Origin of the sequence: Microbacterium sp. C5A9, assembly GCF_022627955.1 — a bacterium.
GTDB lineage: Bacteria > Actinomycetota > Actinomycetes > Actinomycetales > Microbacteriaceae > Microbacterium.
The window spans coordinates 1-56,478 of the sequence record NZ_JABXGD010000004.1; the positions used below are offsets into that span (position 1 = coordinate 1).

The 56,478-nt window shown below is 70.2% G+C and carries 52 protein-coding genes (1 of these 52 only partly in view); 19 read left to right on the top strand and 33 right to left on the bottom strand.

What is annotated here, in order from left to right:
• Window positions 1–415: 415 nt before the first annotated feature.
• The 3 genes from HWD99_RS08645 to HWD99_RS08655 are packed head-to-tail and all read right to left on the bottom strand — an operon-like array spanning window position 416 to window position 3,807.
• Window positions 416–1,741 carry an MFS transporter gene (locus tag HWD99_RS08645; protein WP_241795833.1) on the bottom strand — a complete coding sequence of 442 codons (1,326 nt, stop codon included), beginning with the start codon at window positions 1,739–1,741 and terminating at the stop codon, window positions 416–418.
• The gene (locus HWD99_RS08650) at window positions 1,738–2,640 is read right to left on the bottom strand and encodes a polysaccharide deacetylase family protein (RefSeq protein WP_241795834.1); all 903 of its coding nucleotides are present in this window, start codon (window positions 2,638–2,640) and stop codon (window positions 1,738–1,740) included. Before HWD99_RS08650 ends, HWD99_RS08645 begins: the two co-directional genes overlap by 4 nt.
• 15 nt (window positions 2,641–2,655) lie before the next feature.
• Window positions 2,656–3,807, bottom strand: a complete 1,152-nt coding sequence (locus HWD99_RS08655) for an ROK family transcriptional regulator (RefSeq protein WP_241795835.1) — start codon at window positions 3,805–3,807, stop codon at window positions 2,656–2,658.
• A gap of 173 nt (window positions 3,808–3,980) precedes the next feature.
• On the opposite strand from HWD99_RS08655, the gene HWD99_RS08660 reads away from it, so the two are divergent.
• The 4 genes from HWD99_RS08660 to HWD99_RS08675 all read left to right on the top strand — a co-directional run bounded on the left by HWD99_RS08660 (window position 3,981) and on the right by HWD99_RS08675 (window position 6,932).
• Window positions 3,981–4,448, top strand: coding sequence for an Lrp/AsnC family transcriptional regulator (locus HWD99_RS08660; RefSeq protein ID WP_241795836.1), 468 nt, complete (start codon window positions 3,981–3,983; stop codon window positions 4,446–4,448).
• Window positions 4,449–4,477: 29 nt separating this feature from the next.
• Window positions 4,478–5,884 carry an FAD-binding oxidoreductase gene (locus HWD99_RS08665; RefSeq protein ID WP_241795837.1) on the top strand — a complete coding sequence of 469 codons (1,407 nt, stop codon included), beginning with the start codon at window positions 4,478–4,480 and terminating at the stop codon, window positions 5,882–5,884.
• Window positions 5,881–6,228, top strand: coding sequence for a cupin domain-containing protein (locus HWD99_RS08670; protein WP_241795838.1), 348 nt, complete (start codon window positions 5,881–5,883; stop codon window positions 6,226–6,228). Before HWD99_RS08665 ends, HWD99_RS08670 begins: the two co-directional genes overlap by 4 nt.
• A 194-nt stretch (window positions 6,229–6,422) precedes the next feature.
• Window positions 6,423–6,932 carry a hypothetical protein gene (locus tag HWD99_RS08675; protein ID WP_241795839.1) on the top strand — a complete coding sequence of 170 codons (510 nt, stop codon included), beginning with the start codon at window positions 6,423–6,425 and terminating at the stop codon, window positions 6,930–6,932.
• A 115-nt stretch (window positions 6,933–7,047) separates the two neighbouring features.
• Here HWD99_RS08675 and HWD99_RS08680 read toward each other — a convergent pair whose 3' ends face one another.
• The 8 genes from HWD99_RS08680 to HWD99_RS08715 form a co-directional block, all read right to left on the bottom strand.
• Complete coding sequence (locus HWD99_RS08680) at window positions 7,048–8,304, bottom strand: alpha/beta fold hydrolase (RefSeq protein ID WP_241795840.1); 1,257 nt, start codon at window positions 8,302–8,304, stop codon at window positions 7,048–7,050.
• A 103-nt stretch (window positions 8,305–8,407) separates the two neighbouring features.
• Window positions 8,408–8,800 carry a hypothetical protein gene (locus HWD99_RS08685; protein WP_241795841.1) on the bottom strand — a complete coding sequence of 131 codons (393 nt, stop codon included), beginning with the start codon at window positions 8,798–8,800 and terminating at the stop codon, window positions 8,408–8,410.
• 352 nt (window positions 8,801–9,152) lie between these two features.
• On the bottom strand, window positions 9,153–10,619 hold the full coding sequence (locus HWD99_RS08690; RefSeq protein ID WP_241795842.1) for a carboxylesterase/lipase family protein: 1,467 nt from the start codon (window positions 10,617–10,619) through the stop codon (window positions 9,153–9,155).
• Window positions 10,620–10,647: 28 nt separating this feature from the next.
• Window positions 10,648–11,634 carry a site-specific DNA-methyltransferase gene (locus HWD99_RS08695; protein ID WP_241795843.1) on the bottom strand — a complete coding sequence of 329 codons (987 nt, stop codon included), beginning with the start codon at window positions 11,632–11,634 and terminating at the stop codon, window positions 10,648–10,650.
• Window positions 11,613–12,662 carry a lipoate--protein ligase family protein gene (locus HWD99_RS08700; RefSeq protein ID WP_241795844.1) on the bottom strand — a complete coding sequence of 350 codons (1,050 nt, stop codon included), beginning with the start codon at window positions 12,660–12,662 and terminating at the stop codon, window positions 11,613–11,615. The genes HWD99_RS08695 and HWD99_RS08700 overlap by 22 nt, the downstream gene beginning before the upstream one ends.
• 93 nt (window positions 12,663–12,755) lie before the next feature.
• On the bottom strand, window positions 12,756–13,496 hold the full coding sequence (locus tag HWD99_RS18665; protein WP_241795845.1) for a DUF1684 domain-containing protein: 741 nt from the start codon (window positions 13,494–13,496) through the stop codon (window positions 12,756–12,758).
• Between the two features lie 146 nt (window positions 13,497–13,642).
• Complete coding sequence (locus HWD99_RS08710; protein WP_241795846.1) at window positions 13,643–14,497, bottom strand: alpha/beta fold hydrolase; 855 nt, start codon at window positions 14,495–14,497, stop codon at window positions 13,643–13,645.
• A 55-nt stretch (window positions 14,498–14,552) separates the two neighbouring features.
• On the bottom strand, window positions 14,553–15,305 hold the full coding sequence (locus tag HWD99_RS08715; protein ID WP_241795847.1) for a copper homeostasis protein CutC: 753 nt from the start codon (window positions 15,303–15,305) through the stop codon (window positions 14,553–14,555).
• Window positions 15,306–15,386: 81 nt separating this feature from the next.
• On the opposite strand from HWD99_RS08715, the gene HWD99_RS08720 reads away from it, so the two are divergent.
• The 3 genes from HWD99_RS08720 (at window position 15,387) to HWD99_RS08730 (ending at window position 17,641) form a co-directional block, all read left to right on the top strand.
• On the top strand, window positions 15,387–15,827 hold the full coding sequence (locus HWD99_RS08720; protein ID WP_241795848.1) for a MarR family winged helix-turn-helix transcriptional regulator: 441 nt from the start codon (window positions 15,387–15,389) through the stop codon (window positions 15,825–15,827).
• Between the two features lie 5 nt (window positions 15,828–15,832).
• Complete coding sequence (locus tag HWD99_RS08725; protein ID WP_241796148.1) at window positions 15,833–17,185, top strand: MFS transporter; 1,353 nt, start codon at window positions 15,833–15,835, stop codon at window positions 17,183–17,185.
• Between the two features lie 75 nt (window positions 17,186–17,260).
• Window positions 17,261–17,641, top strand: coding sequence for a hypothetical protein (locus HWD99_RS08730; protein WP_241795849.1), 381 nt, complete (start codon window positions 17,261–17,263; stop codon window positions 17,639–17,641).
• Window positions 17,642–17,787: 146 nt separating this feature from the next.
• Here the strand turns inward: HWD99_RS08730 and rocD are convergent, their stop codons facing one another.
• The 8 genes from rocD to HWD99_RS08770 form a co-directional block, all read right to left on the bottom strand.
• The gene (gene rocD, locus HWD99_RS08735; protein ID WP_241795850.1) at window positions 17,788–18,999 is read right to left on the bottom strand and encodes an ornithine--oxo-acid transaminase; all 1,212 of its coding nucleotides are present in this window, start codon (window positions 18,997–18,999) and stop codon (window positions 17,788–17,790) included.
• Entirely contained in the window at window positions 18,996–19,883 is an 888-nt protein-coding gene (gene ddaH, locus HWD99_RS08740) for a dimethylargininase (protein ID WP_241795851.1), read from the bottom strand. The genes rocD and ddaH overlap by 4 nt, the downstream gene beginning before the upstream one ends.
• 175 nt (window positions 19,884–20,058) lie before the next feature.
• On the bottom strand, window positions 20,059–21,105 hold the full coding sequence (locus HWD99_RS08745; protein WP_241795852.1) for an NAD(P)-dependent alcohol dehydrogenase: 1,047 nt from the start codon (window positions 21,103–21,105) through the stop codon (window positions 20,059–20,061).
• Between the two features lies 1 nt (window position 21,106).
• Window positions 21,107–21,337: a helix-turn-helix transcriptional regulator gene (locus HWD99_RS08750; RefSeq protein WP_241795853.1), complete on the bottom strand. Its 231-nt coding sequence runs from the start codon at window positions 21,335–21,337 to the stop codon at window positions 21,107–21,109.
• On the bottom strand, window positions 21,337–21,771 hold the full coding sequence (locus HWD99_RS08755) for a hypothetical protein (protein ID WP_241795854.1): 435 nt from the start codon (window positions 21,769–21,771) through the stop codon (window positions 21,337–21,339). Before HWD99_RS08755 ends, HWD99_RS08750 begins: the two co-directional genes overlap by 1 nt.
• 338 nt (window positions 21,772–22,109) lie before the next feature.
• Complete coding sequence (locus tag HWD99_RS08760; RefSeq protein ID WP_241795855.1) at window positions 22,110–25,829, bottom strand: bifunctional proline dehydrogenase/L-glutamate gamma-semialdehyde dehydrogenase; 3,720 nt, start codon at window positions 25,827–25,829, stop codon at window positions 22,110–22,112.
• Window positions 25,830–25,904: 75 nt separating this feature from the next.
• Complete coding sequence (locus tag HWD99_RS08765; protein ID WP_241795856.1) at window positions 25,905–26,819, bottom strand: sugar nucleotide-binding protein; 915 nt, start codon at window positions 26,817–26,819, stop codon at window positions 25,905–25,907.
• Window positions 26,747–27,307, bottom strand: coding sequence for an acyl-CoA thioesterase (locus HWD99_RS08770; protein ID WP_241795857.1), 561 nt, complete (start codon window positions 27,305–27,307; stop codon window positions 26,747–26,749). Before HWD99_RS08770 ends, HWD99_RS08765 begins: the two co-directional genes overlap by 73 nt.
• A gap of 130 nt (window positions 27,308–27,437) precedes the next feature.
• Here HWD99_RS08770 and HWD99_RS08775 point away from each other — a divergent pair, with 130 nt between their 5' ends.
• The gene (locus HWD99_RS08775) at window positions 27,438–27,944 is read left to right on the top strand and encodes a GNAT family N-acetyltransferase (RefSeq protein WP_194762559.1); all 507 of its coding nucleotides are present in this window, start codon (window positions 27,438–27,440) and stop codon (window positions 27,942–27,944) included.
• A 148-nt stretch (window positions 27,945–28,092) separates the two neighbouring features.
• Here the strand turns inward: HWD99_RS08775 and HWD99_RS08780 are convergent, their stop codons facing one another.
• Genes HWD99_RS08780 through HWD99_RS08790 form a run of 3 tightly spaced genes read right to left on the bottom strand, consistent with a single transcriptional unit; the run spans window position 28,093 to window position 31,548 of the window.
• On the bottom strand, window positions 28,093–29,796 hold the full coding sequence (locus HWD99_RS08780; protein WP_241795858.1) for a cytochrome b/b6 domain-containing protein: 1,704 nt from the start codon (window positions 29,794–29,796) through the stop codon (window positions 28,093–28,095).
• A gap of 2 nt (window positions 29,797–29,798) precedes the next feature.
• Window positions 29,799–30,770: an electron transfer flavoprotein subunit alpha/FixB family protein gene (locus HWD99_RS08785; protein ID WP_241795859.1), complete on the bottom strand. Its 972-nt coding sequence runs from the start codon at window positions 30,768–30,770 to the stop codon at window positions 29,799–29,801.
• Window position 30,771: 1 nt separating this feature from the next.
• Window positions 30,772–31,548: an electron transfer flavoprotein subunit beta/FixA family protein gene (locus tag HWD99_RS08790; RefSeq protein WP_241795860.1), complete on the bottom strand. Its 777-nt coding sequence runs from the start codon at window positions 31,546–31,548 to the stop codon at window positions 30,772–30,774.
• Window positions 31,549–31,658: 110 nt separating this feature from the next.
• On the opposite strand from HWD99_RS08790, the gene HWD99_RS08795 reads away from it, so the two are divergent.
• The gene (locus HWD99_RS08795) at window positions 31,659–32,195 is read left to right on the top strand and encodes a MarR family winged helix-turn-helix transcriptional regulator (protein ID WP_241795861.1); all 537 of its coding nucleotides are present in this window, start codon (window positions 31,659–31,661) and stop codon (window positions 32,193–32,195) included.
• A gap of 66 nt (window positions 32,196–32,261) precedes the next feature.
• The gene (locus tag HWD99_RS08800; RefSeq protein ID WP_241795862.1) at window positions 32,262–32,705 is read left to right on the top strand and encodes a YdeI/OmpD-associated family protein; all 444 of its coding nucleotides are present in this window, start codon (window positions 32,262–32,264) and stop codon (window positions 32,703–32,705) included.
• Window positions 32,706–32,718: 13 nt separating this feature from the next.
• Here HWD99_RS08800 and HWD99_RS08805 read toward each other — a convergent pair whose 3' ends face one another.
• The 4 genes from HWD99_RS08805 to HWD99_RS08820 form a co-directional block, all read right to left on the bottom strand.
• On the bottom strand, window positions 32,719–33,495 hold the full coding sequence (locus HWD99_RS08805) for an enoyl-CoA hydratase-related protein (protein ID WP_241795863.1): 777 nt from the start codon (window positions 33,493–33,495) through the stop codon (window positions 32,719–32,721).
• Window positions 33,496–33,580: 85 nt separating this feature from the next.
• A complete protein-coding gene (mmsB, locus tag HWD99_RS08810) occupies window positions 33,581–34,489 on the bottom strand; it encodes a 3-hydroxyisobutyrate dehydrogenase (RefSeq protein WP_241795864.1) in 909 nt (302 codons plus the stop codon).
• Window positions 34,486–35,667 carry an acyl-CoA dehydrogenase family protein gene (locus HWD99_RS08815; RefSeq protein ID WP_241795865.1) on the bottom strand — a complete coding sequence of 394 codons (1,182 nt, stop codon included), beginning with the start codon at window positions 35,665–35,667 and terminating at the stop codon, window positions 34,486–34,488. The genes mmsB and HWD99_RS08815 overlap by 4 nt, the downstream gene beginning before the upstream one ends.
• A gap of 30 nt (window positions 35,668–35,697) precedes the next feature.
• Window positions 35,698–37,200, bottom strand: coding sequence for a CoA-acylating methylmalonate-semialdehyde dehydrogenase (locus tag HWD99_RS08820; protein WP_241795866.1), 1,503 nt, complete (start codon window positions 37,198–37,200; stop codon window positions 35,698–35,700).
• A 188-nt stretch (window positions 37,201–37,388) separates the two neighbouring features.
• On the opposite strand from HWD99_RS08820, the gene HWD99_RS08825 reads away from it, so the two are divergent.
• The 3 genes from HWD99_RS08825 (at window position 37,389) to HWD99_RS08835 (ending at window position 41,721) form a co-directional block, all read left to right on the top strand.
• Window positions 37,389–39,473 carry a beta-galactosidase gene (locus HWD99_RS08825; RefSeq protein WP_241795867.1) on the top strand — a complete coding sequence of 695 codons (2,085 nt, stop codon included), beginning with the start codon at window positions 37,389–37,391 and terminating at the stop codon, window positions 39,471–39,473.
• Window positions 39,473–40,438, top strand: coding sequence for an aldo/keto reductase (locus HWD99_RS08830; protein ID WP_241795868.1), 966 nt, complete (start codon window positions 39,473–39,475; stop codon window positions 40,436–40,438). Before HWD99_RS08825 ends, HWD99_RS08830 begins: the two co-directional genes overlap by 1 nt.
• Window positions 40,439–40,638: 200 nt before the next feature.
• Complete coding sequence (locus tag HWD99_RS08835) at window positions 40,639–41,721, top strand: hypothetical protein (protein WP_241795869.1); 1,083 nt, start codon at window positions 40,639–40,641, stop codon at window positions 41,719–41,721.
• 86 nt (window positions 41,722–41,807) lie between these two features.
• On the opposite strand, the gene HWD99_RS08840 is transcribed toward HWD99_RS08835, so the two are convergent.
• Window positions 41,808–42,992, bottom strand: a complete 1,185-nt coding sequence (locus HWD99_RS08840; protein WP_241795870.1) for a thiolase family protein — start codon at window positions 42,990–42,992, stop codon at window positions 41,808–41,810.
• Between the two features lie 138 nt (window positions 42,993–43,130).
• Here HWD99_RS08840 and HWD99_RS08845 point away from each other — a divergent pair, with 138 nt between their 5' ends.
• A complete protein-coding gene (locus tag HWD99_RS08845; protein WP_241795871.1) occupies window positions 43,131–43,718 on the top strand; it encodes an antibiotic biosynthesis monooxygenase in 588 nt (195 codons plus the stop codon).
• A gap of 10 nt (window positions 43,719–43,728) precedes the next feature.
• On the opposite strand, the gene HWD99_RS08850 is transcribed toward HWD99_RS08845, so the two are convergent.
• The 5 genes from HWD99_RS08850 to HWD99_RS08870 form a co-directional block, all read right to left on the bottom strand.
• A complete protein-coding gene (locus tag HWD99_RS08850) occupies window positions 43,729–44,685 on the bottom strand; it encodes an aldose 1-epimerase family protein (protein WP_241795872.1) in 957 nt (318 codons plus the stop codon).
• Window positions 44,685–46,208 (bottom strand): L-arabinose isomerase, encoded by a 1,524-nt coding sequence (araA, locus tag HWD99_RS08855; RefSeq protein ID WP_241795873.1) that lies wholly within the window; start codon window positions 46,206–46,208, stop codon window positions 44,685–44,687. Before araA ends, HWD99_RS08850 begins: the two co-directional genes overlap by 1 nt.
• 38 nt (window positions 46,209–46,246) lie before the next feature.
• Window positions 46,247–47,866 (bottom strand): xylulokinase, encoded by a 1,620-nt coding sequence (locus tag HWD99_RS08860; protein ID WP_374205458.1) that lies wholly within the window; start codon window positions 47,864–47,866, stop codon window positions 46,247–46,249.
• Window positions 47,863–48,582, bottom strand: coding sequence for an L-ribulose-5-phosphate 4-epimerase (locus HWD99_RS08865; RefSeq protein ID WP_241795874.1), 720 nt, complete (start codon window positions 48,580–48,582; stop codon window positions 47,863–47,865). The genes HWD99_RS08860 and HWD99_RS08865 overlap by 4 nt, the downstream gene beginning before the upstream one ends.
• A 123-nt stretch (window positions 48,583–48,705) precedes the next feature.
• Window positions 48,706–49,719, bottom strand: coding sequence for a LacI family DNA-binding transcriptional regulator (locus HWD99_RS08870; protein ID WP_241795875.1), 1,014 nt, complete (start codon window positions 49,717–49,719; stop codon window positions 48,706–48,708).
• 57 nt (window positions 49,720–49,776) lie between these two features.
• Here HWD99_RS08870 and HWD99_RS08875 point away from each other — a divergent pair, with 57 nt between their 5' ends.
• Window positions 49,777–50,622: an NAD(P)-dependent oxidoreductase gene (locus HWD99_RS08875; protein ID WP_241795876.1), complete on the top strand. Its 846-nt coding sequence runs from the start codon at window positions 49,777–49,779 to the stop codon at window positions 50,620–50,622.
• Window positions 50,623–50,654: 32 nt separating this feature from the next.
• Here the strand turns inward: HWD99_RS08875 and HWD99_RS08880 are convergent, their stop codons facing one another.
• On the bottom strand, window positions 50,655–51,677 hold the full coding sequence (locus HWD99_RS08880) for a LacI family DNA-binding transcriptional regulator (protein ID WP_241795877.1): 1,023 nt from the start codon (window positions 51,675–51,677) through the stop codon (window positions 50,655–50,657).
• 179 nt (window positions 51,678–51,856) lie between these two features.
• Between HWD99_RS08880 and HWD99_RS08885 the strand changes: the two genes are divergently transcribed.
• The 4 genes from HWD99_RS08885 to HWD99_RS08900 form a co-directional block, all read left to right on the top strand.
• Complete coding sequence (locus tag HWD99_RS08885) at window positions 51,857–53,155, top strand: sugar ABC transporter substrate-binding protein (RefSeq protein ID WP_241795878.1); 1,299 nt, start codon at window positions 51,857–51,859, stop codon at window positions 53,153–53,155.
• Between the two features lie 81 nt (window positions 53,156–53,236).
• Window positions 53,237–54,142: a carbohydrate ABC transporter permease gene (locus tag HWD99_RS08890; RefSeq protein ID WP_241795879.1), complete on the top strand. Its 906-nt coding sequence runs from the start codon at window positions 53,237–53,239 to the stop codon at window positions 54,140–54,142.
• A 17-nt stretch (window positions 54,143–54,159) separates the two neighbouring features.
• Window positions 54,160–55,050 (top strand): carbohydrate ABC transporter permease, encoded by an 891-nt coding sequence (locus HWD99_RS08895; protein WP_241795880.1) that lies wholly within the window; start codon window positions 54,160–54,162, stop codon window positions 55,048–55,050.
• On the top strand, window positions 55,047–56,478 hold the 5' portion of the coding sequence (locus tag HWD99_RS08900) for a glycoside hydrolase family 127 protein (RefSeq protein ID WP_374205459.1). The gene runs 437 nt beyond the window's last position; the window shows 1,432 of its 1,869 coding nt (coding positions 1–1,432); the start codon lies at window positions 55,047–55,049; its stop codon lies beyond the right edge, outside the window. Before HWD99_RS08895 ends, HWD99_RS08900 begins: the two co-directional genes overlap by 4 nt.

Consider the following 56,478-nt stretch of genomic DNA (forward strand, 5'->3'; position numbering starts at 1 on the left):
TGTTGAGTTCTCAAGGATCGGATGCTCCCACGACCCAGTCATCACAACCAGGCCCGAAGGGCAACTTCTCTATCTTATCTTCACCGTTCCGGCTGTCAAATCGACACGCCGTGAGGCTCAGAACCAGATCTGCGGCTTCGGGCTTAGCGCTCCGAGGCAACTTCACTAGCTTATCCGTTTCGGAGTCGCTGTCAAATCGACCGTTTCTCCGAGGTGGAAGCTCCAAGTCAGACAGAAGTGTGTCTGCGACCCGCTCCGAGGAGCTGATCAGTTGGAGGTGGTTCTCCGCTTGAGGGGGGTAAGGCTCTCGGCCTCTCCGCTTCCCTGTGGGGCGAACAAGTAATAAGTTACGCGGATCCCAGGGATCCGGCAAATCACTGCGATCGGCCGGGCGTGTCGCGTGCCCCGTCGAGCATCACACGTCCTGCGTGCGGATGGGATACGCGAAGAAGCAGAGCCATGCGAGCGCGCTGAACACGAGCGGAACCACGGCGACCATCACGCGGATCCCGACATCCACCGCGTCGGGCTGCGCCTCCCCCAGCGAGGCGTCGAACCCCGAGACTGTCAGCACCGCAGCGACGACCAGAGCCTGGAGCACCACCGACCCGCGCACCACGAAACCGTTGACCCCGAAGTAGGCACCCTCCCGACGGTGCCCCGTCCGCACGGCATCCTCATCGATGATCTGCGCGAGCACCACCTCGAGCAGCTGCAGGAGTCCGCCCACTCCCACGCCGACACCCACACCGACCAGTGCCGCGGCGAGCACGCTCGCCGGCAGCAGGTAGGCGAGCACGGCGAGCCCGAACACCGCCACGCTCCACAGCAGCGCCGTGCGCGGTGTCGTGCGACGGACCACTGCGCTCCAGAGCACGATCGACGGGATCGCCGTGACGAAGATCGCGCCGAGCAGCACACTGCCCTGCCCCTCTGCGGCGTGCAGCGAGTAGCGGACGTAGAACGGGAGCCCCGCGAGGATCACCGCGATCGCCGTCTGCGTGAAGAGCGACCCCAGCACGTAGGGCACGAATGCACGGTTGCGGAAGGTGTACGCCAACTGTGCACCCCACCTCATGGCCTCGGACGTCGCCTCGGGCACCCGGCGCTCGAGCATGCCGCCGAAGAACGACCACGCGAGCAGGCCCAGGCAGACGACGGAGAGCACGATCGCCATGCCGGGCCAGCCGATCCACCCGTAGAGAGCGGGGGCGCCGGCCGTTCCCAGCACCATGCCGAGGATCGCGAACACCTGCCGAGGGACATTGCCCCGTGCACGCTCCCCCGTGGTGCGGAAGATCTCGGGGAACAGCGCGGAGATGTTGAGCACCACGACGACGAAGGCGATGTCGTACACGGCGACGGCGACGAGGAACCAGACGATCAGCCCCCCGGTGGGCAGGGCAGGCGGCATCCAGATCAGCGCGAACGCGACCACGAGCGGCACGATGCCGAGACCGATCCACGGGATGCGACGACCCCAGGGCGTGCGGATGCGATCGGAGAGCGTGCCCACCACCGGGTTCAGCACGGCGCTCAGCACTCCGTGGGCGACCAGGGCACCGGCGACCCACGCCGGAGCGACCCCCAGGTGTGTGACGTAGAAGTACACGACGAAGGCCGAGAACGTCTGCGCCATGAGCTGCGTGGGAAAGCCCGAGGCCCCGAAGGCGATCGTCTGGGCGCGGGTGGGTGCGCCGTCCAGACGACGCTCGCGCAGGCGCGTGGTCAGGGAGGTCATGCGACAGGGCTCCTCTGCAGATCACGCAGCGCGCGCCACCCGATGCGTACGAGTCCCTCGTCGGCGATGGCCTTCCGCACGAGCGGGTCGGCGAGGAGGCGCAGCTCGTGTCCGCGTTTCACCGCGGCGAAGTCCACGACCGCCCGCAGCTCGTCGTCGTCGACCATGGGGTGCAGGTAGATCTCGGTCACTCCCGCCGGCACGGCGCGCAGCAGGGCGAGGAATCCGTCCCGCACCTGCTCGTAGCTCTCGCCCGGCACCTCCTCGAACGGATGCGTCCACAGGCGGTCGACGATCTCGACGCCGAGCGCATCCGCCGCGGCGCCGACCTGCTCGAGACGGCGGGCCAGCGCGGCATCCGCCCCTTCCATGACCCGTGGCAGGCGGAACGGGAGTCCGTGACGCGCGGCGAGGGCGAGCACCGGCGCGAGGAAGTCGCGACCGGTGAGCAGCCCGTAGACCGAGCCCATGTGATTGTCGAGGTGCGTGACGTCGACACCCGCGTCGAGTGCCGCCTGCAGCTGGGCGGCGATCTCGGCGACGACGTCGTCGACCGATGCGCGCTGCTCGACGGCGAGCGCACCGGCCGGGAAGTACCCGGCATCGTCGACGAGCGTGCTCGCGATACCCGTGAGCGGCCTCCAGCGGTAGTCGGTCCACTCGCTCGTGAGCACCAGATGCACACCGATGTCGAGGTCGGTGCGCGACGCGGCGAAAGACAGGGCCTCGGGCGCCCAGGCGCACGGCACCATCAGCGTGGTCGAGTCGATGTCGCCCGCACGGAGCAGGCCGGAGATCGCGGTGTTCGCCGCGTGGCACATGCCGAAGTCGTCGGCGTTGATGATCACCGCCCTGGTGCCGGGGGCGAATCCGAGTCGATCCACGAGATCCGAGGTCATGTGCCGCCCTGCCGACTAGGCCTTGCGAGCGGCGGGCTGCCGCTCGACCGAGGGGACCAGCTGGGCGAAGACCGTGGCACGCAGAGCCGCCCCCGCCTCGTCGGCGGCGCCGACGAGAGGAGCTTCGGGACCGAAGGAGGAGACGAGGAACCGCAGCGGCAGACGCGCCGAGAGGCCGTCGGCCTCTCGACCCACCGCCTCGACGAGCACCGGATGCGCGGCCGTGCCCGCCAGGATGAACGCCTCGGGATCCACAACGAGTGCGATCGTGCCGGCCACGAGGGTGAGGCGCCGCGCCATCTCGGCGACCATCGCCTGCGCGGCCTCATCGCCGTCGGCCGCCGCATCGAGGTGTCGCACGATCGGATCCTGCGGATCACGGCCGTGCACGAGTGCGAGGTCGCGGACGACATCGTCGCTGAGCACCGGGGCACCGATCGGCACCGGCGTCTGCGGGAGGTACATGACCTCGCCGGCGACGCCGGAGAATCCGCGATGCAGCGAGCCGTCGAGCACGATCCCCGCACCGAGGCCCTCGTGCAGCAGCAGCAGCGCGAAGCTGGCCAGCGCGGCGCCGGACCCGGCAGTGAGCTCGGCGAGCGCCGCGAGATTCACATCGTTCTCGACGCGCACGGAGCATCCGAGACGGGTCTCGAGTGCGCAGCGGAACGCGCCGCCGTCGGGGCCCTGATCATCGCGGATGCCGCCGTCGGCCGTCACGATCCCCGGGACTGCGACCACCACGAGGTGGAGGGGGCCTCGCACGGAGCGAAGACACCTCTCGACGGCCTCGGCGATGACCTCGACGCGGTCGACATGAACGGGCAGCGGGGCGTGGTCTTCGGCACGGACGGCACCGGTCGGGTCGACCAGCACCACGTGGGCTCCCTGACCGTCGACGTGCACCGCCGCGGCGAATCCGAGCTGCGGGTGCAGGGCGACGCGGCCTGCCGCGGGTCCGCGGGTCTCGCGATCGACGCCGGCCGGGGCGACGGCGGTCGCCGCTTCGAGCATCCGCAGCACCTGTGTGACGGCCGTGCGCGACAGCCCCGTCTCGGCCATCAGCTCCGCCCGTGTGAGGGGCCCGCGGCGAGCGAGGGTCTCGAGGATCGCCCGCCCGTTCAGCGTGCGCAGCAACGTCTGCGGACCTGCGAGCGGTCGTGCCATGGTGATCCCCCGGATTCGGTGCCCGCCCAGCATGACACATCGCGTCTCACCGATCCAGCATTCCACGCACCGCTCATTTTCGTCCCGAGTGACCATGTCGAGAACATCGGTCATCACGCGATCAGACAACGGAATCGGTTGCGTGAGCGCCATCTTGCTGTCAATATCGCCATATGAGCACCCCGCGCAAGCAGCCACCTCTGGACGACATCTCGAAGCGCATCATCGAGTTGCTGCAGGAGGACGGGCGGCGGCCCTATGCCGAGATCGGTCGCGAGGTCGGGCTCAGCGAGGCCGCCGCGCGCCAGCGGGTGCAGCGCATGACCGAGGCGGGCGTCATCCAGATCGTCGCCGTCACCGACCCGATGCAGCTGGGATTCCACCGCATGTCGATGATCGGCATCCGCGTCACCGGCGATCCGCGCCTCGTCGCTGAGGAGCTGACGAAGATCACCGAGCTCGCCTACGTCGTCGCGACGCTCGGCACGTTCGACATCCTCGTCGAGGCGGTCTGCGAGAGCGATGCGGACCTGCTCGATCTCATCGCCACGCGCATCCGCACGATCCCGGGCGTGACCCACACCGAGAGCCTGCTCTACGCCGGGCTCTACAAAGACCTCTACAACTGGGGCACGCGCTGACGCGCGAGCCCGGAGAGCAGGAGAACAGCATGGGAACCACGGTCTTCGAACGGCGCCGCCCTGCGGATGCCGTGATCGACGCCTCGCTGCGCGACACCGCGCTGAGCGTGTTCTGGCTCGACGATGTCGAGCGCGACTCGCACCCGGCTCTGACCGGAGCCGTCACGGCCGATCTCGCCATCGTCGGCGGCGGGTACGCCGGACTGTGGACGGCCGTGCGCGCGAAGGAGCGCGACCCCGAACGCCGCGTCGTGCTGCTCGAGGCGTCGCGCATCGCCTGGGCCGCGTCCGGACGCAACGGCGGCTTCTGCGAGGCCAGCCTCACGCACGGGCACGAGAACGGGCTGACCCGTTGGCCACAGGAGATCGACCGCCTCGAAGAGCTCGGGCTCGAGAACCTCGACGGCATCGAGCGCACGGTGAAGCGATACGACATGGATGTCGACTTCGAGCGCACCGGGCAGCTCGCCGTCGCCGTCGAGCCGCACCAGGTCGAGTGGCTGCGCGAGGAGGAGGGCTTCCTCGACCGCGATGCCGTGCAGGCCGAGGTGCACTCCGACACCTTCCTCGCCGGAGCCTGGGAGCGGGAGGGGACGGCCCTCGTGCACCCCGCGAAGCTCGGACTCGAACTGGCGCGCGTCGCCGTCGACCTGGGCGTGGAGATCTATGAGCACGCGCTCGTGCGCGAGGTGATCGGCGACGGCTCGGGCCCGATCACGCTCGTGACCCGCGAAGGCGGCCGGGTGACCGCGGATGCCGTGGCGCTCGCCACCAACGTCTTCCCCTCTCTGCTCAAGCGCAACCGCCTGATGACCGTGCCCGTGTACGACTACGTGCTCATGACCGAGCCGCTGACCGACGAGCAGCTCGCGGCGATCGGCTGGTCGCACAGGCAGGGCCTCGCCGACAGCGCCAACCAGTTCCACTACTACCGGCTGACGGCGGACAACCGCATCCTGTTCGGCGGATACGACGCGGTCTACCACTTCGGCGGCAAGGTGCGCCCCGAGTACGAGGACCGCGCCGAGAGCCACCGCAAGCTCGCCTCGCATTTCTTCACCACCTTCCCGCAGCTCGAGGGCCTGCGCTTCACCCACCGGTGGGCCGGAGCGATCGACTCGTCGAGCCGCTTCTGCGCGTTCTTCGGCACGGCTCGCAGAGGACGGGTGGCGTATGCGACGGGCTTCACCGGACTCGGAGTCGGCGCAGCCCGGTTCGCCGCCGACGTGATGCTCGACAAGCTGTCGGGCGAGCCGACCGAGCGCACCGAACTCGCGATGGTGCGTGAGAAGCCGATCCCGTTCCCGCCCGAGCCGGTCGCCTCGATCGGCGTCAACCTCGTGCGCGCGGCGATGAACCGGGCCGATCACAACGAGGGCAAGCGCAACCTGTTCCTCAAGACGCTGGATGCCGTCGGCATGGGGTTCGACTCGTGAGCGGACTCGCGCCCGGCGAGGCGGTGGATGCGGCTGCGCTGCCGCTCGCGCACGAAGCGCTGCCCGCGGTCGAGGTGATCATCGGCGCGCCGACGGCCGCCGTGCACGAGCTGACCACGGTCGGCGGTGTCGAGGTCGGCATCTGGGAGATGACGCCGGGCACCGCATCCGACACCGAGGTCGATGAGGTGTTCGTCGTGCTCTCGGGCCGCGCCCGCATCGAGTTCGTCGAGCCGGCGCTGCCCGCGATCGAGGTCGCCGCGGGCTCGGTCGTGCGGCTGGCCGCGGGGCAGCGCACCGTGTGGACGGTCACCGAGACACTGCGCAAGATCTACATCGCCTGAGGACGTCGACGACATGGTGAGACGGGCGTCAGTCGCGTGCGCCGTACTCGGGTGATGCCCGCAGCGGAAGAGAAGCATCTCGGCGAGAGCGCCCTCTCAGCATCCCGGCACCAGCGTGTGCTGCAGATCGCGGCGACGATAGTGTCGTGTGCACAGCGTGCGAGAGTGTCGCGTGCAGAGCGCCGGGGGGCATCATGACTCAGATTTCGAGGCCGGAAGCATCGGCGACAGCGTCTTCTCTGCCCGGATTCGAGATCATCGCCCGCCTTCGACGCCTGCTCGTGGTCGGCGCGGCCGCCGCCCTGGGCTATTCGCTGTTCATGACGAGCGGAAAGGGCTACTGCCCCGGAGGCGTCTCGGCCGACGGCGGTTTCCTGGATGCCGCAGGCAACCCGACGGACACCGCGCCGATGTGCGTGTATCTCGACCTGCATCCCAGCCCGGTGATCTTCATCGCACTCGCCGTGATCGTCTTCACCGCGATCACGATGGTGCTCCGCCGGGCGGCAGACGCCCCCTCGGCGATCCGCTACCTCGACAGGGCGGCCGCCGCGGTCGCGATCCTGGCGATCGCCTCCGTCGTGATCAGCCAGATCTGGTTCGCGCTGATCCCGATCACCGACTGGGACGGAACGGGAACGTTCTTCTACCCGTTCCCCTTCGGATCCGTGGACCTCCGAACCGAACCGATGTCGGTGGGCTAGCACCCGTGTGCCTGGGTCATCGGTAGCGGAGTCGAATCGCTCACCATATCGGTGGGCGCGGGAGGGAAGGCCCGCACCCCGCCCGTGAATCACAGGGCGGCGAGCATCGTTCGGTTCATCCGGCGCAGTCGGCGGCCGGTGCGCGCGAGCCGCCGAGAGTGGGCAGCCAGAGCAGCAGGTCGGGCAGGGCCGCGTACGCCGCGAGCCCGTGGGTCACGCCCGGATAGCGGTGGAAGGTCACATCCGCCTGTTGTGAGCAGAGGAGCTCGACGTACTTCTCCGTGGCGCTGGGAAGAACCAGCTCATCGGCTTCACCCTGGCCGACGAACACGGGAACGGTCAGAGGTTGACCGCCCGCGCTGTTCTCTCTGAGCAGGGTCTGCCACGGCTCCGTGGTGGCTGGGTCGCTGGTGACGTACCCGCCGACGAGGGGATCTGCGATCGCATGCAGCTCCTTGGTCTGGGTGAGCAGGCAGAGCTCTGCCATGTCCGGTGTGGCCTTCGCGCCGGCGGGGGTGAGAATCGCGGTGATCTCGTCTGAGGTGAAGCGATCCTCGTACGCGACCGTGTAGGCGGGTATCGCGAGGGAGGCGATCGTGACCCCGGAGAGGTTCACGATGTCGTCGGTCATCAGCGCGTTCAGATCGGCCGCGGGGGCGGCGACCGCAACACCCTGCACCTCGAGCTCCGGGGCGTAGGAGGCGGCTCGTTGCGCGGCGAAGAGAACGGCTTGGCCGCCCTGCGAGTGACCCCACAGCACGACACGGCTGCTCGCATCGGCATCGTCGATCTGGCGAGCGGCGCGCACGATGTCCAGAACGCTGTTCGACTCCGGAACGCCGAGGAGGTACGAGGACTCACCTTCCACTCCGAGGCCCGGATAGTCGGTTGCAGCGATCGCGTAGCCCTCGGCCAGCAGTTCGTGCAGCCCCTCGATGTACTGGAAAGGGTCGAGCCCGAGCGATGGCGCGCACCTCGCGGCCGCTCCAGTCGTCGGATGCGCCCAGGCGATCACAGTCCGACCGCCGCCGGGGGCCGGATCATCCGGAACGATCACGACACCCGAGACCGGGATGTCATCGCCCGCGAGGTTCTGCGAGTGATAGATCACCCGCCAGGCGCTCGAACCGGCGGGAGCGCTCGCGATGGCCTCCATGCGGATGATCGTTCCCGGATCAGCGGAAGGCACCGGCGAGGGCAGAGCGTAGAACGCAGGATCAGTTGCGAGGTCTGCTCGACCCTCGACGTACCGACGGGCGAACTCCGCTGCGGCGAGCGCGAGCACGACGACGAGGACGACCCCGATGATCAGCAGGGTCCGTCGCGTCCGTCGCGGACGACGAGCGTGCGCCGCGGGCTTTCCGGTTCGCATAGAGACTGTCTAGCGCACTGCGGTCGCGGCTGGGGTGGATGATGATGCGACTCCCGCAAGAGAGGTACGCAGTGGCGCCGCCCGGGAAAGCTCGTTCCGGGCGTCACCGCTGCGGCGGCAGGTTGAAGATGACCTCGTAGGCGAAGACCTCACCGTTGACGTCACCCACGGTCGTGATCGTGTAGGGACTGAGATTCAGAATGTCGCCGACGTGAAGATCCGGAGGGTATACGACGCGCGTCGGATCCACAGAGCTGCCCCCTCCACGTCGCACCGAGTTCAGTGCGTCGAGGTAGTAGAAGCCGACACAGAACCGGTCCAGGATCGCGTCGTTGAAATCGCCGGACGCGACTTCATAGGAGACGAGTGAGCCGTCGTCGGCATAGTGTGCGGTGCCGGCCGCACCGTCCCGAGCTCCGTAATCGTGCATGCGCGAATACAGGTCCTCGTTGAGCAGTCCGCTGGACAGGATGATTCCCCCGCCGTCCGCGCGCATGCACCTCGGTGTGGGCTCGGCCGACGGCAGGGGCCCGGGCGTCGGTCCCGTCGTGGGAGAAGCGGCCGGCTCCCGCGTCGAGGACGCGCCCGGCGCCGGCGTGATCGCCGATGCCGACTCGACGGTGTCGGTTGTCGGAGCGACGCATCCCGAGAGAAGGGTCGCCGTGCCGAACAGCAGACAGACGAGCACTCCCGCCGCTGCACTGCTGATCCTCGTGGTCATTCCTGCATTCTGGCGTGATCGGCGATCCGACGTCTGTCCTCTCTTCGGAGGACAGCCTCAGGCGGATCTCCCCGGTGTGCTGACTCGACGCCCCACTCGTCCTCGTGCCGCTCGACGAGAAGTGGCATCAGAGCAGCGCGCGCACCGATGCATAGGCATCGGCGACGTCGCGGGTCGGCACGTCGTAGACGCGCGCGATCCCGGAATCGCCCTCGTGCCCCACCCAGCCGGGGTCACCGGTCGACACGAACGCCACGGCGGCGCCATGGACCGCGTCGGCGAGCGCCTGCGGCGGGTTCGGTCCGGCCAGGGCATCCATCGACGGCCCGTCGAGGCAGTCGAAGAAGAACGGCACGTCGAGGCAGTGCTCGGCGAAACCGAAGCGCCCCGACGGCCACGAGAACCGGTAGACCCAGGTGGGCGCATCACCACGGTCGGCCGCGATACGAGGCACGGTGGTGCGGAACATCCGGTCGGTGAGCACCCGCCCCGCGAGGCGGGCCTTGCCGAGGCGGGCGACGTCGGCATTGGCGGCGAGGTACTCCGCTCGGATGCTCCTGCGCACCCCGAACCTGTTCAGCAGCACGGCCTGCGGCACCCATCGCAGCGCCTTCGCCGCCCCGCCCGCGAACGCCATCGTGAACTCGTCGTCGGTGGCGCCGATCACGAGCGGCTTGTCGGCACCGACACCGGCGCGCAGCGACTCCCGGGTGGGCCGCGGCAGCAGGTCGCCATCGATGGCGGGACCGAGCGGCAGCCCCTCCTCGATCATGGTGGTCATCGATGACGGGCCGAGCTGCGTGGCCTTCTTCTGCAGAGCGAGCAGACGATCCTCCGACAGCGTCGAGAGCCCGGCGACGGTCGGAGCGACCCCCGCCGACGCGGCGAGCGCACGCCCGAACGCCTCGGCACGGGCCTCGGACACGTCTCCGAGCGCACCCGAGATCGCATAGACGCCGTGGAACAGGTGCTGCGCCTTCTCCATGCCGAGCAGAGTGAGCACGGCCCCGCCCCCGGCAGACTGCCCGGCGATCGTCACGCGCCCGGGGTCGCCCCCGAACGCGGCGATGTTCTGCTGCACCCACTCGAGGGCCAGGAGCCAATCGCGCACGCCGCGGTTCGAGGGTGCATCCTCGATCCAGCCGAAGCCGTCGACGCCGAGCCGGTACGAGATCGACACGGTGACCACGCCGTCGCGGTTGAAGGCGCGACCGTCGTACCAGGGGCTCGCCGGGGATCCGGCGAAGTATCCGCCGCCGTGGATCCAGACGAGCACGGGCAGGCCGGACGCCTCGGGGTCGGGGGTGAAGACGTTCACGTTGAGCGTCGACTCGCCCTCGACGCTCGGCTCGGGGATCAGCGTCACACCGGGGTCGCCCCGCTGCGCGGTCGCCGCGAACTCGAGTGCGTCCCGCACGCCCTCCCAGGGCGCCTTCGGCACCGGCGCCTGGAACCGCAGGGCGCCGATCGGCGCCTCCGCGAACGGGATGCCGAGGAACGCCGCCGACCGCGCGGCACCGTCCCCTCCCGCGCCGGGGCGCCAGCGCCCGCGAACCCGCCCCGCGGCGGTCTGCACCTCGACGTACTCGGTCATGCCTGTCTTCCGTTTCTGGGTTCGGGGACTACTCTCCGGCGCGCCTCACCTCGGCGTGCGGCATCCGCTCCGTCATGACCCGCACGGCAGCGGGGTTGTCGTCGACGAGCACGGCATCGCGCCCCAGAGCCGAGGCCACCGCCCCGGTCGTGCCGCTGCCCGCGAAGAGATCGAGCACGCGGTCTCCCGGTCGACTGGACGCCCGCACGATCCGCCGCAGGATGCCCTCGGGCTTCTGCGTCGGGTAGCCCGTCTTCTCACGCCCGGTCGTCGGCACGATCGTGTGCCACCAGACATCGGTGGGCAGCTTGCCGCGGGCCGCCTTCTCGGCGGTGACGAGCCCCGGCGCCATATAGGGCTCGCGGTCGACGTCGTCGCTGTTGAACACGTACTCTCGCGGATTCTTGACGTACACGAGGATCGTGTCGTGCTTGGTGGGCCACCGTCGGCGGGACTTCGCGCCGTAGTCGTACGCCCAGATGAGCTCGTTCAAGAAGCAGTCGCGTCCGAACACCGCATCGAGCATGACCTTGGCGTAGTGCGCCTCGCGGTAGTCGAGGTGCAGGTAGAGCGTGCCGTCGTCGGCCAGCAGCCGCCATGCCTCCTCGAGCCGCGGCATGAGGAACGCGCCGTAGTCGTCGAAGCGGTCGTCGTAGGTGCGCAGCATGCCGCGAACCCGCTCGTACTCGTGGCCGTGGAAGCCGTGCCGCACCTCGGTCGCCGTCGCCGGTTCGGAGTTCGGCAGGAGCGGGTCGGCCTCGGCGCCCGGACCCCGGGATTCCGCGCCGTCACCGCCGTCGGCAGCGGGATCGTGCGGAATCGTGGACGTGCGTCGCGCGGTGACCACCTGCCGCTCCTGCGCGCGGCCCGTGTTGAACGGCGGGTCCAGGTACACGAGCGTGAACGACGCCGAGGGCAGCGTTGCCGCGACGGAGAGGTTGTCGCCCTGGATGATCGAGACGGCGCCGGGGACGAGAGCCCCCGGGTCGTCGATCACGGAACCCGGTGCAGCCATGCGTCGGTGGCGAACTTCGACTCCACCAGCGCCTCGGCATCGGCGTACTCGTCCGGGGTGATCGTGCCGTCCTCTGCCGAGGTGAGCGACCGGAAGGTGTCGATGAAGCGCTCGATGATGTCGGCACGAGAGAGGCCGGTCTGGCTGCGCAGCGGGTCGACCCGCTTGGCCGCCGACGTCGTGCCCTTGTCGCTGAGCTTCTCGCGGCCGATGCGCAGCACCTCGGTCATCATCTGACCGTCGATGTCGTACGAGAGGGTCGCGTGGTGCAGCACTCCCCCGTTGGCGAGACGCTTCTGCGCGGCTCCGCCGATCTTGCCCGACGAGCTGGCGATGTCGTTGAGGGGCTGGTAGACCGCGTCGATGCCGAGCGAGCGCAGCGCCTGCAGCACCCAGTCGTCGAGGAACGCATACGAGTCGGCGAAGGTCATGCCCTGCACGAGCGACGCCGGCACGTAGAGCGAGTAGGTGATGATCTGGCCCGCTGCCATGAGCATCGCGCCCCCACCCGAGATGCGGCGGACGACGTCGAAGCCGTGGCGCTCGGCGCCTTCGGGGTCGACCTCGTTGCGGTACGACTGGAACGAGCCGATGACGACCGCCGACTGGTCCCACTCCCAGATGCGCAGGGTGGGGCGCCGTCGCCCTTCACCCACGCGAGAGGTGAGCACCTCATCGAGAGCGAGGTTCATGCGCGGCGAGACCGCCTTCTCGTGCACGATCTCCCAGTCGAAATCGTTCCACCCCGGCGCGGTCACCAGAGCGCGGCGCACCGCGGTGCCGACGGCCTCGGGCGTGAAACCGAGCAGCTGGGCGCCCTCGGGCAGAGCGTCGCGGACCACGGCGGCGATGGCGGTGGCATCCGACTCGACCGGCAGCCCGGTCACCGCCGCGTCGATGTCGTCGAGCGCCGTGTCGGGCTCGAGGAAGAAGTCACCGGCGAGGTGGAAGCGAGCGATCCTGCCGTCCTCGACATCGAGGTCGACGACGACGAGCTTTCCGCCTGGAACCTTGTATTCACCGTGCACGGTTACAGCTTAAGGCGCGCGGTGCCCGGCCGGACGGAAGCGGGTCGACGGAAACGTCGGCAGCACGCAGGGCGGGGCGTGCGGGGCGGGGTCTCACCCGCCGAGCACGACCACGCGCTCACCGGCGCGGATCGGCAGCGAGTAGCGGTTGCCCGCTGGTGGCTGCGGGCACAGGTACTGGTCCGAGAACGCGCACGGGGGAAGGTAGGCGCGGTTGAAGTCGATGACCGCCGATCCGTCGGCCGCGGGCTCGTCGATCGGCAGGAACCGGAAGCGGTACGTCTCGATGCCGTTCGTCCCGTCGGCGAACACCGCGCTCAGGCTGCCCTGCGGGGTGCGGGTCGCGTGCAGGGTGAGCGGGATGCCGTCGAGCTCGAAGTGCAGACGCCCGGCGAGCTCCGTCTCGGCCGCCTGACCGTCGATCGCGGTGATCGTGATGGTCTCACCGGGCGTCTGCTCGAACGATGCCGCGATCCGCCAGCCCTCCCGTGGCGGATACGCGTCGATCGCGCTGAAGTGCTCGCGCTCGCGCCGCCGGGGGTTGAACACCCTCAGCGCCACCGAGCCCCTCCGATCGAACACCCTCAGCTCTCGGCGGCCCAGCCGCAGGGTCTCGCCACCCCGCAGCGTGACCACCGAGCCGCCCGCCCCGAGGTCGCTTCCGCGGATCCCCCCGTCACCGGTCAGCGCCCAGAGCCCAGGGACTCCCTCCACCGCGGCGGGCTCGGTGATGAGCCAGTTCGTCGACTCGAGCGCGGCAGGTCCGTACTCCGCCCCGGCATATCGCTCTCGCGACTCGTGCCATGCACGCCACTCGTCTTCGAAACCCACCACGCACCTCCCTCTCGCCGCGAATCTATGCGGAGAGGAGACCGATATGCCGGGGGGACGTCACGCGGATTCACCCGCTGTAACACCCGTTCACGGGGCGTAACACGCGGACGCGCGGGAGCGGGCGGGGTGGGAGCGTGCGGCGTGGGTCAGCGTGCGGGGATGTGCGTGTCGAGCCACGACAGCACGTCGGCGCGGACCTCGTCCTGCTGCAGCTCCGCGAAGATCTCGTGTCGGGCATCCGGATACACCAGCGTGGTGACATCGGTGAGTCCCGACCGGGTGCGGTACTCGTCGGCGAGCTTGTGCACGCTGCGCGGGCCGCCGACGGAGTCGTCGCGACCGACGAGCAGAAGCATCGGGATGTCGCGGCCGAGGTTCTTGCGCGGGCGCCCGTAGAGCTTGGCCGCCTCGATCGGGCCGAAGAGCTTCAGCAGCGGCACGTCGGTGGTGAGCGGGTCCTCGTCGAACTGCGTCCACACGGCGGGGTCGCGGCTCAGCCATTCGAGCCCGGTGGCGTCGGGACCCGCCCAGCGCGCATTCAGCGGCGCGGCGTTGAGGGAGCCGGGCATCCGCAGCGCAGAGCCCGAGAGGATCACGGCATCCCAGGCTTCGGGATGATCGTTCACCAGCATCTGCGCGAGGAACGAGCCCCACGAATGGCCGAGCAGCACGAGCGGCAGATCGGGATGCTCGTCCTTGATGATGCCGGTGAGCTGCCAGATCGCGTCCTTGGCGGCGGTCAGACCGCCCTTGCCGAGGCGGCCGAGCTTGGCGGGGCCCCCATGCTGGCGGATGCCGGTGCGGCCGTGGCCACGGTGATCGTCGGCGTACACGAAGAAGCCGGCCTCGGTCAGGGCCGAGATCAGGGCGCCGTAGCGGCCCGCGTGCTCGCCCACTCCGTGCAGCAGCTGCACGACTCCCCGCGCGTCACCCACCGCCGGGTGCACGTCGTAGACGATGGCGATGCCGTGAGCATCCGTGAACTCGCGCGTATCCGTCACGCCCCCACCCTACTGACGAGAGCGTCAGAGCGTCACTGATCCGGGTCGCGGAGCGTCACTGCACCAGTGCGTCGACCATCCCCTGCGCGATCTCGAGATCGGTGACCTCGTAGCCGCCGACGCCGTCGGATGCCGATCCCATGCGCACGCCGTCGCGCGCCTGACCGTCGTCCTCGCGCACGGTGCGCTTGGCCGAGAAGTGCAGTGCGTCGACGCCGGTCTCGACGAGCGCGCGGACGCTGGCGGCATCCACCCCGCTGCCCGCCATGATCTCGATCTCTCCCGCCGCCTCGGCGACCAGAGCGCGCAGCGTGTCGACACCGTCGATCGCCGTCGAGGCACCGCCCGAGGTCAGCACCCGGCGCAGGCCCAGCGACCGGGCGGTGGCGAGCGTCGCGACGGGGTCGACGCTCACGTCGATCGCGCGGTGCAGCGTGACGGATGCTCCCCCCGCGGCGTCGCGGAGGCGGCGCATGGCGGGGATGTCGAGCAGTCCGTCGGCGCCGAGCGCACCGATGACGACGCCGTCGGCACCCGCCGCGATCGCCCGACGCACATCGTTCTCGGCGACCGCGATCTCGTCGGCGGAGTACACGAAACCACCCGGCCGCGGACGCACCAGCACGTGCACCTCGGGCCCCACGGCGCGCGCCGCGTCGATCGACAGCTCGAGCGTCGCGGGCGAGGGGGTGAGGCCTCCGAGCGCGAGGGCCTGGGCGAGTTCGACGCGCGCAGCGCCGACCGCGCCGGCGATGCGCACTCCGGTGGGGTCCTGCACGGCGATCTCGAGGGCGACGGGTCGGGTCATGCGTCCATTCTGGCCTGTCGGACGCGTGCGATCCGCCGCGCCCTTCCCCTCGCGCGGGAAATTACTTAGACTAGCTAAGTAATGTCTGCGTCCGATGAATCCCTCCAGCTCACCGCGACCGATCTGCGCATGGCCACCTTCCGGCTCGCCCGACGCCTCCGCTGCGTCCGTGCCGTCGACGCGATGAGCGATGCCCAGCTCGCCGTGCTCGCCACCCTGCGCATGCACGGTCGCCGCACCATCACCGCCCTCGCCGAGCGCGAGCGGGTCACCGCACCGTCGATGACCAACATGATCAACGGCCTCGAAGAGCAGGGTCTCGTCGTGCGCACCCCCGACGACGAAGACCGCCGTCGCGTGCAGGTCGACATCACGGATGCGGGGGTCGCGATCGTCGCCCAGACCATCCAGCGCCGCGACGAGGCACTCGCCGAGATGCTCGGCGAACTCGACTTCACCGAGCAGGAGCTCGCGACGCTGCGCGAAGCGAGCGCCCTGATGCGCAAGGTGGTCGACCGATGACCGCCATGTTCCGATCGTTCGCGAACATCAACTACCGCATCTGGTTCGCCGGCGCCCTCGTCTCCAACATCGGCGGCTGGATGCAGGCCACCGCACAGGACTGGGTCGTGCTCACCGAGCTGACCGACAACGACGCGGCGGCCATGGGCTTCACGATGGCGCTGCAGTTCGGACCGCCGCTCGTGCTCGTCAGCCTGACCGGCTGGGTGGCCGACCGCTTCGAGCGACGCCGCATCCTGCTCGCCACCCAGACGTCGCTGCTGCTGCTCGCGATCGCCGTGGGCGTGCTGCTTCTGAACGACGTCATGACGCTGCCGATGATGTTCGGCTTCGCGGCCGCGTTCGGGGTCGTCAATGCGTTCGACGCCCCGGCCAGACAGGCCTTCGTCTCGGACATGGTCTCGTCGGGCGACACGTCGAACGCGGTGGCGCTGAACTCGGCATCCTTCAACCTGGCCCGCATGATCGGGCCGGCCGTGGGCGGGCTGCTGATCGTCGCCATCGGATCGGGATGGGTGTTCATCGCGAACGCCGTGACCTTCCTCGCGATGCTCGTCGCCCTGCTGATGCTGCGCACCGGCCAGCTCGCGCCACGGCCGAAGAACCGCAGGACCGGGGGCCTCGCCGAGGGGTTCCGGTACGTGTGGGGCCGCAGCGACCTGCGAGTCGTCTTCGTGACGGTCTTCCTGATCGGCGCATTCGGCATGAACTTCCCGATCTTCGCCTCGACCATGGCGCTGGAGTTCGGCGCGGGGGCCGACGGCTACGGCATCCTGAGCTCGGTGCTCGCGATCGGATCCCTCGCCGGGGCCCTGCTCGCGGCCCGGCGCGACCGCGCCCGCGTGCGGGTCGTGATCTTCGCGGCGGGCGGCTTCGGCATCGCGGCATTCGTGTCCGCGGCGATGCCGACGTACGTGAGCTACGCCGTCACGCTGACGTTCACCGGATTCATGATCGTCACCCTGCTGACCACCGCGAACGGCTATGTGCAGATGACGACCGCACCGGCCCTGCGCGGACGCGTGCTCGCGCTGTACATGGCGGTGATCATGGGATCCACGCCGGTGGGCGCCCCGATCGCGGGATGGGTGGCCGACACGTTCGGTCCGCGGAGCGCGATCATGCTCGGCGGCACGGCCGGGTTCGTCGCCTGCGCCATCGGCGCGATCTGGGTCTTCACCTCCGGACGCCTGCATCGCGCCGAGAACAGCCGATTCCTGATGACCCTCGACGAGACCCGACCCCTCGACGTGATCGAGGCCGATGTCGTACGGCGGCCCGAACCGGTCGAGTTCAGCGACGAGGCCGCCGTCACCACGCCGATCCGCACGACCAAGGGCGACGGATCGGTCCGCTGACGCATCCGCCGGATCGTCGCCGTGCGGTTTGTCAATGCCCTCCACGCACGGCCGCGGCGGTCGTAGCGTCGCACCATGGACCAGAACACAGGACGCACTCCGCACTCCGAAGAGCCGGCTGAGGGATCTGCCGAGCGTGACGAGCTGCACGGAAACTCGCAGGGCGCGGCGCAGGGCGGCGCGATCCAGGGCGACAGCTCGCACGGCGACGCGGCGCGCGGCGCGATCCAGGGCGAGGCCGAGGACGGGAACGCCCAGGGTGCCGCTCAGGGCGGCGCCATTCAGGGCGACAGCTCGCACGGCGAATCACCCCGCGGCGCGATCCAGGGCGATGCCAGCCCCGACCGCGAGAGCGCGCTCGGCGGCGACGAGCACACCGAGGAGCAGCTGACCGCCGACAACGAGGTCGAGCAGGACACTCTGCGCACCCTCGACCCGGACGACGCTCCGGCCTGAGACACGACGAGAGCGCCGATACCCCGGGGGGCGGGTGGCGCGATCGGTCGTGATGATCGGAGGATCAGGGGACGATCCGCAGACGGGCCCGAACGGCCGGTGTGCGGATCGTCCTTCTCGTCGTGACCGCGGTGGTGCTCGCCGGTCTACGCGCCGAGGACCAGCTTGAGCTGCTCGACGGCCCAGTCGAGTTCGGTCGCGCGGATGACGATGGGCGGGGCGATGCGGATGGTCTGACCGTGGGTGTCCTTGACCAGGACGCCGCGGTCGAGCAGCCTCTCGGCGATCTCGCGACCCGTGCCCCGAGCGGGGTCGATGTCGACGCCCGCCCAGAGGCCCGCGATGCGCACCTCGGTGACGCCGTGGCCGATCAGGGGCTCGAGCGCCGCACCGAGGTGAGCGCCCAGTGCACGGGCGCGCTCCTGGAACTCCCCCGACTCGAGCATCTCGACCACGCGCAGCCCCACCGCCGCGGCGAGCGGGTTGCCGCCGAAGGTCGAGCCGTGCTCGCCGGGCCGGATGACGCCGAGCACGTCGGCGTTCCCCACCACGGCGGAGACGGGCAGGATGCCGCCGCCCAGAGCCTTGCCCAGCAGATACAGGTCGGGCACGACGCCCTCGCGATCGCAGGCGAACGTCTCGCCGACACGGCCGAGGCCCGACTGGATCTCGTCGGCGATGAAGAGCACGTTCTTCTCGTCGCAGATCTCGCGGATGCGGCGCAGGTACCCCTCCGGCGGGATCACGACGCCGCCCTCGCCCTGGATGGGCTCGATCAGCACGGCGGCCGTGTCGTCGGTGATCGCGGCGGCGACGGCATCCGCGTCACCGTAGGGAACAACGTCGAAGCCCGGCGTGTAGGGACCGAAGTCCGACCGCGCCTGCTCGTCGTCGCTGAAGCTGACGATCGTCGTGGTGCGGCCGTGGAAGTTGCCCGCCGCGACGATGATGCGCGCCTTGCCCTCGGCGATGCCCTTGACCCGGTAGCCCCACGCCCGCGCGACCTTGATGCCGGTCTCGACGGCTTCGGCGCCGGTGTTCATCGGCAGCACCATGTCCTTGCCCGCGAGGCCGGCGAGCGCGGCGGCGAAGGGCTCGAGCCGATCGCTCATGAACGCACGGCTCGTGAGCGCGACACGACCGAGCTGCTCGGTGAGAGCCGCGACGATCGCCGGATGCCGGTGCCCGAAGTTCACCGCCGAGTAGGCGGCCAGCAGATCGAGGTAGCGCTTGCCTTCGACATCCGTCACCCAGGCACCCTCGCCGCGCGCGATCGTGACGGGCAGCGGGTGGTAGTTGTGCGCGACGTGCGGCTCCGCGGTCGCCTCGACCTCGACGCCGGGCTCGACGGCGGTCATGACCGGCCCCGCAGCTCGAGCGTGCAGCACTTGATGCCGCCGCCGCCGAGAAGGAGCTCGGACAGGTCGACCATGATCGGGTTGTAGCCGCGCTCGCGCAGCTGCGCCTCGAAGCCCGTGGCGCGCGGCGAGATGATCACGTTGTAGCCGTCGCTCGCCGAGTTGAGGCCGAAGACCGAGCCGTCCTCGTCGGACACGAGGATCGCCTCGGGGAAGCGCTCCTCGAGGATCGCGCGGCTCTCGTCGTCGAAGGCACCGGGCAGGTAGGCGATGTTCGCGCGCTCGGGGCCGCCGTTCTCGACGCCCTGCACCGGGTCGAGCACCGCGATGGCGGTGTCGAGGTGGTAGAAACGCGGGTCGACGAGGGTGAGCGACACGACCTCGCGGCCGAAGACGTCGCCGACTTCGCGGTGGCTGTCACCGGTCGAGCGGAAGCCGGTGCCCGCGAGGATCACGTCTCCGACGAGGAGGAAGTCGCCCTCGCCCTCGTTGACCTCCTCGGGGATGACCGTGTCGTACCCGGCGCCGCGGAACCAGTCGGCGAACGCGGGCGCCTCGCCCTGGCGCTCGACGAAGCGGAACTTCGGCACGTAGGCGCGACCGTCGATGACGAAGCCGCCGTTCGCGGTGTAGACCATGTCGGGGAAGCCGGCGAGGGGCTCGATCAGCTCGACCTCGTGGCCGAGCTCGACGTACAGGTCGTGCAGCTTCTGCCACTGCTCGACGGCCTTGGCCGTATCGGTGGGCTTGGTCGGCTCCATCCACGGGTTGATCGAGTAGTTCACCGTGAAATGCGAGGGCGAGCACATCAGGTAGTGACGGTGGTGTGCGGTGCGGACCGGGGTCGCGGTCTCGGACGTCGACGCAGTGGTTTCGACAGACATGGGGCTCCTCGAACGGGATGCGGCGGACGCTGTCCAGGGGCCCGGCGGTCCTTCGACCCTGTCCGCTCGTCGAGAGCAGGGGCGGGGAAGATGCGACTCGAGCACGCCGCCTCCATTCTGTCATCCGCCCCCTGGATGCCGCCAGAGCGCCGGCCCCTCCCCTGCGCCCCTCGCGTCACGCTCCGCGGACGACGAGCTTGCCGACGGTGTGACCGGCTTCGAGGTGCGCGAGTGCGTCGGATGCCTCGTCGAAGCCGTACTCGCGCTCGATCACGGGGGTGATGCGACCGTCGGCCGTGAGGTCGAGGAGCTTCGCGATCACCTCGGGGCGCGGCGTCGCCGCGAGCGGACGGATGCGCCGCGTCGAGCCGATCGACCGGCAGAACGCCTCGAGCATCCGCGGCACCGGGCCGAGCACGTGCCCGCCGTTGCCCGTGACGAGAACAGCAGTGCCACCAGGCACCATCAGTCGCTGCAGCTCGCGGAGATCCAGGCCACCGGCGATGTCGATCACCGCGTCGAAGTGCGCTGCCGGGAGCTCCGACAGCGGCGAGCGCCGGTGGTCGAACGTGTGCGCCGCGCCGAGATACTCGACGAGCCGCGCGCTGCGCTCCCCGCAGGATGCCCAGACCTCCGCACCCCGCAGGGCGGCGAGCTGCACGGCGAACGTGCCGACTCCGCCCGATGCCCCGATCACGAGCACCCGCTGGCCGGCCGCGGCCCGCCCGTCGTCGCCCGCTCCGATTCCGACCCCCGCGAGGTCGAGCGCCTGCCAGGCGGTGCCGCCGGCGACCGGCAGACAGGCCGCGGCCTCGACGCTCACGCCGGGTGGGATCGGCACGAGGCGCGATGCCGGCACCGCGACGTATGCGGCGAGTCCTCCCCCGCCGACGAGCTCGCCCACGACCGTCTCGCCGATCTCGGCCCCGATGACGGCCGGGCCGGTGGCGACCACCTCTCCGGCGACCTCCATCCCGCGCACCGGGTGCTTGGGCTTCCTGAGCCCGAACACCGGACGCACCAGCAGGGGGTCGCCGAGCATCAGTCGAATGTCCCCGGCGTTCAGTGCGGTGGCGTGCACGCGGAGCACGACCTCACCGGGTCGGGGCACGGGCACGGCGATCTGCTCGAGCCGGACGCCGTCTGCGGGGCCATAGGTCTCCCGCAGCCAGGCGGGCATGGTGCCGCCGGGCGTCGTGCCGGCGGGGTGCGTCTCGCTCATCTCAGGCATCCTTCGCGGTCGGTGCGGGGTACTGGAAGAGATCGTCGAGCCCGACCCCGAACGCGCGGGCGATCTGGAATGCGAGCTCGAGCGTGGGCGAGTACTTCTCCTGCTCGATCGCGATGAGGGTCTGCCTGGTCACCCCGATGCTGCGGGCGAGCTCGGCCTGTGTGAGGCCCGCGGCCTCGCGATGCGCACGGATGCGATTGGAGACGAGCGTGGGCTTGACCATCAGACGAGACCCCGCCGATAGGCCACGACCCGGGCGACGCTGCCGACCATCGCCGCGACGGCGAAGCCGGCGAACATGGTGTTCGCGATCCAGAAGACGTCCGCGCCCACCGCGCAGAGCGCGATCACTCCGAGCCCCGCGATCACGACGAAGGCCTGTTCGACGCGGCTGCCCATGCGACTGATGTCCCGATCGCGGACGTCGGACTTCCCCACGCCGTCGGGATCCTTCGCACCGGCGATGATCCCCCACACGATGCTGAGCACGATCGTGGCCACGATGCCCAGACCGATCGCCCACAGCATGGGGGGAAGCCAGTCGACCTCGGTCGCCGGTGTCGTCGCCGTCTGCTGCAGCACGGCCACGATGTACCCGCCGATCACGAGCACGCCGACGATGAGACCCGCCCAGGCGTTGCGCTCTTCGTAGACCACGATGCCTCCTGTGTCAAAGATTCTTGACATGAGAGTACGCCCGCCGCATCCGTCGTGTCAAGAATTCTTTACACTGCCTCCGGAGTCGCGCTGCGGGCAGGTGCGCGCCGCCGCGTCGCGCTCACCGCATCCCCCGCATCCCCCACCCCAGCCAGGGCCACAAACGCCCCTTCGCCCCAGCCGGGGTCACAAACGCGCCCGAAGAGGCCCGTTCCGGTGCGGAATCGACCTCGCCCACACCGCAGGTGCGTTTATGACCCCGACAACACGGCAGGTGCGAGATCGACCCGGCTCACCGCGCAGGTGCGAGATCGACCCGGCCACCGCCGAGACCGAGCTCAGATGACCGTGGCGCTCCAGTCGTCGGGGTTGCCGTATCGGTGCGCGGTGATCGCGATGGCCTGCTCGTGCACGAAGGGCAGCAGCTCGATGCGGCCCGCCGAGGTGACCTCGCCGTCGTAGATCGCGAGGTCGGGATCGCCGTCGACGGCAGCGGCGAGCGCGCGGTGCACGGCCGCCACCGAGGCACGCGGTCCGACGAGGCGCACACGGTCGGGGGTCGGCTCGTCGCGGAGGGCGTCGAGCACCCCTCCGGGCTCCCTCCTGCGGCTCATGCGCTCGATCCACTCGTCGTCGGTCTCCATGAAGACCGTCGCGCTGAGATCGCCGAGCGCGCGCCTGACCTCGGGTGGCAGCCCGACCGGGGTGGACAGCACGAACCCCGCACCGGCGCGCACGGCCGCGACCACCACGCGCAGCAGCTCCTGCCATCCGGCATCCGCCGTGGCCCTGATCTCGACCGGCACGGGGCGATAGCGGAAGAGGTTGCGCTCGACGCCCAGGTGCGACACATCGCGCACCTGGCCGAACTCGCGGTCCCAGGCGAGCGCGTCCGACAGCGCCGAACGGCGGAGCCACTCGAAGGCCTCGTAGCCGAGCGAGGGCTGTGCCGACTCGATGAGCTCGGTGATGCGCGAGTCGAGGCCGCGCAGATGCAGGGTGCTCGAGACGGGCCCTGACGCCTTCGAGCGCCAGGAGCCGAGTCCGATCAGGTAGTTCGGACCTCCGGCCTTCGCACCGGGTCCGACCGACGACCGCTTCCAGCCGCCGAAGGGCTGCCGCTGCACGATGGCCCCGGTGATGCCGCGGTTGACGTACAGGTTGCCGGCCTGCACCGAATCGAGCCAGCGCTCGAGGTCGGCGGGGTCCTGCGTGTGCAGGCCGGCGGTGAGGCCGTAGGCGACGGCGTTCTGCAGTTCGATCGCGCGCTCCAGGGTGGGGGCGTGCATGACTCCGAGCACGGGTCCGAAGAACTCCTCGGTGTGGAACCGGGAGCCCGGCTGCACGCCCACGCGGATGCCGGGTCGCCACAGCCGCCCGCTCGGGTCGTCGGCCGCGACCGCCGGTTCGATGAGCCACTGCTCCTCGCCCTCGAGCTCGGTGAGCGCCCAGGCGAGCTTGCCCTGCGGTCGCTCGATCACCGGCCCGACCTCGGCGAGCGGATCGCTCGGCGGCCCGACGTGCAGCGAGCGTGTGGCATCGGCCAGCTGTCGGGCGAAGCGCTTCGAACGGCCCACAGGGCCCACGAGGATCGCGAGCGACGCGGCCGAGCACTTCTGGCCCGCGTGCCCGAAGGCGCTGCGCACGAGATCGGCGACGGCGAGATCGAGATCGGCCGAGGGGGTGATGATGATCGCGTTCTTGCCACTCGTCTCGGCGAGCAGCGGCAGATCGGGTCTCCACGAGCGGAACAGCGCCGCGGTCTCCCACGATCCGGTGAGGATCACGCGGTCGACCGACTCGTGGGTGATGAGCGTGCGCCCGAGCGCTTCCTCGTCGATGTCGACGAGCGCGAGCACGTCGCGCGGGATGCCCGCCTGCCACAGCGTCTCGGCGATCACCGCGGCGCAGCGCCGCGACTGCGGCGCAGGCTTGAAGACCACGCCCGACCCCGCGGCCAGAGCGGCGAGCACGCCTCCGGCGGGGATCGCGAGCGGGAAGTTCCACGGCGGCGCCACGACGGTGACGCGCGCCGGTTCGAAGACCGCGCCGGCCACGGCATCGAGCTCTCGCGCCTTCGCCGCGTAGTACCGGGCGAAGTCGACCGCCTCGCTGACCTCGACGTCGGCCTCGGCGAAGACCTTGCCCGTCTCGGAGGCGGCGACCTCGATCAGCTCGCCCCGACGCGCCTCGAGCGCCGCAGCGGCACGCAGCAGCACCTCGGCCCGGTCGGTCGCGGGCCGTGCACCCCAGAGCGCACCGGCGTCGCGCACGCCCGCGATCGTCTCCTCGAGTGCGGCCGCGTCGTCGATCCGCGCACCCTCGACCGTCTCCTCGCCGAGGTGTGAGTCGTCGATGCGCGCATGGATCTCGCGCGCCCAGTCCCGGTTGGCGGGGAGCGAGGGGTCGGTGTCTGCCGTGTTGGTGAACCCGGGCGCACCGCCCGCACCACCGGGAGCACCGGCCCCGTCGCCGTCGATCTCGCGAGGAGCGTAGACGGCGGTCTCGAGGAAAGGCTCTCCCGAGTCCTCGGAGCCGCGGGAGATCCCCAGCACGGCCTGCGTCAGCCCCTCTTCGGGAGCGGGGGCCACCGGCACCGGACGCAGCGATTCGTGCAGCGGCGCCTGGCGGTCCTGGGTGCGCAGTGGGCCCGAGCGCAGCGTCGGCGAGGTGGAACGGCGCAGCGCATCGAGGAACCGATCGCGTTCGCGAGCGAAGAGCGTCTCGTCGTGATCGAGTCGGAACGCCGCCGAGAGGAAGTTGTCGCTCGAGGCGTTCTCCTCGAGCCGGCGCACGAGATAGCTGATCGCGACGTCGAACTCGTCGGGATTCACGACCGGCACGTACAGCAGCACCTCGCCGACGTCACGGGAGACCGCCTGCACCTGCCCCTGGGCCATTCCGAGCAGCATCTCGAACTCGACCGGCGGCTGTCCCGACGATCCGCCGACGGCGACGCCCCGCTCCTGGGCGAGCAGCCACGCATAGGCGATGCCGAACAGGTTGTGACCGGCGATGCCGAGCCGCGCCACCGCGACGTTCTCGGGGCGCAGCGCCCAGTCCAGGCAGCGCAGATAGTTCGCGTCGGTGTCGAGCTTGGTGTCGTACGTCGCCTGGGCCCAGCCGTGCATGCGCGCCTCGACGCGCTCCATCGCGAGGTTCGCGCCCTTGACGAGCCGCACCTTGATCGGCGCACCCCCGCGCTCGACGCGCTCACGCGCCCACGCGGTGAGCTGCTGCAGCGCGGGCAGCGCGTCGGGGAGGTACGCCTGCAGCACGATGCCCGCCTCGAGTCCCCGCAGCCGCGGATCCTCGAGGATGCGCGTGAAGACCGCGATCGTCAGGTCGAGGTCGCGGTACTCCTCCATGTCGAGGTTGATGAAGGTGGTGGCCCCTGCGTCGGTCGACGCGCCCGCCGCCGTCAGATACAGCGGCATCAGCCGCTCGACGACCTCGTCGACCACCTGATCGAACGCCCACATCGAGATGTGGCTCACGATCGCCGACACCTTGACCGACACGTAGTCGACGTCGGGACGCCGGATCAGATCGTGGATGCCGTCGAGCCGCCGTGTCGCCTCGCTCTCGCCGAGTACCGCCTCGCCCAGCAGGTTGAGGTTGAGACGCGACCCTGATTCGCGGATCCTCGCGATCGCCGGTCCGAGCTTGGCGGGGCGCGCGTCGACGACGAGATGACCGACCATCTCGCGCAGCACACGGCGGGCGATCGGCACGACGGGTGCCGGGAGGATCGGCGCGACACCGCCGCCGATCCGCACCGCGGAACGCAGGTACCAGGGCAGGAACTCGGGCACGATGGGGGCGATGCGATGCAGTCGGGATGCCGCGGCGCCGAGGCTCTCGGGGCGCATGACGCCGTCGACGAAGCCGAGGGTGAACGGAAGCCCGTTCGCATCCTGCAGCACACCGGCGAGACGCGCGGCGGCCGGGTCGACGTCGGCGGCCGCGGCCTCGACCACCCAGCGGCGGGCGAGCTCGACCGCTCTGTCTGCGAGAGCGGCGGATTCGGCATCCGCGGAAAGCGACGTCTCTGCCATGACCTCAGCCTAGAACCGGCATGCGCCCCGGCCGTTGAGCGACGGGCGGGCACATTCGACCGCGGCAGACCCGGCTCAGCGCTGCGCGATCATCTCGGCATACCCCTCGCGGAACGTCGGATACCGCAGCTCGCCCACGAGGTCGCGCAGCAGGCTCCCGTCGAGCACGGTCCCGCCGCCCACCGGAGGGTCGAGGGCGGGCGGCATCGGCACCCCGAGTCCGGTGGCGATGAACGCCGCGACCTCGCCGAGCGGCACCGGCTCGCGATCCACGCCGTGCACCAGTGTCGGCGGATGCGCGGCCCGCAGCAGCACCTCGAGAAGCCGCACGAGATCGGTCTCGTGGATGCGGTTCGTCCGTCGCGCGGCATCGATCGCATCGCCCGCACGCACCCGGCGGATCAGCGAGTCGCGCCCCGGGCCGTAGATGCCCGCCGGCCGCACGACCGTGGCGCCCAGCAGCTCGCGTGCGAGCCGCTCCCCCTCGACGAGGGCCGCCCCACCGGCGCTCGTCGTCGCCGTGGCATCCTGCTCGGTCAGCGGATCGGGCCCGGGACGCCCCTCGAACACCCGGGTCGACGACACGAACACGACACGGGACGGCGTCGTCGACAGCGCATCGGCGATGGCGGGAAGGGCGAGCGGATAGATCGATCCCCGTTCGGACTCCGCCCGGCTCGGCGGCAGCGTGATCACCACCGAGTCGAACTCGGGGAGCTCCTGCGCGAGCGGCTTCTCCAGATCGGCGGCGATCGTGCGGAAGCCGGTCGGCAGCCCCGTCGCGTTCCGCCGGATCGCGACCACCTCGCCGCCGCCGGCGAGGACCCTCTCGCCCAGGCGCACGCCGATCTTGCCGCATCCGACCAGCAGCGTGCGGCCCGGCTCGCGCGCGTCGATCCCCCACGACGACGTCATGCTCAGCTCCACACGCTCGGTGCCGCGGTGCGCGTGGGCGGAAGCGCGGATGCCGCGGCCCAGTCGTGCACCCACGGATCGATCTCCGGCACCCCGTCGGGCTTGCCGACGGCGGCGAACAGCTCCTCGTTGCTGACGGTGCCTCCGGCGCGACGCAGCATCCGTGCCCGGACGATAGCCCGGGCGTAGACCTCGCCGTCGACGACGGCACGGTGCTCCAGGAAGATCGCCTTGTCGTCGTGGCCGATGAACCGTGACTGCACCTCGAACCGCTGCCACAGCTGCAGGGACTTGCGGAAGGTGATCGTCTCGCTCGAGACCACCGCGTACCAGTCGCGATCCTTCATGGCATCGAACAGCCCGGTGCGGATCAGCAGATCCCAGCGCCCGAGGTCGAACAGCGACAGGTACCGGCCGTTGTTCATGTGGCGCAGGATGTCGATGTCGGTCGGCAGAGTCGTCAGCGTCACCGTTCCCACGGACGCAGGGTCGAGGGTCGTGCCGCGCCGTGCGCGACGACGGGCTGAGAGGATCACCAGGAGGGTGCGCCAGATCACGTTCACGAGACTCGATCGTAGCCATCGACGCACGGACGCGGAATTTCGTTGTCCGAACCCTCCAGTGCGCGAATCGGCGCCCGCGGGCGCATCCGCTCGATTTCCGGTTCCCCGGACCCGCGCGTAGAGTCGCGCTATGAGCGCCGAAGCCCAGCCTGAAGTCATCGTCCGTCCGGTCCGTGATGTGGATGCGGAGGCCCTGGGTCGCGTGCACGCGCAGTGCTGGCACGAGACGTACGACCACCTGATCAGCAAGGCGGCGCTCGAGAAGGTGTCGCCCCGCCGCATGGCCGAGCTGTGGACGCACTGGGCGTCGCAGGGCCCCGACTTCACGATGAAGGCCGCGCTCGTCGACGGCGACATCGTCGGCTTCGTCGGCTCGGGCCCCGCCCGCGACAAGGACGCTCCGTCGATGCGCGAGCTCTACTTCATCTACCTGCTCGACGCGTTCCACGGCACCGGCATCGGCCAGAAGCTCTTCGACGCCGCGGTCGAGAGCGACGAACCCCTCTACCTCTGGGTCGCGGAGGACAACCCCCGCGCGCACCGCTTCTACACCCGCAACGGATTCACGCTCGACGGCGCCAGCCACACCGAGCCGTTCCTCGGCGAGACCCTGACCGAGGTGCGCTTCGTCCGCTGAGCGTCACGCCGGCACGCCCGGACCCGCGTTCGCGATTCAGCATGAACGGCCCCCTGCCTCAGGCGGGGGCCGTTCACTGCATCCGGCAGCAGTGTGCTGCTCACTGCGGACGCGGCTGACGACGGAACTCGGCTGACGACGGAACGTGTCAGCGCCCGGAGACGGTGCCGAACACCTTCGCGATCGGCGCGATCACCAGGGGGCGGGCCGCGGCCCAGCCGCCGGCGATGACCACGAGCGACGCCACGAACACCCAGAATCCCGTCCAGGTGACCGCATCCTGCGAGGCGTACATGTGGTTCAGGTTGCGCAGGAACCCGGTCAGCATCACCAGCGCCACGTGCACGACGATGAACGCGACGAAGTACAGCATGACCGGGAAGTGCACGGCGCGCGCCCACTCGATCGGGTACGCCTTCGACAGCCGCTCGGCCTTCTTCGGCCACATGCCCGACATCCGGAATCCCGTCACCGCGGCCAGCGGAGCGGCGAGGAACACCGTCGTGAAGTACGCGAGCTGCTGCAGGCTGTTGTAGTTGTTCCAGCCGTTCTCGTGCGGCCAGTCGAAGGAGACGTACTGCAGGCCTGCCGACAGCGCGTTCGGGAAGACCTCCCAGCTGGTCGGCACGATGCGCGCCCAGTGGCCGGTCGTGACCAGCAGCACGACGAAGATCACGCCGTTGACGAGCCAGAGCACGTCGAGCGCCTGGTGGAACCAGATCGTCAGACTGACCTTGCCCTTGGGATTGTTCCGCGGCGTCCAGAACGCGGTCGGCCGCTTCTCGCTGCGGATGCGGAGTCCCGAGCGGATGATCAGCACCATGAGGAACACGTTGAAGAAGTGCGCCCAGTTGACCCAGGGCGCGAACCCGGGCTCGACCGCGATGGCCGGCTCGTATTCTCCGGGGAAGGCGACGAGGAAGTCCTGCATGGCCGGCAGGCTCAGCAGCGTGCGCACGAACGCCACGGCCGCGCCGGCCACGATGCCGAGCGCCGCTGCCCCGAGCAGGACCGCGATCCCCTGCGTCCACGTGGGACGGCGAGCGGATGCGGTGTCGGATGCCGCCGGCGCGGGGAGGCGGCGCGGGGCCGTGCCGTTCCAGACCGTGCGGGTCCACGGCAGCGGTGCGCTGACGTCGGCCAGGGCGGTGCCGGGGGCCTGCGCCGCAGCCTGCGCGGCGGTCTGCGCCGGTGCGGGCGCCTGTGTGGGCTCGGCGGGTGCGGGGGCGGCGAGATCGGTCACCACCGCAGGCGCGGCGATGGTCGGCACGGTTCCCGCGGGCGGCCAGGGCTCGCCGCCCGGCGTGCGCGGGAGTCCCCGGCGGACGGATGCTCCACCGTCGGCCACGGCGACCGGAACCCCGGGCTGTGCATCAGTCGGGGGCGCAGTCGTTGCGGCGGCGGCAGCAGCCTGCGGACCCGTCGGCGCCTGTGCCTGGGCCTGCGTCTGTGCTGGTGCGTGCTCCGGCGTGGGCACCTGCAGCGGTGCCACTGCCGCCCCCGTCACCGCAGCGCCGAGGGGAGGCCAGGGCTCGCCACCCGGCACCCGCGGAAGTCCGCGGCGCAGAGCCGGCGCTGCCGCAGGCGCGGACACAGCGCCCGTCGAGCCGACGGACGACTCCGCCGCCCCGGCATCGACGAGGGGCGCTGAGTCGGCCTGGGGCGCTGAGCCGGCCTGGGACACTGGGCGCTCGTGCACCTCGGCGCCCGCGCCTGCCGACGGGCCCGACGCCTCGACGAGCTCAGCGCTCGACGCCTCCGACTCTCCGGCGGCACCCGCCACGTCAGCGGGCGGCCAGGGCTCGCCGCCGGGCACGCGCGGCAGCCCGCGCCTCAGCATCCGGGTCGCCATGACTACTTCTTCCGCGCCTCGAGAGCCGCGATTACCTGCGGCACCACCGTGAACAGGTCGCCGACGATGCCGAAGTCCGCGACGTCGAAGATCGGAGCCTCACCGTCCTTGTTGATCGCGACGATGTTCTTGGCGGTCTGCATGCCGGCGCGGTGCTGGATCGCACCCGAGATGCCGAGTGCGACGTAGAGCTGCGGCGACACCGACACCCCGGTCTGCCCGACCTGGTGCGACTGCGGGATGTATCCGGCGTCCACGGCCGCGCGCGAGGCACCGACGGCGGCGCCGAGCGCATCCGCCAGCTCCTCGACGAGGACGAACTTCTCCTTCGAGGCGAGACCGCGTCCGCCCGAGACGACCCGGGTGGCGCCGCGCAGCTCGGGCCGCGACGATGTGACCTCGACCGCTTCGACCGCGCCGACCGTCGCGGCGGGGGCGCCGGATGCCGTCACCGCGAGGGCCTCGACCGTGGGCGAGTCGACCGCTTCGGCGCGGGCGTCGACGGCCCCCTGACGCACGGTGATCACCGCCGTGCCGTAGGTGGGCGCGGAGTCGGTGAGGTAGGCCCCGCCGTAGACGGAGTGGTGGGCGACGACACCCTCGTCGTCGCGGGTGACGCCGATCGCGTCGACGGACAGCGCCAGCTTCGCCCGCGCCGCGAAGCGCCCGGCGACGTCGCGGCCCGCGATGGAGTTCGAGATCAGCACCGCATCCGGTCGCACCCGTTCGACGGCGGCCTGCAGCGCGTCGACCACCGGAACGGTGAGCGCCGTGGCATCCGCGTCGGCGGTCAGCACGACGGATGCTCCGGCGGCGGCGACCTTCGCCGCCGCATCGGCGGATCCGCCGACGACGAGGGCCACGGGAGCACCCGCGGTCGAGGCGGCGCCGATCAGGGCGGCGGTGCTGCTCGCCGGCTCACCCGACGGGTCGAGGTCGACGAGCACGAGGATCGGGTTCTCGGGGTAGGTCATGTCACACCAGCCTGTTCTGCACGAGGTACTCCACCAGCTTCTCGGCGGCATCGCCCTCATCGACGATCTTCACGCCGGCCGCGCGGGGCGGCTTCTCGGCCACCGCGGTCATGATCGTGCGGGGAGCCGCCGCCGGGTCGGCGGAGACGCCGAGGTCGTCGAGGGTGAGCACCTCGAGCGGCTTCTTCTTCGCCGCCATGATGCCCTTGAAGTTGGGGAACCGCGCGTCGGGCATGGCCTCGGTGATCGAGATCACCGCGGGCAGCGGCGCCGAGATCGACTGCGCACCGGCATCCGCCCCTCGGGTTCCGGTGATGCCCTCGGGGGTGATCTCGACGCTCGTGAGCGCCGTCGCGTGCACCCAGCCGAGGTGCTCGGCGATCATGGCCGGGATCACGCCGCCGGATCCGTCTGTCGAGAGATTGCCGGCGATCACGAGGTCGGGCTCAGCCCGTCGGATCGCCGCGGCCAGGGTCTCGGCGGTGAGGCCGAGGTCGGCTCCGGCGAGCTGTTCGTCGGCGATGTGCACGGCAGACCCGGCACCGATCGCGAGCGCCCGCCGCACCGATGCGGTCGACCCCTCGGGAGCCATCACGAGTGCGACGACCTCGGTGCCCTCGTTCTTGTCGGCGTGGCTCAGAGCGACTTCGAGGGCCCGCTCGGTGATCTCGTCGAGCACCACATCTCCGGCACCGCGATCCGCGAGCCCCGTCTCGAGATTCAACTTGCGATCGCCATAGGTGTCCGGCACCTCTTTGACCAGGACGAAGATCTTCATCGATTGCTCCTCACGACTGCCATGATTCTAGTCCCCTGACACTGAGTCCCACCGGATGGGCGACTGAGAACCACCCGCGCACGGCGTGGACGATGCCCTACCGTAGAAGCGTGGTCCGCCCTCGTCCCCTGCCCGTCGATCCGCTCGCCGAAGCGAAGCGGCAATGGCTCGCGCACGGCTGGTCGGACGCCGCCGACGGCATGGCCGTGGTCACCTCCGTCATGCGGGCCCAGCAGCTGCTGCTCGCGCGGGTGGATGCCACGCTCAAGCCCTTCGCGCTGAGCTTCGCCCGCTATGAGATGCTGCGTCTGCTCGCCTTCAGCCGCGCGGGACGGCTGCCGCTCTCGAGCGTCGTCGCCCGCCTGCAGGTGCACGCGACGACCGTCACGAGCACGGCCGAGCGACTCGTGCGCGACGGACTCCTCGTGCGCGAACCGCATCCGCACGACGGACGGGCCGCGCTGCTCGCCCTCACCGATGCCGGTCGCGAGCTCGTCGAACGCGCCACCGCCGCACTGAACGACGACGTGTTCGCGTCTCCGGGAGTCAGCAGCTCGGATGCCGCCGAACTCGTCGCGATCGTCGCACGCATGCGCAAGGCCGCCGGCGACTTCACCGATCCGCGACCGCAGCCGGATCCGCTCTGACGTGGCCGAGTTCGTGCTCGAGCGGATGGAGTCGGAAGCCGAAGAGCGCGGGCGTACACTGCCCGCATGAGCGAACTGCGCCTGCACACCACCCTCGAGGGCCGCGGCCCCGCCGCCGCGATCATCCTCACCGACGAGCAGGTCGCCTCGTTCGGGGCGGGCAAGGCATTCCCCGTCGCCGTGACGATCGACGGCCGCACCGCGCGGCTGCGATTGGCCCGCATGGGCGGGCAGAACATGATCGGGTTCAGCAAGGCCGTGCGAGCCGAGCTGGGGGTCGAGATCGACCAGGACGTCGACGCGGTCATCCGTCTCGACTCGGCCGAACGCGAGGTCGAGATCCCGCCTGCGCTGGCGGAAGCGCTCGACGCGGACCCCGCCCTGCGCACGGCGTTCGATGCACTGTCGTATTCGGTGCGCAAGGAACACGCCCGCACGGTCGCCGAGGCCAAGCAGGAGGCGACCCGCGACCGCCGCGTCGAGAAGATCGTCGAGGCGCTGCGCGGCTGAGGGCTGCGCCGGCTCAGCGGTTCTGGAAGTCGGGCGCACGCTTCTCCCGGAAGGCCGACATGCCCTCCTTCTGGTCGGCGGTGTCGAAGAGCGCGGCGAACGCCTGCTTCTCGTGCGCCAGGCCGTCGGTGAGCGTCGTCTCCATCGCCGCGTCGAGGGCGGCCTTCGCCGCGAACACCGAGGGCAGCGACTTCGACGCGATCGTCTCGGCGAGTGTCGTCGCCTCGGCCAGCAGGTCGGATGCCGGAACGACGCGTGACACGAGACCGGAGCGCTCCGCCTCGTCGGCGCCCATGAACCGGCCGGACAGCACGAGTTCGGCGGCCTTGTAATAGCCGACCGCTCGGATCAGGCGCTGGGTTCCGCCCATGCCCGGGATGACACCGAGGTTGATCTCGGGCTGACCGAACTTCGCGGTGTCTGCGGCGAGGATGATGTCGCACATCATCGCGAGCTCGCACCCTCCCCCGAGCGCGAAGCCCGAGACGGCGGCGATCACGGGAGTGCGCACGGCGGCGAACTCATGCCACACCCCGAAGTGGTCGGTCTCGCGCATCTCGGCGGCCGACATGCCCTCCATCTCCTTGATGTCAGCGCCGGCGGCGAACGCCTTCTCCGACCCCGTGACGACGATCGCACCGACGCCGTCGTCGCGGTCGAACGCGACGGCGGCCGCGGTGACCTCGTCGGCGAGCCGACTGTTCAGCGCATTGAGTGCCTCAGGCCGGTTCAGGGTGATCCACCCGACCCGTCCGCGCTGCTCGACCAGGATCGTCTCGTACTCGCTCATCGTGAAGCCCTCTCCGTCGTGGTCCTCTCAGTATGTCGCGGGTGTGATCGGGGTGTTTCGTGTCGCTCGGCTCCGCCGGGCTCGCTCAACGACCGGGATGCGCGTCGCGGACATCGGTGATGATGCCTGAGAAGTCCCGGGTCGCCCCGTCGCCGTCGGCGAACGCCGCGTACAGCTGCTGCGCGAGCCGGCCCATCTTCGCGTCGGTCGACGTCTGCTCGATGGCCTGCAGCGCGAGACCGAGGTCCTTGGCCATCAGGGCGCCCGCGAATCCGGGCTGGTAGTCGCGGTTCGCGGGGCTCGTGGGCACGGGACCGGGCACGGGGCAGTTGGTCGTGATCGCCCAGCACTGCCCGGAGGCCTGCGACACGACGTCGAACAGCGCCTGATGCTCGAGCCCGAGCCGCTCGCCCAGCACGAACGCCTCGGCCACGGCGATCTGCGAGACGGCGAGCACCATGTTGTTGCAGACCTTCGCCGCCTGTCCGAGACCGGGTCCGCCGCAGTGGACGATGCGCGTGCCCATGACCTCGAGCACCGGGAGAGCTGCGGCGAAATCCTCGGCCGAACCGCCGACCATGAACGCCAGGGTGCCGTTCTCGGCGCCGACCACTCCGCCCGACACCGGGGCATCGATGTTGCGGTGGCCTGCGGCGAGCGCGAGAGCGTGGGCCGCGCGGGCCTCGTCTACCGCGATCGTCGACGACTCGATGAACAGGGTGTCGGGGCGCGCGGCGGCGAGCAGCTCGGTGCGGTACGCGTCGATCACGTGCCTGCCTGCGGGGAACATCGTGATGACGACGTCGGCGTCGGCGACGGCATCCGCCCCGCTCGCCGCGATCGGGATGTCGGCGGCGAGTGCTGCCTCGATCGCCGCGGGCACCAGGTCGAACCCGTGCACCTCGTGCCCGGCGGCGACGAGGTTCTTCGCCATCGGCAGCCCCATGTGGCCGAGGCCGAGGAACGCGATCCGCACCGTCGACGTCTCGGTCATGATGCGCTCCGCATGGATGCAGACCCGGCCGGACGCAGCATCTCGCGGCCGACGATCAGGCGCATGATCTCGTTGGTGCCCTCGAGGATCTGATGCACCCGCAGGTCGCGCACGACCCGTTCGATGCCGTAGTCCTGCAGGTATCCGTAGCCGCCGTGCAGCTGCAGCGCGCGGTTGGCGACGTCGAATCCGGCATCCGTCGCGAAGCGCTTGGCCATGGCGCAGCGCATCGTCGCATCCGGAGCCTGCTCGTCCACGGCCAGGGCGCCGTCGCGGACCATGAGTCGAGCGGCCTGCAGGTCGGTGCGCATGTCGGCGATCGCGAACAGGATCGACTGCTTCTCGGCCAGCGGCTCCCCGAACGCCACGCGCTCGTGCACGTACTGCACCGCGCGATCGAGTGCCCACTGGGCGCCGCCGAGCGAGCACGCGGCGATGTTGAGGCGACCGCCGTTGAGGGCCGACATCGCGATCGCGAAGCCACGACCCTCGTCGCCGAGCATTCCGGATGCCGGGACGCGCACGCCGTCGAGGATCACCTGACGGGTGGGCTGCGCGTGCCAGCCCATCTTCTTCTCGGGCGCACCGAAGCTGAGCCCCTCGGCGTCGCCCGGCACGAGGAAGGCGCTGATCCCCCGGGCACCTGGCTCGCCGGTGCGGGCCATGACCACGTAGACCGCGGCCTCGCCTGCCCCCGAGATGAACTGCTTCACGCCGGTGAGGAGGTAGTCGTCGCCGTCGCGCACCGCGCTGGTGGCGACGTTCGCGGCATCCGACCCGACACCCGGCTCGGTGAGGCAGTAGCCGCCGAACTCCTGCATCGCGGTGAGCTGCGGCAGCCACGCACCGCGCTGCGCGTCGTCACCGTAGGTGTCGATCATCCAGACCACCATGTTGTGGATCGAGATGTAGGCGGCGACCGCGGGGTCGCCCTGCGCGAGCTCCTCGAAGATCGCGACCGTGTCGGAGCGGCTGAGCCCCGTGCCGCCGAAGTCCTCGCGCACGTAGATGCCGCCGAGCCCCAGTTCGCCGGCCTTGCCGAGGGACTCGCGGGGGAAGAGGTGCTTCTCGTCGCGCTCGGCGGCGAACGGCGCGAGCTCGGTGTCGGCGAACTCGCGGACGGCGTCGAGGATGGCCTCGCGCTCTTCGGCGGTGGTGGTGACGGTGGTCATTGTCATGTCGATTCCTTGTGGGAGGTTTCGCGGGGATCAGTGCATGGTGGGGATCACGAAGCTCGCGCCCTCGCGGATCCCGGCGGACGGCCAGCGGCTCGTGACGGTCTTGGTCTTCGTGTAGAAGCGGAACGCGTCGGCGCCGTGCTGGTTGAGGTCGCCGAATCCGCTGCGCTTCCAGCCGCCGAACGTGTAGTACGCGATCGGCACCGGGATCGGCACGTTGACGCCGACCATGCCGACCTCGACGCGGGCGGCGAAGTCGCGGGCGGCGTCGCCGTCTCGGGTGAAGATCGCGACGCCGTTGCCGTACTCGTGCTCGGAGGCCATACGCAGCGCCTCTTCGTAGTCGGCGGCGCGTGCGATCACGAGCACCGGACCGAAGATCTCCTCGCGGTAGATCGCCATGTCGGTCGTGACGTGGTCGAACAGCGTCGGTCCGAGGTAGAAGCCCTGCTCGTGCCCGGGCACCGAGAAGCCGCGACCGTCGGCGAGAAGGGTCGCCCCCTCGTCGACGCCCTGCTGGATGTAGCCCTCGACCCGCTCGACCGCTGCTCTCGTGACGAGCGGCCCGTAGTCGACGTCGGCCGCGAGCGAGGGGCCGACCCGCAGCTGCGCCACCCGCTCGGTGAGCTTGGCCGCGAGAGCATCCGCCGTCTCCTGCCCGACCGGAACCGCGACCGAGATGGCCATGCAGCGCTCCCCCGCCGATCCGTAGCCCGAACCGATGAGCGCGTCTACGGCCTGGTCGAGGTCGGCATCCGGCATCACGATCATGTGGTTCTTCGCGCCGCCGAAGCACTGCGCCCGCTTGCCGTGCGCCGCGGCGGTCGAGTAGATGTACTCGGCGATCGGCGTCGATCCCACGAATCCGACGGCGCGGATGCGGTCGTCGGTCAGCAGCGCGTCGACCGTCTCCTTGTCGCCGTGCACGACGTTGAGCACTCCGGCCGGGAGCCCCGCTTCGAGGAACAGCTCGGCGATGCGCACGGGCACCGAGGGGTCGCGCTCACTGGGCTTGAGCACGACGGCGTTGCCGGCGGCGAGGGCGGGACCCGCCTTCCACAGCGGGATCATGGCGGGGAAGTTGAACGGGGTGATCGCGGCGACGACTCCGAGCGGCTGACGCATGGAGTACACGTCGATGCCGGTGCCCGCGCCCGTCGAGTATTCGCCTTTGAGCAGGTGGGGAGCTCCGGCGGCGAATTCGATGACCTCGAGGCCGCGCTGGATGTCGCCCTTCGCGTCGTCGACCGTCTTGCCGTGCTCGCTCGCGAGCAGCTCGGCGAGCGACTGCATCTCGCGCTGCGCCAGATCGAGGAAGCGCAGCAGCACACGAGCGCGCTTCTGCGGGTTGGTCGCCGCCCAGTCGACCTGCGCGGCCTCGGCGTTCGCGATCACGCGGCCGACCTCGTCGGCGGATGCCAGCGGCACCCGCGCCTGCACGGATCCGGTGCTGGGATCGAACACGTCGGCGAAGCGGCCGCCCTCGGGGGTGAGGTGCGATCCGCCTACGAAGTGGGGAATGGTACGAGTCATTGTGCGATGTCCCTTCGTGCCGTCGTTGGCACTATGACGATGGTACTTCGGCATCCGCCGATTTACTAGGGCGTCCTTGCATCTCTCCCGCCGAATCGACCGGGGAAGGGGGTGGGCCGGAAAGCGTTTCCCCGTTAGGGTCGACGGAGCGGGATCGCACGCAGAGCCCCCCACCAACCAGGAGACCCATGCACTACGGCGCCGACTACAACCCCGAGCAGTGGCCACGAGAGGTGTGGCCCGACGACGTCAGGCTCATGCGCGAGGCGGGCGTGACGCTCGTGAGCCTCGGCATCTTCTCGTGGTCGCGGATCCAGCCCGCCGAGGGCGTGTTCGACTGGGAGTGGCTCGACGAGATCATCGGGCTGCTGCACGAGGGCGGCATCCAGGTCGATCTCGCCACCGCCACCGCATCGCCGCCGCCCTGGGCCTCGGCCGCCTACCCCGAGATGCTGCCGCAGGATGCCGACGGCTCGACGTTCTGGCCGGGCAGCCGCCAGGCGTACGCCCCCTCATCACCGGTGTACCGTCGCCTCGCCTCCGAGCTCGTCACCGCACTGGCCGAGCGCTACGCGCAGCATCCGGCCGTCGTCCTCTGGCACGTCAACAACGAGTACGGATGCCACCTGCACTACGACTACTCCGACTCGGCGCGCGACGCGTTCCGCGTGTGGCTCGAGCGCAAGTACGAGACGATCGACGCCCTCAACCACGCGTGGGGCACCGACTTCTGGTCGCAGCGCTACACCGCGTTCGATCAGATCGTCCCTCCGCGCAAGGCGCCGTACAGCATCAACCCGACGAGCGTGCTCGACTTCAAGCGCTTCACCTCCGACACCCTGCTCGAGCTGTACGTCATGGAGCGCGACATCATCCGCGCCTCGGGTGCCACCCAGCCGATCACCACGAACTTCATGGGCGCGTTCCCTCCGGCCGACTACTGGAAGTGGGCTGCCGAGGTCGACGTGATCAGCGACGACAACTACCCCGACCCCAACGACCCCGAGTCGTTCCGCGGGGCGGCGTTCGCCCGCGAGCTGATGCGCGGTCTCAAGCCCGGAGCTCCGTGGATCCTCACCGAGCAGTCGACGAACGCCCTCAACTGGCGTCCGACCAACGCGCCCAAGGCACCGGGTCAGATGGCGGCGATCAGCGCCCAGGCGGTCGGCCGCGGCGCCGACGGCATCATGTTCTTCCAGTGGCGGCAGTCGCGCCGAGGCAGTGAGAAGTTCCACTCGGCGATGGTGCCCCAGGCGGGACTCGACACCCGCACCTGGCGCGAGGTCGTCGAGCTCGGCGGCCAGCTGGCGCAGCTGCCCGCCCTGCCCGACGTCTCGTCCGGGGCGAAGGTCGCGCTCGTGTTCGACTGGGAGAACTGGTGGGCGATCGACGGGCGCGACCACCCGATCGTGCTCGACTACCTCACCCTCGCGCACCGCTGGTTCGCCGCGCTGCACCGCCAGAACCTGGCGATCGACATCGTGAACACCACGAGCGACCTCAGCGCGTACTCGCTGGTGGTCGCTCCGCAGCAGTATCTGCTCGGCGACGAGGGCGCCGCCAACCTCACGGCCTACGTCGAGCGCGGCGGGCACCTCTTCGTCTCGGCGTTCAGCGACGTGGTCGACCAGGACGACGCGTTCCGCGAGGGCGGGTTCATCGTGGGGCTGCGCGACGCCCTCGGCGTCGCGCTCGAGGACTTCGGCGCGCTCGTCGCCCCCGAATCGGTGCGGTCGGCGGACTCGGCCGGCGAGGTCGCGAGTCATGCGGTGCCCGACGGGCCCGGCCAGTCGGAGGCGCCGCTCGACGGCCCCGCCGGGCGCATCGTCGGACAGTACTTCGCCGAGGAGCTTCTCGTGCAGGACGCCGAGATCATCGGCCGCTTCACCGAGGGACGCACCGCGGGCCGCGCGGCGTTCACCCGCAAGGACTTCGGCGAGGGTCGCGGGTACTACCTCGCGACGATCCCCGACGACGACGGGATGCTCGCGGTGCTGCGCTGGCTCGCGGCCGAGGCCGGGGTGGCCGCCGAGATCGCGGGGCTGCCGGAGCACGTCGAGATCGCGCGGCGCGGCAGCATCCTCACCGTCATCAACCACAGCACCGAACCGTACGCGGTCGACGTGGCCGGAACCGACCTGCTCACCGGGTCGACCTCCGCGCGCCGCGAGCTCGGCGCGTTCGGATGGGCGTTCGTCGACACGAGCGCGGCGCAGGGATCGCAGGATCTGACGCACCCGTCATCGAAGGATTCGCAGAAGGAGAACAGCTGATGCAGTACACACGTCTCGGACGAGCAGGCGCCCGCGTGAGCCGCCTGGCTCTCGGAACCATGAACTTCGGCCCCGTGATCGACGAGGAGGCATCCCTCGCCATCCTGGATCGCGCGATCGAGGCCGGCATCGACTTCATCGACACGGCGGACGTCTACGGAGGCGGCCGGTGGGGCGATCACCCCGGACAGTCGGAGGAGATCCTCGGACGGTGGATGAAGGACCGCGGCATCCGTGACGACCTCGTCGTCGCCACGAAGGTGTTCGGCGTGATGGGCCCCCGATCGAACGACCGAGGGCTGTCGGCGGTGCACATCCGCAATGCGGTCGACGCCTCGCTGAGACGCCTCGGCACCGACCGCATCGACCTGTATCAGATGCACCACATCGACCGAGACGTGCCGCTCGACGAGACGCTCAGCGCCTTCGCGACGCTGCGCGAACAGGGCAAGATCGTCTACCTCGGCAGCTCGAACTTCGCCGGGTGGCACCTGGCGCGCGTGCACGAGATCGCCGCGGCATCCGGCTATCCGGCGCCGGTGACCGAGCAGTCGCTGTACAACCTCACCGAGCGCACGGTCGAGCTCGAGGTGGCGCCCGCCGCAGAGCAGTACGGCATGGGGCTGCTGCCCTGGTCGCCGCTCGCCAGCGGGCAGCTCGGCGGCGTCCTGCAGAAGACCGACCGCTCGCGGTCGAGCCTCGACGCCCTCGGCGAGCGGCGCCCGGCGATCGAGCGCTACGAGGAGTTCTGCGCCGAGCTCGGCATCCGCCCGGGTGTCGTCGCGATCGCCTGGCTGCTGCATCAGCCGAGCGTGACCGCCCCGGTGATCGGCCCGCGCACGATCGAGCAGCTCGACTCGGCTGTCGAGGCGCTCGACGTGACTCTCGATGCCGAGACCCTCGCCGAGCTCGACCGCATCTGGCCGGGCCCCGGCGGCGCCGCTCCCGAGGCGTACGCCTGGTAGAGCGGGATCCGGGCGCGTGTTCGCCGTGCGTTCACCGCCCGGACATGTCGACCGACTACAACTGCAGATGCGCGGACACAGACTCAGACCGGATCGGGTAGTCACGTCATCCGCGCCTACGGTGAGCGTCTGCTCCCGAAGAGACCCCCGCCGAATCGGGTCGGCGGGGGTCTTCTCTGTCTTCGGGGCGTTCGAATCGCGTGAGTGACCCCATTTCGACGGAACTTCTGGTCATTTGCGCGATTCGAAATCCCCTGGTTGTGGACAACACGATCGAGCTGTCGGAATCATGCAACCGTGGCGCCATGGGACGAACGCAGAAGCTTCCAGATGAATGCGGCGATGGATTCCCGGTCCGAATCGCTCGCCTGCACGGGGTGAGCCGCAGTCGCCTTCGCGGTCGGGACCTCGAGGCGCCGTTCCACGGAGTGCGTATCCTTCGCGGAAGCACGCCGTCTTTCCGCGACATCGAGGATCCATACGAACGGCAGCGGCAGGCGAGGGTTCACCGGGCGCGCACCTATGCTCCCGGGATGCACCAGGGCCACTTCTTCAGCCACCAGACCGCAGCGTCGATCTGGGGTGCACCATTGCCCCTGGAGTTCACTGACGCAGACGAGATCGCGGGCTATACCGAGCTGCCCCTCCACGTCAGCGCTGCCGGGCCGACTCCGTTCCCCCGAGCGGCCGGGATCACGGGGCACCGGACCCTCGCGAGTCTCACTTCGATCAGCGATCAGGATGGCCTCCGGGTCACGTCCGCCGCCGCCACCTGGGTGTCGCTGGGCACACTCCCCCTACTCGATGTCGTGGCGCTCGGCGACTACCTGTGCAGGACTTGGCGGCAGGGTCGGGGCCGACCGTCGCCGGGCCGCCCGCCCCTCAGTACCGTCGACGAGCTCCGAGCATCGCTAGACGCCGGACGGCGCCGCGGCGCCGCGCGCCTCCGTACGGCGATCGATCTGATCCGAGAGGACTCCTGGTCGCCTCGAGAGACGAAGGTGCGATGCATCCTCATCACGGCTGGTCTTCCCGAACCCGAGTTGAATGTCGACCTCTTCGACGATCACGGTCGCTTTCTCGGTTGCGTGGACATGGCCTATCGGCACGAACGCGTCATCGTCGAATACCTCGGGATGCTGCACGGCGACAGGTGGGCGGCGGACGTGGAGCGCATCGCGGGTCTCCGCGCAGCCGGTTGGACGGTCATCGAGGTGACGTCACCGCTCCTGAAGAACCCGCAAGAGCTCGTGCGTCGCGTGGCCGCGGCTTTGCGGCGCTGATCTGCTTCCGCTCGAATCGCGTGAACGACCCCATCTCGACAGAATTTCGGGTCATTTGCGCGATTCGAAGGCCCTTGGATGCGGGGCTACAGCCGCTCGATGATCGTGGCGTTGGCCATGCCGCCGCCCTCGCACATGGTCTGCAGGCCGAATCGCCCTCCGACCGTGTCGAGCTGGTCGATGAGGGTTCCGAGCAGGCGGGTGCCCGACGACCCCAGAGCGTGACCGAGGGCGATGGCCCCACCGCGGGGGTTCAGCTTCGCGGCATCCGCTCCGACCTCGGCCGCCCAGGCGAGCGGCACCGACGCGAAGGCCTCGTTGACCTCGTAGGCGTCGAGGTCGTCGATCGAGAGTCCGGTGCGGTCGAGGATGCGGCGCGTCGCCGGAATCGGCCCGGTCAGCATCATCAACGGGTCATCGCCGACCACCGTGAACGCGTGGAACCGCGCCCGCGGGGTCAGGCCCAGGGCCTCCGCCCGCTCAGCGCTCATCAGCAGAGCGGCGGATGCTCCGTCGGTGAGCGGCGACGAGTTGCCCGGCGTGATGCTCCAGTCGAGGTCGGGAAAGCGCTCGGCGAGCGCGTCGGTGCGGAACGCCGCCGGGAGCCCCGCGAGGCCCGCGGCCGTCGTGCCCGCGCGGACGGTCTCGTCGGCCACGGCATCCGGCGCCTCCGCGACCGGGATGACGGTGCGGTCGAAGAACCCCTCGGCCCACGCGGCGGCGGCGCGGCGGTGCGATTCGGCCGCATAGGCGTCGAGCTCGGCGCGGTCGAGACCCCAGCGGTGCGCGATGAGCTCGGCCGAGACGCCCTGGTTCACGAGTCCCTCGGGGTAGCGCTCGCGCAGACGAGGCGACATCGGAGAGCCGCCTGCAGCCGACGAGCCGAGCGGCACGCGGCTCATCGATTCGACGCCGCCGACGATCACCGCGTCGTAGGCACCGGCGATGATCCCCTGCGCGGCGAAGTGCACGGCCTGCTGACTCGACCCGCACTGCCGGTCGATGGTCGCCGCGGGGATCGACTCGTCGAAGCCGGCGGCGAGCACGGCCTGGCGCGCGATGTTCGACGACTGATCGCCCACCTGGCTCACGCAGCCGAGCAGGACGTCGTCGATCTGTCGCGAGTCGAGCCCGCTGCGCTCGAGCAGCGCGGCGAGCGCACCGGCGGCGAGATCGACCGGATGCACGCCCGACAGGGCACCACCCGGCTTGCCCCGCCCGACGGGGGTGCGGACGACATCGATCAGGACGGCTTCGCTGCGCGTGCTCATGCGTCCCATTCTCACCCTCCGTCGATGGCCGCGGCTCCCGGCATCCGAAATACAATCGTTGATGCGCCCGTACCCCGGCGCATCCCCCACCGTCGAGGCGCCCGTGACCCGGGCGACCGCACTCTCCGAGGACCCACCATGTCCAGTGAACCCATCACCGTCTCCATCCGTCGCGAAGTCGACCCGGAGCACGTGACCGCCGCGACCGCCTGGGTGCAGACCGGGGTCAACCTCGCGCACCGGTATCCGGGCTTCCTGGGCTCGGGGTGGGTGCGCGACGGCGAGGATTCGCACATCTGGCACATGCTCTACCGGTTCGCCGATGAGAAGTCGCTCATCGCCTGGGAGCAGTCCGGCGAGCGGGAGTGGTGGAAGTCGACCGGCGAGCAGTTCGTGCGCAGCGAGCACGTGCACCGGCGCACCGGCATCGAGGGCTGGTTCGATCAGCCGACCACCGACACGATCACGCTGCCCCGGGCCGACGGCTCGACGGCCTCGGTCGCGCTGGTGAGCACTCCCCCGCGCTGGAAGCAGGCGGTGTCGATCTGGCTCGGCTTCTTCCCGGTGAACCTCGCGTTCACGTACGCGATGAGCCCGATCCCGGGATGGAACGAGCTGCCCATCTGGCTGCGGGTGCTCGCGACCACGGCGGTGCTCACGCCGATCATGGCCTACTGGGTGCTGCCGTTCGTGACGCGGTCGCTGCGTCGTTGGCTCACCCGCTGACGCGCACCGCTCAGACGGCGGCGATCCGCCAGGATGCCGCGTGCGCGGCGCCCGGTTCGAGCACCACGAGATCGGTCCCCGAGCTGAAGGCGTCGGGCGGGCAGGTCATGGGCTCGACGGCCAGCCCGATGCGGTGGATCGCGTCGATACCCGGGTTGTCGGCCGTGTGCACCTGCACCCAGGGGCATCGCTCGTCGAACGTGATCGCGACGCCGGTTCCGGCATCCGTCACCAGGCGCACCTCGGCGGCTCCCCCTTCGCGGGAGAGCCCGGTGAAGGCGTGGTCGATGAAGACGTCTCCGATCGGGCGCGCAGCACGGAAGTCCCACTGCGGATGCTCCGTCACGCCCTCGACCGCCACGGGGCTCAGCCGATCGTCGGTGACGGTGAGCACGTCGGATGCCGGCAGCGTCAGCGTCCAGTCATCCACCCGACCGGCGGGGCCGGCGACGAGATAGGGATGCGGTCCGGTGCCCCAGGGTGCGGCATCCGCCCCGAGGTTGTGCGCCGTCACGGTCTGGTGCAGCCCGTCGGCGTCGATGCGGTACTCGGTCTCGACCTCGACGCGGAAGGGGTACCCGGTCTGCGGCTCGATGACGGCTGCGAGCACGACGCGGTCATCGAGCACGAGGCGATCGTCGAACTCTGCCCAGGCGAGCAGGCCGTGCAGCGCCTGGCCGCGCGCGGGCTCGGTGAGGGCGAGCTGATGCTCGACGCCGGCGAACGTGTAGCGGCCGTCGACGATGCGGTTGGGCCAGGGTGCGAGGGTGGCTCCGCGGTATCCGGGGCGCACCTCGTCGGCGTCGAACGGCACGACCAGGTCGCGCCCCTCGAACGTGAGCACGCGCAGCGAGGCGCCGACGCTCGCGATCACGGCCTCGTAGCCGTGACCGGCGATGCGCAGCTGCCGCCCCGAGCGCGGGCGCGCCGCCGTCGCGATATCGATGGTGGTGGTGGAGTCCGTCATCACAGCCCCTGCGCGAGTCGGTAGTACGCCTGGTTCCAGCGCACCTGCTTCTGGAACTCGGGCAGCGTGGTCGCGTCGTCGATCACGAGCAGCTCGACCTCGGCCATCTCGGCGAAGTCGCGGAAGGCCTCGAGCCCGACGGCGGTCGACATGACGGTGTGGTGTGCGGCACCGGCGGTCAGCCAGGCGGCGGCACTGGTGGTGAAGTCGGGCTGCGGCTTCCACACGGCGCGGCCGACCGGAAGCTTCGGCAGCGACTGGCGCGGCGGCACGTTCTCGACGACGTTCGCGGTGAGGCGGAACCGGTCGCGCATGTCGCTGAGCGCCACGACGAGCGCGGGCCCGGGGTCGGCGGTGAAGACCAGGCGCACAGGGTCGTCCTTGCCGCCGATGCCGAGCGGGTGGATCTCGAGCGTCGGCTTCGCGGTGGTGAGCGACGGCGAGACCTCGAGCATGTGCGCCCCGAGGATCAGCTCGTCGCCGGGCGTCATGTCGTACGTGTAGTCCTCCATGAGGCTCGCACCGCCGGGCAGGCCCGCGCCCATGACGTTCGCGACGCGCACGAGGATCGCGGTCTTCCAGTCGCCCTCGGCGCCGAAGCCGTAGCCCTCGGCCATCAGGCGCTGCACGGCGAGACCGGGCAGCTGCTTCAGCGCGCCGAGGTCTTCGAACGACGTGGTGAAGGCGCCGAAGCCGCCCTCCTCGAGGAACGACCGCAGACCGATCTCGATCGCGGCGCCGTCACGCAGCGACTGGTGGCGCTCGCCTCCGCGGCGCAGCTCGGGGGCGACCTCGTAGAGCTCTTCGTACTCGGCCACGAGGGTGTCGATCTCGGACTCGGATGCCGCGGCGACCGCATCCGCCAGATCGTTCACGCCCCACGTGTTGACCTGCACGCCGAAACGCAGCTCGGCCTCGGTCTTGTCACCCTCGGTGACCGCGACGAAGCGCATGTTGTCGCCGAAGCGAGCGAGTTTGAGCGAGCGGGATGCCGCGAGGCCGGCGGCCGCACGCTGCCACGTCGCGATCTCCTGGCGCACGCGCGGGTCGCTTGCGTGCCCGACGACGGTCTTGCGCGGCACGCCGAGGCGCGTCTGGATGTACCCGAACTCGCGGTCGCCGTGCGCCGCCTGGTTGAGGTTCATGAAGTCGAAGTCGATGTCGGCCCACGGCAGCTCGACGTTCGCCTGCGTGTGCAGGTGCGCGAGCGGCTTCTGCAGCGCATCGAGACCGGCGATCCACATCTTCGCGGGGCTGAACGTGTGCATCCACGCGATCAGGCCGATGACGCGGTCGTCGGCATTGGCCTCGAGCGCGGTGCGCTTGATGGCGGCCGAGTCGGTGAGCACCGGCTTCCAGACGACCTTGACCGGAACCTCGCCGGCCTCGTCGAGCAGGCGGGCGATCTCCTGCGACTGCTCGGCGACCTGCGCGAGCGTCTCGGGGCCGTACAGGTGCTGGCTGCCGGTGAGGAACCAGACCTCGTAGCCGTCGAGCGAGGTGGTGAGCGGGGTGCGGGTCATGAGCGGTCCTTCGATGTTCCGGTATCAGCGGGAAGAGTTCAGAGGGAGTCGACCGCGGCGGCTTCGATGGCGAGGCCCGCGCGGTAGCGGTCGAGGTAGGCGGTGAAGCCCGCGGCATCGGCGGGATCGGGGTCGGCGACCGAGAGGGATGCCGACGCGAAGACGTCGCGCTCGAGGTACTCCCCCAGCGACCGATCGTCGGCATGGGCGAGGTACGACGCGAGCACCGCGATGCCCCACGCCCCACCCTCGGAGGCGAGTTCGCCGACGGCGACCGGGGCACCGAGCGCTCCGGCCAGGAAGCGCTGGGCGACACCGGCCGTGCGGAACATGCCTCCGTGCGCGAACATGCGGTCGAGCTCGACTCCTTCGGCGGCGAGCACCTGCATCCCCAGCGCGAGCGTCCCGAAGACGCCGTACAGCTGCGCGCGCATGAAGTTCGCGAGCGTGAAGGCACTGTCGGGGGTGCGCACGAACAGCGGTCGCCCCTCGGCGAGGCCGGCGATCGGCTCGCCCGCCAGGTGGTTGTAGGCGAGCAGCCCACCGGCATCCGCCTCGCCGTCGAGCGCCTCGCGGAAGAGCGCGTCGAAGACGGCGTCGTCGTCCAACGGCTGCCCCGCCGCAGCCGAGAACCGGGTGAAGAGCCCCGCCCAGGCGGCGAGCTCGCTCGCGCCGTTGTTGCAGTGGACCATCGCGACGGCGTCGCCCGCGGGAGTCGTGACGAGATCGAGCTCGTGGTGCACCTCGGCCAGCGGGCGCTCGAGCACGACCATCGCGAAGATGCTCGTGCCCGCCGAGACGTTGCCGGTGCGCGGCGACACCGAGTTCGTCGCCACCATGCCGGTGCCGGCGTCGCCCTCGGGCGGACAGAACGGGATGCCGGGCCGCAGCGAGCCGGACGGGTCGAGCAGTCGCGCGCCCTCGTCCGTCAGCGTGCCGGCGGCGGCGCCGGCGGGAAGGACGGCCGGGAGCAGGTCCTTGGCTTTCGCGGGCAGGCGGTCGGCGGCCCGCGCGTCGTACGCCTGCAGCATCCGCTCGTCGTAGTCGCCGGTCGCCGAGTCGATCGGGAACATGCCGGATGCGTCGCCGACGCCGAGCACGCGCTCGCCGGTCAGTCTCTCGTGCACGTACCCCGCGAGAGTGGTCACGGCGTCGAGCTGCGGCACATGCGCCTCGCCGTCGAGCACGGCCTGATGCAGGTGGGCGATCGACCAGCGCAGCGGGATGTTCACCCCGAGCAGGTCGGTCAGCTCGGCCGCGGCGACACCCGTGTTGGTGTTGCGCCAGGTGCGGAACGGCACCAGCAGCTCACCCTGCGCGTCGAACGCGAGGTAGCCGTGCATCATGGCCGAGATGCCGATCGCGCCGAAGGTCTTGGGGCGTGCGCCGTGGCGGTGCTCGGCGTCGGCGCGGAGGGCTGCGTAGGCGGCCTGAAGGCCGGCCCAGACCTCGTCGATCGCATACGTCCAGAGACCGTCCTCGAGCCGGTTCTCCCACGCGAACGACCCGGTGGCGAGCACCTCGGTCGCATCGGAGCCGATCAGGCAGGCCTTGATGCGGGTGGAGCCGAATTCGATGCCGAGGCTCGTGAGGCCGGCGACGATGTCGTCGTGAGCGGTGGTGTCGGTCGTTTCGCTCATGCCGGTCGTGTCGCTCATCGCCGCGCGTCCGAGTTCTGGCCGTAGACGTTCTGGTAGCGGGCGAAGAGGCTGTCGATCGCCTCCTGCGGGATCGGGATGAGCGGCCCTGCCTCCCGGGCGTAGTGCACGGTTCGGGCGACGTCCTCGACCATGACGGCGGCCTTCACGGCATCCTTCGCGTCGACCCCGATCGTGAACGGGCCGTGGTTCTGCATGAGCACGGCCCGGCTGCGGTGGCCGGTGAGGGTCTGCACGATGCCGCGGCCGATCGAGTCGTCGCCGATGATCGCGAACGGGCCGACCGGGATCGGGCCGCCGAACTCGTCGGCCATGGCCGTGATGACGCACGGGATCTCTTCGCCGCGGGCGGCCCAGGCGACGGCGAAGGTCGAGTGCGTGTGCACGACGCCGCCGACCTCGGGCATGTGCCGGTAGACGTAGGCGTGGGCCGCGGTGTCGCTCGACGGCGAGCGGTCGCTGCCGGGTGTGCCGGGGATCACGGCGCCGTCGAGGTCGCACAGGATCATGTTGTCGGGAGTGAGGTCGTCGTAGCTGACACCCGAGGGCTTGATGACGAAGAGGTCGGCACCGGGCACGCGGCCCGAGACGTTGCCGCCGGTCCAGACGATGAGGCCGTAGCGCACGAGTTCGCCGTGCAGGCGGGCCACATCTTCGCGGACGGTCCGGATCGCGGCGTCGATCTCGGCGGAGAAGGCGGGGGCTTCGTTGCTCACGGGTACCTCAGGGTCGGCGGTGGTCACTGTGACCGGTCACAGAAGTGTGTCACGGCGGTCCTCCGGCCGTCAAGACACGGGTGCTCGGCGGGCGTGCGGGGTCGCTTTCGCGCCTCCCGAGAGTCAGCGCGGCGGCGCGACGGACGCCCGGGTCACCAGCACCGGAGCCACAGGCGGAAGGTCGGATGCCGGGGCCCCGCTGCTGCCCGCGAGGGCCGTCGCCACGGCGCGCCGCGCCAGCTCGTCGAAGTCCTGGCGCACGGTCGTGAGCTTCGGCCAGTAATACGCGGCATCGGGGATGTCGTCGAAGCCGACCACGCTGATGTCGTCGGGCACGGAGAGCCCCGCCTCGTGGAGTCCGCCGAGCAGACCGAGCGCCATCTGGTCGTTCGCGGCGAACACGGCGGTGGCTCCGGAGTCACGCACTGCGGCGACCGCGGCATAGCCCGACCCCGCGGTCCAGTCACCCTCGATCACGGGACCCGCGACGAGTCCGCGCGCCGCGATCTCGGCGGCGAACCCCTCGGCACGGGACTCGGCCTCGAGCCAGTCGGCAGGACCGGCGAGGTGCGCGATGCGCGTGTGACCGGCGTCGGCGAGCGCTGCGACCGCGAGCCGTGCTCCGGCCGCCTGGTCGACCGAGAGGCCGCGTGCCCCGCGGTCGGCGGCGTGCAGCGTCACGACGGGCACGCCGATGCGCAGCTCGTCGAGGGCTTCGAGGGTTCGGGCATGAGGTGCGACGACCACGATCCCCTCCACGCCCTGCATGACGAGATGGTCGACGGCCGAGACGACGGCCGCGGCATCCCCCGCATCCGCGAAGGCCGCGCTCACCCAGTACCCGGACTCGCGGGCCGATGCCTCGAGCGCGGCGATGCTGCGCGACGGCCCGTACTGCAGCGCATCGGACGCCAGCACCCCCAGGGTTCGCGAGCGTCGGGTGCCCAGCGCGCGGGCGGCGTTGTTCATGCGGTACCCGAGCTCGGTCATCGCGGCGAGCACGCGCTCGCGGGTCTCGACGGCGACCTCGGGATGGTCGTTGAGCACGCGCGACACGGTCTGCCGAGAGACCCCCGCGAGCACCGCGACATCGCGCACGCCGACGGTGCGGCGCGGCTCGCTGCTCGTGTCACTCACGCCGACGAGTGTATGCCGAGCGGCCCCGGCGCCTCGCCGTCGTGCCACTCTGGTGACATGCGCATCGCACTCACCGGATCATCGGGCAAGCTCGGCAGCGTCGTCGCGCGGGAACTCCGCGCCCACGGTCACGAGGTCATCGGCATGGACGTCGCAGGAGTCCGCGGCCCGGACTTCGTGCAGGTCGACCTCACGGATTACGGCCAGGTCGTGGATGCTTTCACCGCCGTCGGCGACCGGCACGACGGCATCGACGCCGTGGTGCATCTCGGCGCGATCCCGGCCCCCGGCATCCGCAGCGACGTCGCCACGTTCCACAACAACATGCCCGCCACGTTCAACGTGTTCTGGGCGGCGGTGCGCCTCGGCATCCGGCGCGTCGTCTACGCGTCGAGCGAGACCGTGCTCGGTCTGCCGTTCGACGCGCCGCCGCCCTACGTGCCCGTCGACGAGGAGTATCCGGCCCGCCCCGAATCGGTGTACTCGCTGGTCAAGACGCTCGAGGAGCAGCTGGCGAGGGAGCTCGTGCGCTGGCACCCCGACCTCTCGATCACGGCCCTGCGCTTCTCGAACGTCATGAATCCCGACGACTACGCCGAGTTCCCCGACTTCGACGGCGATGCCCTGCGTCGCAAGTGGAACCTGTGGGGCTACATCGACGCCCGCGACGGCGCGCAGGCCGTGGAGCGTGCGCTCGAGGTCGCGGCCCCCGGGTTCGACAACTTCATCATCGCGGCGGCCGACACGGTGATGTCGCGCCCGAACGCCGAGCTGCTCGCCGAGGTCTTCCCCGACGTCCCGGTCGCCCGCGAGTTCGGGCCGAACGAGACGCTGCTCTCGATCGACAAGGCCCGGCGCGTGCTGGGTTTCGACCCGCAGCACTCCTGGCGCGACCACGTCTGACCCGAACACCCGCCGACGCCCGGGAGAGCGGCTCAGCGTCGGGCGATGGTCGATCCGCGGATCACGAGGCGCACCGGCAGATGGTGCGACCCCTCACCGATGTCGATCCCGTCGATCGCGTCGAACACCCGAAGGGCCGCCTGACGCCCGAGCTGCTGCAGGTTGGCGTCGATGCTGGTGAGCTCGGGCCGGGCGTTGGTCGCGAGCACCTCCCAGTTGTCATAGCCGATCACCGCGAGGTCGTCGGGAACCGTGCGACCCAGATCGCGGGCCGAGTCGAGCACGCCGCGAGCGATCTGATCCGACCCGCAGAACACGGCGTCGATGTCCGGATGCCGAGTCAGCAGCAGCGCCGCGGCATCCCGCCCCCAGTGCTCGGTCCACTCCGAGAACATCGGCTCACCGACGAGTTCGAGACCGGCTTCGGCGAGCGCGGCCCGGGCACCGGCGAGGCGATCCTGCGCTGCGGCGTAGGTCGGGTCGCCCGAGATGTGCGCGATGCGCCGGCGCCCGCAGGCCAGCAGATGCTCGATCGCGAGGCGCCCACCCGCGTAGTTGTCGGGGGTCAGCGACAGGTCGCGAGGATCGTCGGAGGGCGCGTAGGCGTACACGACGGGCACCGGTATCTCCTGCCCGAGCGACGGCCGAGCATCCGTCTGCCGACCGACGACGATGATGCCGTCGACCCGACGACTCAGCAGCTCCTTCAGGTGATGCTGCTCGCGGATCGCGTCGCCGCGCGCATCGCACAGGAAGACGTTGATGCGGCCCGCGCCGAAGGCATCCTCCGCCCCCATCAGGATCGGGATCATGAATCGACCCTCGAGGTCGCTCGTCAGCAGGCCGACCGTGCCGGTGCGCCCGGCCAGCAGGCCCCGCGCCATGGCGTTCGGGGTGAACGAGAGCTCCTCGGCGATCGCGCGCACCTTGGCCCGCGTCGAGGCCGAGACATCACCCCGATCGTTCAGCGCCTTCGAGGCCGTCGAGATCGACACGCCGGCGCGCGCGGCGACGTCGCCGAGGGTCACCGCCCGAGATCCGTTCGTGTCGCTCATCGCTCTCCCTGTTGCTGAAAGGTTATCGGAACGAGGGTTGACGGCCTCGTCAGAATCACGCTATACCTTTCGAAAGGGTTTTCGTAAATTTCGGAAACTCGGCTCTCCCCCTCGGGCGCTGCAGTGTCGAAGCGCCCCACCGCACCCCGCTCGACGACGAGCCCAGAGGAGCTCCTTCCATGAACACCACCCGCACCCGCGCCACTCGGCGCTTCTCCGCCGCCGTGCTCACAGCCGGCCTGATCACCGGCGCTCTCGCCGCCTGCGCACCCGCCGCAGACGACGCCGCGTCCGACGAGCCGATCACCGCCGAAGGCACCGACGACGGCACGACGCTCACCCTCTGGACCCGCGCTCCCATCGAGCGTCAGGCCAAGCTGCTGGTCGACGCCTACAACGCGAGCCACGAGAACCAGGTCGAGCTGACCGTCGTCCCCAACGACGACTACGTCGCCAAGGTCGGTGCCGCCGCCGGCTCGGGCGGCCTGCCCGATCTCTTCGCGGCGGATATCGTCTACGTGCCGAACTGGGCGCAGCAGGGCCTGTTCCAGGACATGTCCGAGCAGATCGACGCGCTCGACTTCAAGGACCAGATCAACCCCGGCCACCTCTCTGCCGGCACGGTCGACGGCGCCGAGTACGTGCTTCCGTTCGCCCTCGATCTCTCGATGCTCTTCTGGAACAAGGAGCTGTTCGCCGAGGCGGGCCTCGACCCCGAGAAGGCACCGGCCACGCTCGAGGAGTTCGCCGATGCCGCGATGGCCGTGCAGGCGCTGAACAAGCCCGACACCTACGGCACGGCGACCGGCCTCAACTGCGGAGGATGCCTGGTCTTCACCTGGTTCCCCTCGATCTGGGCTTCGGGCGACGAGGTCATGAGCGACGACGGCACCGAGTCCCTGCTCGACGGTGACTCCGCACAGGCGGTCTACGACACGTGGGCCGGTCTGGAAGAAGCGGGCGCTGTGCTCCCCAGCTCCACCGACGAAGCGGGCCCCACGTGGACCGCCGCGTTCAGCGAGGGCAAGGTCGGTGTGATGCCGTTCCCGGCGACGCTGCTCCCCTCCCTCGAGTTCGACGCGGGAGTCGCCGGCATCCCCGGCGTGGACGGCGGCGCCTCGACCTTCGTCGGCGGCGACGGCATCGGCATCTCGAAGGACTCGAAGAAGGCGGCTCAGGCCTGGAACTTCCTCAACTGGATGATGTCGGAGGACGCCCAGGTCGAGGTGCTCGCGAAGGACGGCAACGCCGTCTCGCGAGGCGACCTGGCCGACAACGAGTACGCCGCGGCCGACCCGCGACTGGTCACGATCAACGAGGTCGCCGCCCAGGGCGACACCCCGGTGGCGCTGAACTTCCAGCAGGCGTTCAACGCCCCGGGCAGCCCGTGGCTCACGCTCATCCGCAATGCGGTACTGAACGGCGAGGACTCCGTGCCCGCCGACAACGAGGAGATCACCGCGATCCTGTCGCAGTGACCGCGAGCGGGGGCGGCGTGGATCGCGTCGCCCCCGCATCCTCCCGCTCGCCCCCCGCACTCCCGATCGAAAGAGAACGAGATGACCCAGGCCGCACCCCCGCTGCCTCGCCGCAGACGGCGTACCGCCTTCGGCGGCCCTGTGCAGGGCTGGCTGTACGCCGCCCCGACGGCGATCTTCGTCGCCCTGCTGTTCATCGTGCCGCTGGTGCTCGTGGTGCAGATGTCGGCCTCCGACTGGCCTCTCCTGAGCGGCAACCGGGGCATCAACTTCCCCGAGAACTACGCGGATGCCGTCACGCACCGCCTCTTCTGGGATTCGATCCGCTTCACCCTGCTCTACACCGTCATCACGACCGTGATCCTGATCGGCCTCGGGCTCGGCCTCGCCCTCCTCGTGCAGGAGTCGACCCGATGGAAGGGCTTCCTGCGCACGGCGTTCCTGATCCCCAGCGCCCTGGGACTGGCATCCGCCTCGCTGCTGTTCTACGTGCTGTACTCCCCCATCGCCGGGCCGTTCGCGAACCTCATGAAGTCGTGGGGCATCACGTTCCTCGGCACCCCTGAGGGGGCGCTGTGGTCGACGATCTTCCTGATCGTGTGGCGCTACGCCGGCTTCTACATGCTGCTGATGCTGGTGGGCCTGCAGGGCATCCCCGACGACGTCTACGAGGCCGCCCGCATCGACGGCGCGAACCGGTGGCAGACGTTCCGCGACATCACGGTGCCGCTGCTCAAGCCGACCTTCGCGCTCACGACCGTGATGTGCGTGACAGGGTCGCTGCTCGCGTTCGAGCAGTTCTACATCCTCACCAAGGGCGGCCCCGACAACAGCACCATGACCGTCGTGCAGCTGATCTACAACGTGGCCTTCCAGGGGCAGAACAGTCTCGGCATCGCCGGCGCCCTCTCGGTGATCGTGCTGCTCGCGCTCATCGTGATCAACGTCTTCCAGCTGCGCGCGTTCCGCCGCACGGATGAGAACTGAGCGGAGAGCGGAGAACCATGTCTCAGAGCCTGACGCGCACGATCGTCGCCCCGAACCATCAGCCCGCCACGCCGCGGTACCGCTCGAAGGCCGCTCGCGTGATCTTCGGCATCCCGTACTGGGTGTTCACCACCGCCCTCGCGGTGATCTTCCTCTATCCGCTCATCTGGACCGGCGTCTCGTCGGTCAGCCCGATGGCGGGCACCAGCCAGACCGACGGCTGGGGGTTCGGCAACTACGCCGCCCTCGGCGAGTACCAGGCGGGGATCTGGGTGTATCTCGGCAACTCGCTCTTCGTGTCGGTCCTCACCGTGGCGCTCACACTGTTCATCTCGCTGCTGGGCGGCTACGCGTTCGCGCGCTTCTCGTTTCCCGGCAAGAACGCGCTGTTCCTGCTGACCCTCGCGATCCTGATGGTGCCGTATGCGACCCTGCTGATCCCGCTCTACGTGATCCTCAACGCCGTCGGCCTGCAGAACTCGCTCGTCGGCGTCGCACTCGTGATCACCATGTTCCAGCTGCCGTTCTCGCTGTTCATGATGCGCATCTCGTTCGAGTCGATCCCGAAGGAGATGGACGAGGCCGCGATGGTCGACGGATGCTCCAGCTGGGGCGCGCTGTGGCGGGTGCTGCTGCCTGCGGTCAAGCCAGGTCTCGTCACGGTCGGGCTGTTCGCGTTCCTCACGGCGTGGAACGACTTCATGGCCCCGCTCATCCTCATCAACGACACCAACCGCATGACGCTGCCGCTCGCGGTGGCCAACCTCCGCGGGCAGGTGCAGGGTGTCGTCGACTACGGCGCCACCGAGGCGGGAGTCGTCGTGCTGGCGCTCCCCTGCATCCTGCTCTTCCTGATCCTGCAACGACACTACGTGCGCGGCTTCATGTCCGGCGCCTTCAAGGGATGACCATGTTCGACACCACCACACCTGCCGCTCCCGTGGTCCCCACGCGCGGGCGACTGCGCCCCCTCGGCCTCGACGAGGTGCGCATCACCGGAGGGTTCTGGGGCGACCGCCAGACCGTCAACGGCCAAGCCACGCTCACACACATCGAATCGCGGCTCGAGTCGGAGGGGTGGCTGCCCAACTTCGATCTCGCGGCCGCCGGCACACTGCCGGCCGGGCGCCGAGGGCGCGAGTTCGCGGACTCCGAGATCTACAAGTTCCTCGAGGCGATGGCGTGGGAGATCGGACGGACGGATGCCGCCGCCGACAGCGATCTCGAACAGCGCTTCCGTCGAGTGGTCGACCGCGTCGCCGCCGCGCAGGAGCCCGACGGATACCTCAACACGATGTTCGGACGCGACGGTCAGGGCGAGCGCTGGTCGGCGCTGCAGTGGGGGCACGAGCTGTACTGCCTCGGTCATCTGTTCCAGGCAGCCGTCGCTCGGATGCGCACGAGACCGGATGCCGACGACGGCCTGGTTGACATCGCGCGCCGTGCCGCCGACCTCGTGTGCCGCGAGTTCGGCGCGGACGGACGAGACGCGATCTGCGGGCACGCCGAGGTCGAGGTCGGCCTCGCCGAGCTGGGCCGAGCTCTCGGCGAGCAGCGCTACGTCGATCAGGCCGCGCTCTTCGTCGAGCGACACGGTCGGGGGTCGCTGGGCGAGATCGAATGGGGGCGCAGCTACTTCCAGGACGACGTTCCGGTGCGCGAGGCGGAGGCGCTGCGCGGGCATTCCGTGCGGGCGAACTACCTCTCGTCAGCCGCAGCCGACGTCGCCGCCGAGACGTCGGACGAGCCTCTGCTCGACGCTCTGCGGCGGCAGTGGGACCGCACCGTCGAACGTCGCACCTACGTGACCGGCGGCCAGGGATCGCATCATCAGGACGAGGCCTTCGGCGACGACTGGGAGCTGCCGCCGGATCGCGCCTACTCCGAGACGTGTGCCGGCATCGGCTCGATCATGTTCTCGTGGCGCCTGCTCCTCGCGACCGGTGAAGCGCAGTACGCCGACCTGATCGAGCGCACGCTGTTCAACGTCGTCGCGACCTCTCCGGGGTCGGATGGACGGTCATTCTTCTATGCCAACACGCTGCACCAGCGCACGCCGGGAACGCCCGCGGATCCGGATGCCACGTCGCCGCGTGCCTCGTCGTCGCTGCGAGCCCCCTGGTTCGAGGTGTCGTGCTGCCCGCCGAATGTGGCGCGCACGTTCGCGAGCCTCGCCGCGTATCTGGCCACGGCGGACGATGACGGCGTGCAGCTGCATCAGTACGCGCCGTCGACCGTGCGCACGATCCTGCCGGGTGGGCGGGTCGTGGCGTTCGACGTGGCGACGGACTACCCCGCCGACGGCGACGTGCGCGTCACGATCGCCGACGACGTCG

Excerpts from the sequence above, each read along its gene's own strand:
- HWD99_RS08645 (WP_241795833.1), bottom strand. The coding sequence starts at position 1,741 with ATGACCTCCCTGACCACGCGCCTGCGCGAGCGTCGTCTGGACGGCGCA.
- HWD99_RS08650 (WP_241795834.1), bottom strand. The coding sequence starts at position 2,640 with ATGACCTCGGATCTCGTGGATCGACTCGGATTCGCCCCCGGCACCAGG.
- HWD99_RS08655 (WP_241795835.1), bottom strand. The coding sequence starts at position 3,807 with ATGGCACGACCGCTCGCAGGTCCGCAGACGTTGCTGCGCACGCTGAAC.
- HWD99_RS08660 (WP_241795836.1), top strand. The coding sequence starts at position 3,981 with ATGAGCACCCCGCGCAAGCAGCCACCTCTGGACGACATCTCGAAGCGC.
- HWD99_RS08665 (WP_241795837.1), top strand. The coding sequence starts at position 4,478 with ATGGGAACCACGGTCTTCGAACGGCGCCGCCCTGCGGATGCCGTGATC.
- HWD99_RS08675 (WP_241795839.1), top strand. The coding sequence starts at position 6,423 with ATGACTCAGATTTCGAGGCCGGAAGCATCGGCGACAGCGTCTTCTCTG.
- HWD99_RS08680 (WP_241795840.1), bottom strand. The coding sequence starts at position 8,304 with ATGCGAACCGGAAAGCCCGCGGCGCACGCTCGTCGTCCGCGACGGACG.
- HWD99_RS08685 (WP_241795841.1), bottom strand. The coding sequence starts at position 8,800 with ATGCGCGCGGACGGCGGGGGAATCATCCTGTCCAGCGGACTGCTCAAC.
- HWD99_RS08690 (WP_241795842.1), bottom strand. The coding sequence starts at position 10,619 with ATGACCGAGTACGTCGAGGTGCAGACCGCCGCGGGGCGGGTTCGCGGG.
- HWD99_RS08695 (WP_241795843.1), bottom strand. The coding sequence starts at position 11,634 with ATGGCTGCACCGGGTTCCGTGATCGACGACCCGGGGGCTCTCGTCCCC.
- HWD99_RS08715 (WP_241795847.1), bottom strand. The coding sequence starts at position 15,305 with ATGACCCGACCCGTCGCCCTCGAGATCGCCGTGCAGGACCCCACCGGA.
- HWD99_RS08720 (WP_241795848.1), top strand. The coding sequence starts at position 15,387 with ATGTCTGCGTCCGATGAATCCCTCCAGCTCACCGCGACCGATCTGCGC.
- HWD99_RS08725 (WP_241796148.1), top strand. The coding sequence starts at position 15,833 with ATGTTCCGATCGTTCGCGAACATCAACTACCGCATCTGGTTCGCCGGC.
- HWD99_RS08730 (WP_241795849.1), top strand. The coding sequence starts at position 17,261 with ATGGACCAGAACACAGGACGCACTCCGCACTCCGAAGAGCCGGCTGAG.
- rocD (WP_241795850.1), bottom strand. The coding sequence starts at position 18,999 with ATGACCGCCGTCGAGCCCGGCGTCGAGGTCGAGGCGACCGCGGAGCCG.
- ddaH (WP_241795851.1), bottom strand. The coding sequence starts at position 19,883 with ATGTCTGTCGAAACCACTGCGTCGACGTCCGAGACCGCGACCCCGGTC.
- HWD99_RS08745 (WP_241795852.1), bottom strand. The coding sequence starts at position 21,105 with ATGAGCGAGACGCACCCCGCCGGCACGACGCCCGGCGGCACCATGCCC.
- HWD99_RS08750 (WP_241795853.1), bottom strand. The coding sequence starts at position 21,337 with ATGGTCAAGCCCACGCTCGTCTCCAATCGCATCCGTGCGCATCGCGAG.
- HWD99_RS08760 (WP_241795855.1), bottom strand. The coding sequence starts at position 25,829 with ATGGCAGAGACGTCGCTTTCCGCGGATGCCGAATCCGCCGCTCTCGCA.
- HWD99_RS08775 (WP_194762559.1), top strand. The coding sequence starts at position 27,438 with ATGAGCGCCGAAGCCCAGCCTGAAGTCATCGTCCGTCCGGTCCGTGAT.
- HWD99_RS08780 (WP_241795858.1), bottom strand. The coding sequence starts at position 29,796 with ATGGCGACCCGGATGCTGAGGCGCGGGCTGCCGCGCGTGCCCGGCGGC.
- HWD99_RS08785 (WP_241795859.1), bottom strand. The coding sequence starts at position 30,770 with ATGACCTACCCCGAGAACCCGATCCTCGTGCTCGTCGACCTCGACCCG.
- HWD99_RS08790 (WP_241795860.1), bottom strand. The coding sequence starts at position 31,548 with ATGAAGATCTTCGTCCTGGTCAAAGAGGTGCCGGACACCTATGGCGAT.
- HWD99_RS08800 (WP_241795862.1), top strand. The coding sequence starts at position 32,262 with ATGAGCGAACTGCGCCTGCACACCACCCTCGAGGGCCGCGGCCCCGCC.
- HWD99_RS08805 (WP_241795863.1), bottom strand. The coding sequence starts at position 33,495 with ATGAGCGAGTACGAGACGATCCTGGTCGAGCAGCGCGGACGGGTCGGG.
- mmsB (WP_241795864.1), bottom strand. The coding sequence starts at position 34,489 with ATGACCGAGACGTCGACGGTGCGGATCGCGTTCCTCGGCCTCGGCCAC.
- HWD99_RS08815 (WP_241795865.1), bottom strand. The coding sequence starts at position 35,667 with ATGACAATGACCACCGTCACCACCACCGCCGAAGAGCGCGAGGCCATC.
- HWD99_RS08820 (WP_241795866.1), bottom strand. The coding sequence starts at position 37,200 with ATGACTCGTACCATTCCCCACTTCGTAGGCGGATCGCACCTCACCCCC.
- HWD99_RS08825 (WP_241795867.1), top strand. The coding sequence starts at position 37,389 with ATGCACTACGGCGCCGACTACAACCCCGAGCAGTGGCCACGAGAGGTG.
- HWD99_RS08830 (WP_241795868.1), top strand. The coding sequence starts at position 39,473 with ATGCAGTACACACGTCTCGGACGAGCAGGCGCCCGCGTGAGCCGCCTG.
- HWD99_RS08840 (WP_241795870.1), bottom strand. The coding sequence starts at position 42,992 with ATGAGCACGCGCAGCGAAGCCGTCCTGATCGATGTCGTCCGCACCCCC.
- HWD99_RS08845 (WP_241795871.1), top strand. The coding sequence starts at position 43,131 with ATGTCCAGTGAACCCATCACCGTCTCCATCCGTCGCGAAGTCGACCCG.
- HWD99_RS08850 (WP_241795872.1), bottom strand. The coding sequence starts at position 44,685 with ATGACGGACTCCACCACCACCATCGATATCGCGACGGCGGCGCGCCCG.
- araA (WP_241795873.1), bottom strand. The coding sequence starts at position 46,208 with ATGACCCGCACCCCGCTCACCACCTCGCTCGACGGCTACGAGGTCTGG.
- HWD99_RS08860 (WP_374205458.1), bottom strand. The coding sequence starts at position 47,866 with ATGAGCGACACGACCGGCATGAGCGAAACGACCGACACCACCGCTCAC.
- HWD99_RS08875 (WP_241795876.1), top strand. The coding sequence starts at position 49,777 with ATGCGCATCGCACTCACCGGATCATCGGGCAAGCTCGGCAGCGTCGTC.
- HWD99_RS08880 (WP_241795877.1), bottom strand. The coding sequence starts at position 51,677 with ATGAGCGACACGAACGGATCTCGGGCGGTGACCCTCGGCGACGTCGCC.
- HWD99_RS08885 (WP_241795878.1), top strand. The coding sequence starts at position 51,857 with ATGAACACCACCCGCACCCGCGCCACTCGGCGCTTCTCCGCCGCCGTG.
- HWD99_RS08890 (WP_241795879.1), top strand. The coding sequence starts at position 53,237 with ATGACCCAGGCCGCACCCCCGCTGCCTCGCCGCAGACGGCGTACCGCC.
- HWD99_RS08895 (WP_241795880.1), top strand. The coding sequence starts at position 54,160 with ATGTCTCAGAGCCTGACGCGCACGATCGTCGCCCCGAACCATCAGCCC.